We start from the raw sequence: 57671 nt of genomic DNA, 5'->3' as shown, positions 1-57671 counted from the left end.
GATCTGCATCCGGGCGATTACGTGCACGTGCATAATCTGGAAAGCACCCGCGGCCGCGGCGACAGAAACGCCGAAGGGAGGAATGAACGATGAAGCTGATGGGATATAGGCGCGCACAGGGACCACACGGTATTCGCAACTATCTGCTGGTGCTGCCGACCTCGGTCTGCGCGGCGGATACGGCGGAGAAGATCGCCTGCCAAGTTCCCGGCGCCGTCAGCGTCCCTACCCAACATGGCTGCTGTCAGATCGGCAGCGATCTGGCCCTGACCGAGCGCACTCTGGCAGGCTTTGGCATGAACGCCAACGTCGGGGCGGTCCTTGTGGTGGGGCTGGGCTGCGATGGCATTCAGGCGCGCCATCTGGCCGGCATGATCGAGCCAATGGGCAAACCCGTACAGTCCATCGTCATTCAGGAAGAAGGCGGTACGCTGAAGACCATCGCCGAAGGCGGACGCATCGCGGCCGATATGGCGCGGGCCATTTCCGCAGATGTTCGCGAGGAGTTCGACATCGGCGAGATTATCTTGGGCATGGAGTGCGGAGGCAGCGATCCCACAAGCGGGCTCGCCTCCAACCCCGCTATCGGCTATGTCTCCGACAAGCTGGTGGACATGGGCGGTAGCTCGATCCTCAGCGAAACTACCGAGGTTATCGGGGCTGAGCATCTGCTGGCAGCGCGTTTCGCTGACGAGGAAGAGCGGCGCAAGTTCCTGCGTATGGTCAGGGATGTGGAAGACCGCGCCATCATGTTGGGGCAAGATCTTCGCAGCGGCCAGCCTACCCCGGGAAACAAGGAAGGCGGGCTCTCCACCATTGAGGAGAAGTCTTTGGGATGTATGTACAAGGCCGGTACCCGTCCTTTTACCGGCGCTCTGGAATATGCCGAGCGAATTCCGGAAGGAAAGAGGGGCCTGTATTTCATGGATACGCCGGGGCAGGATATCGACTCCATCACCGGCATGGTTGCCGGCGGTGCGCAGGTCATCGTTTTCTCCACAGGACGCGGTACGCCCACGGGGAGCCCGATCGCTCCGGTCGTCAAAATCACCGGCAACTCCGAGACGTTCCGCAGCATGCGTGACAACATGGACATCAACGCCGGCCGCATCATCACCGAGGGGGCCTCGCTGTCGCAGATCGGCGAGGAGCTGTTCGAGATGATGGTGAAGGTCTGCAACGGCAGGCAAACCAAAGCGGAAGCGCTGGGACACCGGGAGTTCGGCATCTATAAGCTGGCGGGCACGTTCTGACGTCGATTTTCAATGGTGAAGTGTCAAGCTGACCGAGATGCAGCGCTCCGAAATGCGGCAAAAAGGCGCCTGGCGCGCCGGTCATGAAGATGGGAGGCTGGAAGATGAAAGTCGGCGTGTTCGGCATCGGCGGTATCGGCGGTTTTGTGGGCGGCGCGCTGGCGCGCGTCCACGGGGAAACGTATTTCTGCGCCCGTGGCGAAAATCTCAAAGCGATCCGCCGCGGCGGATTGAGAGTCGAGTCCGTCCAACTGGGAAATTTCACGGCGGTTCCGGCGGGGATTTCGGAGCGCGCGGCTGATCTCGGCGTCATGGACGTATTGATCGTCGCCTGCAAGGGCTACGACCTGGAAGCTTCCTGCGCGGCCATGCGTCCGATGATCGGGGCGCGGACGCTGGTGATCCCTCTGCTCAACGGTGTCGTTGTTTCCGAGCAGATGGAGCCGTTTCTGCCGCCGTGCCTGCTGGCCGACGGCACGATCCGCGTGTTCAGCCATCTGGAAGCCCCCGGCGTGGTGGTTCAGACGGCGGGGCAGTGCAGCGTCGTTCTGGGTATGAAAGACGGCTCGCGTCCGGCCGCGCTCGACGCGGCGGCGGAGCTGCTGAACCGCTCGGGCATCGAGACGAAAGTGACCGATCACATCGTGCGCGCCAGCTGGAACAAGTACGTGACCATGGGCAGCAACAGCTGTGTGTTCTGCTGGTACGACGGCCCAGCCGGCAAGGTCCTGGCCGACCCCGATCATGAAAAGGTGATCCGCGCCGTCATCGGCGAGATGACGGCGGTCGCGGCCGCCAACGGCGTGGATTTGCCGGCGTCGCTGCCCGACAAGCTGCTCGACGCCTTCGAAAGAATGCCGGCCGACACGGTTACGTCGCTGTACCGCGACCTGAGCGCCGGCAAATATCCCGCCCGCACCGAACTGGATCACATCATCGGCCGTATGGTGCGGCTGGGTCGCGAAACGGGCGTGCCCGTGCCCTACCACGAAGCGGCGTACGAAAAATGGCGCAAGTAAAACAAAAGAGACCGGTTCGCGCCGGTCTCTTTTGTTTTATGGACGCCGGTGGCCATCGCCGAAGAATCCGGCGGCGGACGGGGGAATCGCTCGGTAGCGCTTGCCTTTTTGGAGCTTTTTGTTTATAAGAAGAGAGAAAGTTTTTCATCTCATTGACGAACGAGGAGAGAGCCATGGACGAACAAACGGCGGCAATCACACTGGACGTGCAGCTGACGCCCGTCGCCAACTACGCGCAGCAGCAGAACGGCCTGCCTCTTGTGCGCCGCGTCGCCGTGAGCAATGACGGCGACGCGGATTTGGAAGATCTGGAAGTGCGCCTTTTCGCGGCGGAGGATTTTGTCGAGCCGGCGAGATTCGGCGTCGCGCAGCTTCCGGCCGGCGAGACCGCGGAGATCGGTAACCTCAAACTCACGCTCAGGGCCGAGCGTCTCGCACAGCTGACGGAGCGCGTCGTCACGACGCTGACGGCTGAAGTCTGGCAGGGAGAGCGCCGTCTGGCTTCCGTCGTGAAAGAAGCGACTTTCCTGGCCTTCGACGAGTGGCAGGGAAGTGGCTACTATCCCGAGCTGCTGGTGGCCTTCGTCACGCCCAACCATCCCGAGATCGCCAAGTTGATGAGACGCGCTTCGGAACTGCTGAATGAGTGGACGGGCAGCCCCTCGTTCGACGCCTATCAGACGCAGAATCCCAATCGCGCGCTTCAGCAGGCGGCCGCCCTGTACGGCGCGATTCAGGAGCTGAACGTCGTCTACGCCGTACCGCCGTCGAGTTTCGAAGCGACGGGACAGCGCGTGTGCCTCTGCGACGCGGTGACAGGAACGCGGATGGGCACCTGCCTCGACCTGACGCTGCTCTACGCGGCCTGCCTCGAGGCGGCGGGACTGTATCCGCTGCTTCTGCTCAAGAACGATCATATTTTCGCCGGCGTCTGGCTGGAAGAAATGACTTTTCAGGACGCGGTCAAGGACGATCCGGCTCTGGTGAGCAAACGCATGGCCGACGGCATCGGCGAGATCGCCGTGGTGGAGTGCACCGGCGCCGCCGCCGGAAAAGGAATGACCTTCGACGAAGCCCGCGCCGCCGCCGCGGCGGAGATGGGCGACGACAATCCAGTGCGTTATGTCGTCGACGTGCACCGAGCCCGCCTGGCGGGAATCCGGCCGCTGCCGCTGCGCGTGCGGACCGATCAGGGCTGGCGCGTGGAGGCCGAGTCGCGTTCCGCCGCGGAGCTGACCGCCGCGCCGGAAGAAATGGCGGCGCGCGTCCCCGAAAGCGCCGGACAATCGGCGGCGCAGAAACCGCTGGACGCGCGCGGAAAGAAAATCCTGCAGTGGGAACGCAAGCTGCTCGATCTGGGGCTGCGCAACACGCTGCTCAACCTGCGCGCCTCCAAGAATTTGATCCCCGTGCTGGCCGCGTCGCTGCCGCAGCTCGAAGACGCGCTTTCCGACGGACGGCAGTTCACCGTCTCGCCGCGCCCGCAGGAGTGGCGTCTGCCCGAGGGGGCGGCACGCAGCCTGGAACCGCCGGCCGAGCTGCCGCTTTCCCGCGAACTGCTGCAATCGGAGTACCAGAACGGGCGGCTGCGCTCGCTGATGGGCGAGGCTGAGCTGCAGCGAGCCGTCAAAGAACTGTACCGCGCCGCCAAAGTGTCGATCGAAGAAAACGGCGCCAACAGCCTGTATCTGTCGATGGGACTGCTGCGCTGGTACGAAACCGAGCGCAGCGAACGCCCGCGCTACGCGCCGCTGGTCCTGCTGCCGGCGGAGCTGGTGCGCAAGGCCGCCAACAAAGGCTACGGTCTGCGCCTGCGCGACGAGGAGCCGGTCATGAACGTGACGCTGCTGGAGATGCTCAAGCAGAACTTCGGCATCGTCGTCGACGGACTCGACCCGCTGCCGTCCGACGAACACGGCGCCGACGTCGTGCGCGTCTTCACCGCCGTGCGCCGCGCCGTGATGCAGCAGAAACGCTGGGACGTGATCGAGTCGGCCTTCGTGGGCATCTTCTCGTTCTCGCGCTTCGTGATGTGGAACGATATCCGCAACCGCATGGACGATCTCGAAAAGAACAAAGTCGTGCGAAGCCTGATGGACGGCAAACTGAGCTGGGAAGCCGCGCCCATGGAGCCGCCGCGGGAACTCGACGAGGCCGGACTGCTGCTGCCGCTGCCGGTGGACTCGTCGCAGCTCTACGCCGTCAAGGCGGCCGTGGCGGGCGAAACGTTCGTGCTGCACGGGCCGCCCGGCACCGGCAAGTCGCAGACCATCACGGGACTGATCGTCAACGCGCTGGCGCGGGGCAAGACCGTGCTTTTCGTCGCCGAGAAGATGGCGGCGCTGTCGGTCGTGCAGAAACGCCTGCGCAAGCTGGGGCTCGATCCGTTCTGCCTCGAACTCCATTCCAACAAAGCCCGCAAAAAAGACGTGCTCGAGCAGCTGCGCGCCGCCGCCGAAGCCGGACGCGCGCAGAAAACCCCGATCTACGCGCAGAAGGCCGAGCAGGCCGCCCGGCTGCGCGCCGAGCTGGCGGAATATCCGCGCCGTCTGCACGAAAAGCGCGTTTCGGGACTTTCCGTTTACGAGATGGTCAACGCCTACGAGCCGCTGGCCGACGCCGACGACGCCGGCATCCGCCTCGAATATTCGCGCACCGCCGCCTGGACGGCAGCCGATTTGGAACGCAACGAGTCGCTGCTCGGCCGCCTTGCCGCCGCCGCGCGGGCGGTCGGGCGCCCCTGCGGCCATCCGCTGCGGCTTGTGACGGAAACGGAGTACTCGCAGCGCTTGCGCAGCCAACTGCCGGCGCTGGCCGAAGATTATCGGGCGCGCCTCGACGCTTCGGAACGCGCGGCGCGGGCCTTCGCGGCGCGGCTGGGATTGGGCGCGCCGCGTTTGAAAAAGGAATACGACCAGCTTCGCGACATCGCCGTTGAGCTGGTCCGGTGGCGGGAAACGCCGCGCCGCTGGGCGGCGGAAAACGACGCCGGAACGTATCTGCGCGGCGTGCGGGAAATGGCCCGGCATTACCGTGCCGCCGCGGAGATCGGCGGCGAACTGCTGAAAGAATATCGTCCGGCGTTTTTCGAACAGGACGGCAAGGCCCTGCGCGGCGAGTGGGACGGGATCGAGCGGAAATGGCTGCTGCCGCGTCTGTTGGCCGAGTCGGGGTTCGTGAGAAAACTTTCGTCCTACGCGCTGGCGCCGCGCGGCAAAGAGGACGCGCCCGGCGATCTCGACCGGCTGAACGCCTATCGCGCCGAGCTGGCGCGTGCCCAGCAGCTTTTGCGGGAATACGGCCCCGGTCTCGAGTCGCTCGACCGCGGCGGTGACACGGACTGGCGGCGCGTCGATGAACTGGCGCGGAACGCCGCGCAGAGCGCCGTTCGCCTTGACGATCTGAGCGGCGGAACGGCGCTGCGGCAGCGTCACGCCGCCGATCCCGAATCGCAGCGGGCCGCCGCGGAACTGCTGACGATCTGGCAGGAACTGGAGACGTCGCGCGGCGCGCTCGACGAATTGCTGCGCACGGAAGATCCTCCCGACGGCGACGACTGGCTCGCGGCGCTGAAAGATCTCTGCGCCGCGCTGCTGAACGACGCCGACGTCTTGCGCGACTGGATCCTCTGGAACAGCTTGTGCGAAGAAGCCGTAGCGGCCGGACTGGGGCCCGTCGTCTCGGCCTGCCGGAACGGGCTGGCGCACGACAAAGTGCTGCCGGCGTACCGCAAGGCCTGCCTGCGCAACCTCATCGAGGACGCCGTCGACGGCGATCCCGTGTTGAACCGTTTCTCCGGCGCGGTCTTCGGCGAAAAGGTGTCTCAGATCAAGGAACTGATCGACGAACTGGCGCGGCTGGCCAGCGCCGAGGCCTGCGCCGTTCTGGCCGCCCGGGTGCCCGATTTCACGCGCGAAGCCTCGCAGAACTCCGAACTGGGCATCTTGCAGCGCGCCATCCGTTCCGGCGGGCGCAATCTCAGCATCCGCCGCCTCTTCGGGCAGCTGCCCAATCTGCTGCCGCGCCTGTGTCCCTGCATGCTCATGAGCCCGATCTCGGCCGCCCAGTACCTCGACCCGCGGCGCGAGATGTTCGACCTCGTCGTCTTCGACGAAGCGTCGCAGCTCACCACCAGCAAAGCCGTCGGCGCGCTGGCCCGCGGCCGCGACGCCGTGATCGTCGGCGACCCGAAGCAAATGCCGCCCACGAGCTTTTTCATGACCAACCTCGACGACCGCGAGGAAGACCCCGAAGTGGCCGACCTCACCAGCATCCTCGACGACTGTCTGGCGCTCGGCATGCCGGAGACGCACCTGCTCTGGCACTACCGCAGCCGCCACGAAAGCCTGATCGCCTTCAGCAACAACCGGTTCTACGAGAACAAGCTCTACACGTTCCCGTCGGCGAACGACCGCGTTTCGAAGGTGAGTTTCGTCAAGATCGACGGCACGTTCGACCGCGGCGGTTCCAGAACCAACCGCGCCGAGGCCGAAGCCGTCGTGGCCGAAGTGATCCGCCGCGCCAAAGATCCGGCGCGGCGCCGCGAAAGCGTCGGCGTCGTCACCTTCAACGTCTCCCAGCAGAATCTTGTCGACGATCTCTTCGAAGAGGCCCGCGGCCAGGATCCCGAGCTGGAAAAATGGTACCAGGAATCGGAGGAGCCGTTGTTCATCAAAAACCTCGAGAACGTGCAGGGCGACGAGCGCGACGTGATCCTGTTCTCGATCGGCTTCGGCGCCGACCGCGAAGGGCGCGTGAGCATGAACTTCGGCCCCGTCAACCAGGCCGGCGGCTGGCGGCGGCTCAACGTCGCCGTGTCGCGTTCGCGCGCCGAGATGATGGTGTTCTCGTCGCTGGAACCCGAGCAGATCGACCTGACCCGCACCGCGTCCGAGGGCGTGGCGGCGCTGAAAGCCTTTTTGCAGTACGCGCGCAGCGGCTATCTGCCGCTGAAAGCCTCCGCCGCGGGAACGGGCGCGCCGCGCGAACCCGACGGCGTCGCCGCCGAGATCTGCGCGCGGCTGAACGAACGCGGCTACGAGACGGCGCGGCAGGTCGGACATTCCAAATTCCGCGTCGACATCGGCGTCGTCGATCCCGATCAGCCCGGCGAATACCTGCTGGGCATTCTGCTCGACGGCGGCGCCTACCGCGACGCCCGCATGGTGCGCGAGCGCGAGATCTCCCAGATCGGCGTGCTGAACGGCCTGGGCTGGACGATCGAGCGCCTCTGGACCATGGACTGGTGGGATAACAAGAAACGCGAGCTGGATCGCCTGCTGCGCCGCATCGAAGCGCGCCGCGCCGACCACCGCGAAGAGCGCGAAGCCAAACGCCGCGCCGCGGAGGAAGCCGTGAAAGCCGAAGCCGAAGCGACCGCGCGCCGCGCCGCTGAAAACGAAACGGTGGCCGCCGCGGCCGATGGCGGCGAACCAAAACGCACAGGGGAGGCGGAGCCTGCGCCGCAGGCAGATGTCGCTGCCGAAAAAACGATGACGGCTCCCCGAACGGACGGCCGACTGTACCGCCCCGCGCTGTTGCCCGAGAAGAAACTCACCGCGGCCGAGTTCGTCGACCCACGCAGCAAGAAGACGCTGCGCAGCCGCGTCGAGGCCATCATGTGCACCGAAGCCCCTATTTCCGCAAAACTGCTGACACGACGCCTGCTGCAAAGCCTCGGCATGACCCGCCTCGGGCCGCGCGCGCAGAAGTATCTCGACGAGCAGCTGGCGGCGATGAAACTGCAAACGACCGAGCGCGAGGGCGCCGTCTGGTACTGGCACAGCGGGCAGGACCCCGACGACTACGCGGGATTCCGCGTCAGCGGCGCCGGCGACGCCAAACGCGACGCCGCCGACGTGCCCGCGCAGGAAGCTGCGAACGCCCTTTGCGAAGTGCTGCGCGAACAGGTCGCCCTGCCCGAGGAAGACCTGCTGCGCGAAACGGCGAAAAAACTCGGCTATCCCCGCTCCGGAGCTTCCGCGCGGAACGCCGCGGCCGCCGGGCTGGCTCTTGCATCCGCCCGCGGACTGGCCGCGCCGGACCGCAACGGCTGCTGGACGCTGAAATGAACGCGCCAGAGAGACGGCACGAAGCAGACGAAAAAAGCCGGAAGAACGCGCGGAACTTCAAGCCGAACAACGCGGAAAGCCTGACGGTCGAACGATCGCCAGGCTTTTTTCGTAGGCTATGTTCCACGTGGAACATCGCCGGCCGCTGAGCGTTTTCTTTTTTTCGCCGCGTCTTCGTGGCGGGAGACTTGCTTTTCCTCTGTCAGCGAAATTCGGCCTCGCTCCGTTGGCTTTTGCTCGATAAGGATGGATCGATCGCACTTTTCGTGATAAAAATTATTCGTATCAACGGACACGCGTCATCAAAATTTTTCATATAATTTATGAACGATCAACGATGGAAAGGGAGGCGGCCGCCGTGGAAGACATCGTGCTGCAGGCGACGGGGCTGAAAAAGTCGTTCGGCCACGTGCGGGCGCTGACGGACGGCTCGCTGAAACTGCGCCGCGGCGAGATCATGGCGTTGGTGGGCGACAACGGCGCGGGAAAATCGACGCTGATCAAATGCCTTTCCGGCGTGCTGACGCCCGACGCCGGCGCGATCGAAACCGGCGGCAAACGCTACGGACGCCTGACGGTGCCTCTGGCGCGCGCCCTCGGCGTGGCCGTGGTCTATCAGGATCTAGCGCTGGCCGACCATCTGGACGTAGCCGCCAACATCTGGCTGGGCGCGGAGCCGCTGAAATGGGGATTTTTTCTCGACCGCGCGCGCATGATCGCCGACGCGGAAAAACTGCTGGCGCGGCTGTCCGTCCGCCTCACCGCGCGCGGTGTGCCGGTGGGCGCCCTCTCCGGCGGTCAGCGTCAGGCCGTGGCAGCCGTGCGGGCCATCGCTCAGGGCGGGCGCATCCTGATCATGGACGAACCGACCGCCGCCATGGGGCTGCGCGAAGCGTCCCATCTGCTGGAGGTCATGGCGCAGCTGCGCGACCAGGGGCTGACGCTGCTGTGCATCAGCCACAATCTGCCGCAGATTTTGCAGATCGCCGACCGCGTCACGGTGCTCCGCCGCGGCGTGACGATCCGCGAAGAGCCGGCGTGCGGGCTGGATCCTCTGAAGCTGGCCGGCTGGATGTCGGGGGCGCTGTCATGACCTTCATGAAAAGACATCTGCAGCAGTTCGCGCTGGCCGGCGTGATCCTGCTTTTCGGCGCGCTGTTTTGCGCCACGTCGCCCTATTTCTGGGACGCCGACAATCTGCGCAACATCCTCGACCAGAGCACGGTGAACGTCGTCGCCGGTCTGGGCATGACGCTGGTCCTCACGTCCGGCGTCACCGATCTGTCGGTCGGTTCCGCCGCGGCGCTGACGGGCGTGCTGACGGCGCTGGCGATGAAGGCAGGAGCGCCCGCGTGGGCGGGCTGCGCGCTGGCGCTGCTGTGCGGCCTCGGCGTCGGCCTGTGGAACTCGCTGATCATCGTGCGCGTGGGCGTCAATCCCTTCATGGGCACGCTGACGTCGATGTCGGTCTTTTCCGGACTGGCGCTGGTGATCACGCAGGCGTCGCCGGTGTACGGCCTGCCGCCGGCATTCACGTGGATCGGCCGCGGGCGGATCGGCGGCATGCCGGCGTCGGTGCTGATCGCCGCGGCGCTGTTCGCGCTGATCTTCATCCTCTATTACGGCACGCGGTGCGGCGTGTACGTCAGCACGCTGGGCGTCAACGCCGAGGCGCTGCGTCGCTGCGGCGTGAACGACCGGCGCTGGCGGACCGGGACGTTCTGCGCGTGCAGTCTCTGCGCCGCCGTGGCGTCGATCCTGATCACGGCGCGGCTGAACTGCGCCGAGCCGCTGGCGGGCGCGGCCATGAACCTCGACGCCATCGCCACGTCGGTGCTGGGAGGAACGGCACCGCGGGGCGGACGGGCGGCGCTTTCCGGCACGGCGCTGGCGGGCGTGCTGCTGGCGCTCGTCAAAAACGGGCTGACGATGTGGAGCGTCTCTTCGTATTATCAGGAGCTGGCGGTGGGCGTGATCATCCTCGTCTCGATCGTGCTTTCCGAGACGCGCCGCTCCCTGTGACGGTGTTTTACCGGCGTTTGGCGCCGTGATATTTTTTTCGAAGGATGTGCCGTTATGAAAAAGTTTTTCGTTCTGTTCCTGTGTCTGTGCGCTTTCGCCGCGTCTCTGAACGCGGCGGAGAACCCGATGGTGCTGTCTTCCATCGCCAAACTGGAAGAGCAGCTCGCGCCGCTGCCCGAACTGACGGGCAAGGAGCGCGTCGGCGTGCTGGTGACGTCGCTTTCCAACCCCTACTGGGTGACGATGAAGGAACGCTACGGCGAGTGGGCTGAAAAGATGGGCGTCGTCGTCGAGGTGATGGCGCCCGCGACCGACAAGGATCCGCGCGCGCAGCTCGATCTGTTCGAGGCGATGATCGCCCGCCAGTACGACGCCATTATCGTCACGCCGCTGGACGGCATGAATCTGGTACCGGGTGTGCTCAAGGCCAACGAGAAGAAGGTCCCCGTAGTCTGCTCCGGTCCCGCCGTGAGCGCCGAGGGGCTGGCCCAGGCCGGCGCGAAGATGGACGGCTGGATCTCCGCCGCCTTCCTCGAGCAGGGACGCCTCTGCGCCGAAGACATGGCCAAAAAACTGCCGGCCGGTTCTTCCGTGGCGGTGATCGAGGGCAAACCGGGCGCCATGCAGAGCCGCCTGCGCCGCGAGGGCGCGATCGCGGCTTTCGAAGCCGCGGGCATGAAGGTCGTCGCCGTGCAGGCCGGCAACTGGGACCGCAACGAAGCTTACAACATCGCCACGAATATGGTCAAGGCGCATCCCGAATTGAAGGGGCTGTACTGCGCTAACGACGTGATGGCGCTCGCCGCCGTCGACGCGTTCGAAGTGGCCGGAGTCAAGAACGTGATGGTCTACGGCACCGACTTCATACCGCAGGCGAAAGAGGCGATCGCCGCCGGACGTCTGACGGGCTCGACGACGTTCTCGCAGGCGGCCTGGACGCGCGGCGCGCTGATCTACACGCTGAAGCTGAGCAAGGGGCTGTCCGTGCCGGAGCGCCTCGGCATTCCCATCACGCTGGTCACGTCGGAGAACATCAATAATTTCGAAAGCTGGAAATAGCGTGTCCCGCCGCGTCGGCATCCTCTTCGGCGATCAGGACAATCCCTTCTGGCAGGAACAGATTCGTTGGTATCGGATGTTTCTGCCCGAATTTCCCTTCGAAACGCGGATTTTCTTTCCCGACCCGCCGCGCGACGCGAACGCGCAGGCGCGCCTGTGCGCAACTTTGATGGGACGCGGTTTCGACGCGCTGATCGTCAATCCTCTTGACGGCGCGGCGCTGGCGACCGCGGCGGCGGAAGCCGGCGACACGCCGCTGTTCGACGTCGGGCCGAAGAGCGACCCCGTCCTGGCGTCGCGCGTCGCCTGTTATCGGCCCCTGACCGTCTGCGACTTCGAGGAACAGGGGAGACTCTGCGCGCGCGAACTGACGCGCGCCGCAAAAAAACGGCGGCGCTTTGCCTGCGTGTCCGGTCCCGCCGCGGCGCGACAGAGCGCTGCCCGCGTCGCCGGAGCGCTGGCCGAAGCCCGTTTTCGCGGCGCCGTGCAGACGCGCGTGGAGCGAAGCGATTTTACCCGCGCCGGCGGACGCGCCGCGATGGAGCGCCTGCTGCCGTGGCAGCCGGACGCCGTGTTCTGCGCCAACGATCTGATGGCGCTCGGCGCCTGCGACGTTTTGGCGTCGCGCGGGCTGGAACTTCCCGTCGGCGGCGTCGATCTGATCCCCGAAGCGCTCCGGGCCGTCGCGGACGGGCGCATGACCGCCAGCGTCGGGCCGCTGGGACGCGAGATCGTCCGCGGCGTGCTGGAAGCGGTGCGGTCGTATTTTGAAACTGGATGCATCCCGTCGGGTTTCATTGCCAAAAATCATCTGGTCACGCGGACTTCGTTGTTGCCCGAGCAGCAGACAAGCTGACCGCAAAAGAAAAACGCGGGATACCTCCGTTTCCCGTTGAGAAATTGTGAGGCGGTATGGCCAGCGTGTCCGAAAGCGCTTTTATTCCAAGCGGCAAAAGGAGCGGGCTCCGGCTGATTTTTCAGTCGAAGCCCGCTCCTTTTGTCCATGCGTACTACAGAGTGATTGAAATCCCGTCTGGCCTTTCGATGCGCTTCGTGCGAAGGAGCACATGCGGGAGTCGCTTTACAATGCCGGCGGCTTGCGGAAATGCGAATGCTGCTCGAAGGCATAGGCGATGGAGATGAGCAGAGCTTCGCTCCATGGACGGCCGATGATTTCCATGCCGACGGGAACGCCGACCGGCGCGTTTTCGTCGGGAGCAAATCCTGCCGGCACGCAGACCGAAGGGAACCCCGTGGACGAGCAGAGCACGCCGTTGCGCTGCCGCTGGCTGGCGCCGCATTTGCAGACCAGCTGCTGCTGGTGGGGGTAGATCATCGCGTCGAGCCGCAGATCGGCCATAATCTTCAGCACGCGAGTGCGGAGCCCGATCTTGTTGTACATCTTTTCAAGGTAACGTGGAGTACCGACCTCGAGCTTCATCGCGTCGCGCATGTTGCTTTCCGAGAAAGGGTGGAACAGCCCTTTGTCGAGAATTTCCTTCATGCTGTGGACGGGCCAGTCGGTAGGCAGTTCCCTGAGATAGCTGTCCAGATCGCGGCGAAAATCATCGAGGTGAACGGACGTCTCGCTGGTCAGCCATGACTGGTCAATATCGTCCCTGACGGGAACCAGCGTGGCTCCGTTGGCCTCGAATACCTTCATCGCTTCGCTCATGACGGCGTTGGTGGAGCGGTTCACATCTTCCTTGCCGAAAAGACTTTCCAGCACGCCGATACGTTTGCCCGGCAGCGCGTTTTCGTCGAGATACTTTGCGTAGTCTTCCACGACGTGCCCGACGCCCCATGCCGTTTCCGCGTCGTCGGGATCGTAGCCGGCGATGACGCTGAGGCACCGCGCCGCGTCCTCCACGGTGCGGCAGATCGGTCCGGCCGTGTCTTGCGTCAGCGAGTAAGGCACGATCCCGGCCCGTGAAACCAGGCCGATCGTGGGACGGATGCCTACAAGGCTGTTGGCCGAGGCTGGCGAACGCACCGAGTTGATCGTGTCGGTGCCCAGGCCGACGATGCCGATGTTGGCGGCGATCGTCGCTCCGGTGCCGCCGGAAGAGCCGCCGGGCGTGCGCGTCGGATCGTACGGATTGACCGACTGCCCGAGGATGGAACTGACCGTTTCGCCCCAGATGGCGAACTCGTGCAAGTTGGTCTTGGCAAGGATCAGCGCGCCGCTTTTGCGCAGCCTTTTGGTGACGAAGGCGTCTTTTTGCGGCACCCAGCCCTTCAGCGCGACGCTTCCCGCCGTCGTGGGCATGTCGGTCGTGTTGAAGTTGTCTTTCAGCATCACGGGGATGCCGTGAAGCGCTCCGCAGAGCCGACGTCTTTCCTTTACGTACGTGTCGAAGCGGTCGGCTTCTTCCAGGGCATTAGGATTGACGCAGATGATGGAATTGATCCGCGACTCCAGCTGTTCAATGCGCTTCAGATAATATTCACACAGCGCGCGGCAGGTCAGCGAACCGTTCAAATAGGCGGCGTGGACTTTGGCGACAGTCGCTTCCATGAAGTCGAAACTGGTCACGGGGATGACCTCTCTTTAGAAGGGCAGAACGGCGGCAAGCACGAAGATGAAACCGCTGAGCAGCATGATCGCCATGCTGTAGCCCATGATATGCTTGGCTTCCAGCCCGGTGATGCCCAGCAGGGCGATGGCCCAGAAAGGTTGGGCCATGTTGGTCCATGTGTTGCCGTAGCCGACCATCAGGCTCGTTTTGACCAGATCGGCACCCATCAGCTTGGCCGACTCGATGGCGATAGGTCCCTGAACGGCCCACTGCCCGCCGCCGGAGGGCACGAACATGTTGACCAGCGAGGAAGAAAGAAACGTCCATAAGTAGAAGGTCCCCTTGGTGCTGATAGCGGCGATGCCATTGGCGAGAATCAACACGAGCCCCGAATACTTGACGATGCCCATGATGCCGGCGTAGAGCGGAAACTGGAAGATGATGCCGGCCACGCCGGCGGTCGTGTCCTTGACGGCCTGCACGTAGTTGGCGATGTTGCCGTAGAGCAAAATGCCGACAAACAGGAAGAGCGCGTTGAGCATGTTGAAGTCAAGGGCGCCCAGCCCCTTCCGGCTGAAAGCCCAGAAGATGTAAACGAAGCCCATGGCGCAGAGCGCGAGGGAAATCAGCGGGCTGTAGTTGAGAACGTCGCCGACGGTCGGATTCTCGGGACGGCTTTTGACTTTCAGGTCTTCTTTTTCAATGGCGCGGACGGCGTTTTCGTCAAGAGACATGAACTCGTCGGGATTCTTCGGCTGCAACATGGCGGCGAAAACGGCGGGAAAGATCGCCAGCGCGACGGTGACGGCGATGTTCATCGGGTTGAGCATGAACTGCGACATGGGCACGATGCCCATCGTTTTTTCCAGAACGTGTCCCGGCATGGCGATAAATAGACCGACCGAGGAACTGAGCATCCCCTGCCACGTCATCTGTCCCACGTAAGCCCCGGCGGCCAGAAGCCCGTACTCAAAAGGGATGTGCTTGAGCCGCAGATTGCGGGCCAGCTCCTTGGCAAGAATGGCGCCGACGATCAGGCTCAGCCCCCAGTGAACAAAGGAGACAACGACGCTGACGAACGTGACCAGAAAAGCGGCAGAACGTCCGCTGTTGGGGATTCCCGCCAGTCCGTCGATCCATCTCTTGACGAGAGGGGCGTTGGCGACACAGGAACCGGTGATGACGATGAGCGACATCTGCATGGAGAAGCCGAGCAGTTCCCATAATCCCTTGTACCAGTTTTGGATCATCTGCATCGGTCCCTGATCGGTCAGCGTGATCCCGAGGATAAACGCGATAAAAGTCAGCACAACGGCGAAAATACTGGCGTCCGGCATGTATTTCAGCGACCAGCGCAGCATGACGTTGCCCATACGGGTGACAAAAGTTCCGGATTTGGCGGCAGAGTTCTCGTGTGACATAGCAGTTCCTCCTTTTCGAATTTTGTTCAGAACATGACGATGCAGCGAATCCCTCGGGGCGCGTAAAAAAATAAGAGAGCAAAACATTCTGCTCCGACCGAAACGTCGGAAACAGCGCTTTACTCTCTTACTGAGAAACCGTTTATCGTTGTGCCGTACTGAATACTGTATTTAATTGCCGGTACAAAAATCAATTACCGAGAATCTGGTATCCGACGCCGATGGATTTGTGTCCTGACAACTCATGCATAGCCAGGTTGCCGTAGAAGCACAGCGTGAACTCTTCCCTGCGCCGCACGACGGCTGCCTTGAAACAGAAGTTCTGACCGATGGCGTCGGAAGCGCGGGTACTCTGCGCCGTCTCGAGGACACAGTGGCAGATCGGATGAACATGAGACCTTTTGCGTTCGATCACGTTCGTATTCAGACAGAGATTGACCACGCTTCGCACGATGCTCGTCTGGCTGTCGATGCCGAACCCCGAAATCATCGTCGCGGCGCTGCGCAGGCCAAGCTTTTGATACTGCGCGATGACTTCCTTTTCGACGTCCTGATTCGGCGTCATGGCAAGGAGAATCACCAGACGGCAAAGATCGGCCTCGTTGTCGGGAATCATGAAATTCTCCCACGTTACCATGGCATCACTCTCCTCATCCGATGAAAAAATAAAAGCAAGTGAAAGCAAGCCTTCGCGGCCTGTTTTTACTTGCTTACTCAGATACTTTTGCTGGCGCAAAAAAACTTTGGCTTTTTACTTAGTATGCTATAAATTCATATACTTTTCTTACGTCGAAAGTATATAACAGAATTCTTTCCCTCGTCAAGTGTTTTTTGTTCGATTGGTTTTCATCCGAAGGCGCTGAAGGGGCACGGACATCTCCGCGTCAGCGGCGTGGCATTTTCTCCATCGCCAGAGCGATGAGGGCGAGGAAGGGGTCGTCCACGGAGTTATGCGCGGGGGAGTGGATGAAATAGCGGCCGAAGAGGTCCTGTACCGTTTCGCGCCGTGCGACGATGTCCACGAAGCGTTCGGCGAGGTGGACGGGATTGTCTCCTGCCGAGACGATCTGGAAGCCGAGGATCTGGCCGGGCTTGAAGCCTTCATCTTCGCCCGTGGAAAGAACGACCTTCCAAACGGCATCCTTGCCCGAGGGCATGAAAGGATCTCGGCTGTGCACTGGCAGGGAAAGCGGAACGACTTTGAGTCCGGCGCGCTGGGCCATTTCTTCGCTCCAGCCCACGGCGCCCCAGTGCAGGCCGAAAATTTCGCTCACGCCCCAGAGAGTTGCCGGCGGAAGCTGCGCGGGCAGCCCGGCGATATCCATGACGGCTGTCATGGCCTGGCGCATCGCCAGCGTGCCGATCAGCGGCAGGACGGATTTGCCCGACGCGGCGTCGGCGATCTGCGCGGCGTCTCCCACGGCCCATACCGAGGGCAGCGAGGTTCTCTGCGTGGCGTCGACGACGATGCCGCGCTCGATTTTCAGCCCCATGGCGCGCGCCAGATCGAGGCGCGGGCGTACGCCCGAGGCGAAGACGAGCGCATCGGCGGCGAGCGCGCCGCTGCGCAGCGTCAGCGTGCCGGGCGTCCAGCTCGTGACGGCATCGTTTAGATGGAGCTCGACGCCGCGTTCGCGCAGGCGGCATTCGACCGCCGCGGCCATGTCGGCGTCCAGCGCCGAAACGGCATGCGGTAGCGCTTCCACGGCGACGACGTCGACGCCGCGGTCGGAAAGGGCTTCGATGATCTCCAGGCCGACGGCTCCCGTGCCGACGACGGCCACTTTTTGGGAGCGCGCGGCCAGTTCGTCCAAAGCGCGAGCGTCGGCGGCGCCCCTAAGGACGTAAACGCCGTCGGCGAGGAACGAACGGTCGACGAGCCGGTCGCCGACGGCGACCATCAGGCCGGAAGCGTCGCCCTTTCCTTTTAAAATCCCTTCTGCCGGCGGCAGCCAGGGGACGGCGCCGGGAGCGAGGATCAGGTTTTCATAGGCGATCTGCGTCTCGCCCGCGGGGCCTGTGATCGTCGCGGTCTTTGCCGCCGCGTCGATTGCCGTCACGGAGCCGAAAACGACGTCTTTCATAGCATCGGGCGGCAGGCGTTTCTCGCGCGTCATGTCGACGACCGTCGCTTCGGGGCCGTCGGGGATCAGGCGGCGTCCCACGCCGTAGGGCAGGCTGCAGATGACCGTGGGTTCTTCGTTCATCACCATGACCGCCGGTTCCACGCCGAAACGGCGGGCTGTGATGTACGACACCCGGCCGCCGGGACCGCCCCCGACGATCAAAAGTTTTGCTGTGCGCACGGCTGTTTTCTTCTCGGACATGTTCTCGTTCCTCCTTCGGGAAATGTGCCCACGTCCGCCGCGCCGCTGCCGGCGCGTTTTTCGGATGGGGAGTGTTTTCGCGTGATGGTTTCACTTTAACTGTGCGCCGGATTTCTTTCAGTGATAATGTCACACTTCTCCAAATTGAAATAACGGTGGTTGTTATTCATGTTTATTTTTGTTATACTTTATTCACGTTAAGCTTCGAATAGGCGCGGTTATAAGATTTGGGAAAATATATGACGCTGAGGGGTTGACAACGATGTCCGAGGCCACTATGCTGTCACAGCACAGCACAGCACAGCACAGCATAACTAGAACTGTTTCCTTCGATAGAGTGAAAAAGCCTCCGGAAGGCGGCGGAACGACCATGTTTTGTGGTCGTTCCGCCGCCTTCCGGAGGCTTTTTTTGTAAATGTACGTTTATATGACAAATTGAACGTTCTGCGAGGTAAAAGCTAACGTAAGGATTTCGTCGCGCGCTTTTTCGCTCGCGGGAGCAAACGGTTTTCTGGATTGAGAACTGTTCCGATCCTGGTTTTCAATTAAAAAGCGCGGTTGAAAATCGGGATCAGTTTACGGAAAGGGGCTTCCTCATTTGAGAATCATGGCCAGAGCCAAAGAGATCTACGATTACCGCGAGATGGTCTACAACCTCGTGCGGAGGGATCTGCACGGACGTTACAAGCGCTCTTTTCTGGGTTTCGCCTGGACTTTTTTGAATCCTCTCCTGCAGCTCATCGTCTATACGATCGTCTTTTCGACCATCATGCGCGCGGGGATCGACAAGTTTTATTTGTTCCTTTTCGTCGCCCTGATCCCGTGGACTTTCTTCAGCGCCTCGCTGACCGGCGGCTGCGGTTCTGTCCTGGCCCAGGGCGGCATGGTCAAAAAAATCTATTTTCCGCGCGAAGTCCTGCCCATCGCCTTTGTCACGACAAGCTTCGTCAACATGCTCTACTGTTTCGTCGTCGTGTTTGCCGTCGTCGCCGTATCGGGCGTCGGCTTCAACCTGCGCGCGCTCCTGTGCCTCCCGTTCGTCATGCTCGTCGAATACGTCATCTGCCTGGGAGTCGCCCTGCTGACGTCGGCCGTCACCGTTTACTGCCGCGACATGGAGTACATGCTCGGCATCGTTTCCATGCTGTGGATGTACCTCACTCCGGTCCTCTACCCGATCTCCATGGTGCCGCGGCGGTACCTGCCGCTTTTCATGCTCAACCCGATGACTCCCGTCATCACGGCCTATCGCGACATCCTTTACGCCGCGGAAGCTCCGGAACTTTCCACGCTGCTGCACTCGCTCGCGATGGGCGTCCTCGTTTTAGGCGTCGGCTGGTACGTCTTTGAAAAGCTGCAACGCGGTTTTGCGGAGGAACTGTAACGATGAAAGCCATTCAGGTCCATGACGTCGCCAAACGATTCAAGATCTATTACGACCGAAATCGAACGCTGAAAGAACGCCTGCTCTTTCGCAAAAGGAACCGGTACGACGAACGCTGGGTGCTCAAAGACATCTCCTTCGACATCGAGCAGGGGGAAGCCGTCGGCCTCGTCGGCGAAAACGGCTGCGGCAAAAGCACCACGCTCAAGCTGCTCTCCCGCATCCTCTTTCCCGACCGCGGCACGATCTCCGTCAACGGCCGCGTCTCCTGCCTGATCGAGCTGGGCGCCGGCTTTCATCCCGACATGAACGGCATCGAGAACATCTACCTCAACGCCGCCATGTTCGGCGTCGGCCGCAAGGAAACGAGCAAACGCCTCGACCGGATCATCGCCTTTTCGGAACTGGAACCCTTCATCGAAAACCCCATACGCACCTATTCTTCGGGCATGTACATGCGCCTCGCCTTTTCCGTGGCGATCAACGTCGATGCCGACGTGCTGTTGATCGACGAGATCCTTGCCGTCGGCGACATGAACTTTCAGGAGAAATGTCTCGCCCGCCTGCGCGAGATCAAGGAGCGCGGCGCCACCATCGTCATCGTCTCCCACTCGCTGGGACAGATCGAGGCCTTCTGCGACCGCTCCATCTGGATCGACGGCGGACGCGTCCGGGCCGACGGCGCCCCGGCGGAGACCCACGCCCGGTATGCCGCGTTCATGAACGGCAAGAAATCCCAATAGAATTTTCCATATTAAATGACTCCGAGGGGAATGTCATGGGAAAAGAACACATGCGACAACCGCTCCGCATCCTTCAGGTCGTCGACAAGCTCACGCCCGACAGCGGCGTTGCCGGCGTTGTCATGCGCTATCACGACGCAATAGACAAAAAACAAATCGTCTTCGATTTTCTCGTGCATGAAGAGCCCGACCTCCGCATCAGACGCAGACTCGAAAAAGACGGCTCGAAGATCTTTGTCGCTCCGCCGTTGCGCTTCGCCGCTCTCGCGCTCTATCTTCGCTTCCTGAGACGCTTCTACGGAGAGCATCCCGAGTACGCGATCGTCCACGGTCATCTGCCCAACGCCGCGCCCTTTTATCTGGGCATGGCCCGCGCGATCGGCGTGCCCGTGCGCATCGTTCACTGCCACAACACCCGCAGCGGCGACACCGCCCCGAAGAGGATCAGGAACAGCCTGCTCTTCAAGCTGATCCCCTTGTGCGCCAACGTGCGCTGCGCCTGCTCGGAGGCCGCGGCCAGGTTCCTTTTCGGCGCGCGCAACGGGCGCGTCAAACGTCCTTATCATTTGGTCCGCAACGCTTTGCCGCTGGGACCGTACCGTTTCCGCCCCGAGGTGCGGGAACGGACCCGCGGCGAACTTGGCCTCGGTACGGACTGCCTTGTGGTCGGCCACATCGGCCGCATGTGCCCGCAAAAAAATCAGGCCTTTCTGCTGAAAATCTTTGCCGCGTTTTACGCCAAACACAAGAACGCCGTGCTGATGCTGATCGGCGACGGCGAACTGCATGAAGCCCTTCGCCGCCAGGCCCGCGAACTCGTCCCCGAAGAAGCTGTCCTCTGGCTGGGCGTGCGAACTGACGTTCCCGCGCTCCTTCAGGCGATGGACGTTTTCGTCCTGCCCTCGCTTTACGAAGGTTTGCCCCTTGCCGCGCTCGAGGCTCAGGCGTCGGGCTTGCCCTGTCTTTTGTCGGCGAACATCACGGAAGAAGCCCGCATCGTCCCCGCCCTGGCGCAGTATATCAGCCTGCAAAAAACGCCCGCCGAGTGGGCCGCCCTGATCCAGCCCCGGCGCGAAAGAGCGTCCGACACCGGCCGCCTCTTTGCCGCCGCCGGCTACGACATCTTCACTGAAGCGGCAAAACTAGCAACACTGTACGAAAAACTTCACGAAGAACACTGCCGGCAGCGCCCGGCGGAGGAGCCCTTGCGGTAAATCAATAGCCCTCCTCCGCGACGCGAGAAATGACAACGACACATTCTATACTTCATCACTCAGATTGAATATTATTGTAAATTTAGGAGAGAGCTCCCGTGAGGCAGATTAAAATTTTTGTCACTCATTCCCCTAATCGCAATACAAAAGCTATTTGCCATCCTTTATTTGTAAACGTGATCGCAGGCAGCGACTTCCAAACAGAGCGCGTCCCCGACAATATGTTAAAAGATAACGTCGGAGATAATATTTCCTCGAAGAACAAATCGTACTGCGAACTTACGACGCAGTACTGGGCATGGAAAAACTGCACGGCTGATTACTATGGTTTCTGTCATTACCGGAGGTTTTTTTCGTTCAATGAGAACGAACTGCCTCAGGATGACTGGGGAGTCGCTGTGTATCCTGAAGTGAACGAAACGATGCTGTCCGAGCTCTGCATGGACGAGAAAAGCATGCGCCGCAAGATCGAGCAATATGATTTCTTGATTGCGCGGGGCATCGATACTCAGATTTTACGGGCGAAATCCGTTTACGACCATTATAAAGAAGCCCCGCAGCTCCACATCGAGGACGTTGACCTGCTGATGAAGATCATCCGGGAAAAATACCCCGAGCTTTTCGATACGGCGCGGCATTTTTTTCGCGCGCACACGTTCTATCCGTGCAACATGTTTATTATGAAGACAGAGTTTTTCGACCGATACTCGACGATCCTTTTTGACGTTCTTGCCGAGTTTGAAAAACGCGCTGACATGAGTCACTACTCCCGCGAAGGCTATCGTACCCCGGGGCATCTGGGGGAGCGTTTCGCCGGCATTTTCTACGAATATCTTCAAAAAGAGGGAACGCGGAAACTTGGCGAACTCCAGATCGCTCTGGTCAAAAATCCTCAGACAGAGCAAGAAATCGTAGTAAATGCCAGAGAAAACGATGTTCCCGCCGTCCTTGCGGCCAATGAAAAATATGTCCCCATTCTTGGGACGTGTCTTAAATCCATTGCGGATCACTGTTCCTCTTCCCGAAGCTACAAACTTTACATTTTTCATACCGACATTCAGGAAGAGAGCCAACGCAACCTGAAGACATTTCTTGAAAGCGACAATTTCAGCCTTACGTTTGTCAACGTCAGTCTCCATGTGGGCAAATATCGTCTCAGAGCCAAGGAGCATGTCACGACGGAAACCTTTTACCGCTTTCTGATTCTGGATCTTCTGAAGATGTACGACAAAGTTCTCTATTTGGACTGCGACATGATCATTCAACGGGATATCGCCGATCTTTACGATCTCGACCTGGGGACGAACCTGATCGGAGCGGCTCTTGACCCCGATTTTACGGGGCAGTGCAACGGCGCCAATCCGGCGACGCGGAAATACTGCGACGCCGTCCTGAAGCTCAAAGATTGCTTTACATATTTCCAAGCCGGGGTCCTGTTGATGAACGTGGCGGAACTGAATAAATCCGTCACGGTGCGGCAGCTGCTCGAAATGGCCGAGACGGGCATCTATAAATATTCCGATCAGGATATCCTGAATGTTGTCTGCGAAGGCCGTGCTTTGTATCTCGATATGGCATGGAACCTGCTGAGCGACTGTGACCATTACCGTTGGCATCATGTCGTGAAGTTCGCTCCCCATTACATTCTTGATATGTACGAGAACGCGCGTGAAAAACCGTATATTATCCATTATGCCGGGTTTCTAAAGCCATGGATGAAGCTGGGAGAAGACTTTGGCTATGAGTTCTGGAAAGCGGCGCGAGAGACTCCGTTCTATGAAGAACTTCTCTATGCTGCCTTGGTCCCTCATGGTAACACGACCAGACCGCAGAACTTTTTACATATGTTAATCAACCGTTTGGTTCCCCTTGCCAAAGCTGTTCTGCCCAAGGGAAGCAGGCTCAGATATTTTGCGCGGCACCTGTACTACAGGATCAAAAACAAGAGCTGACACAGCGAAAGGATGTCCTTCAATGTACGATTACCTTATCGTCGGCAGCGGCCTCTTCGGCAGCGTCTTCGCCCACGAGATGGCACAGGCGGGCAGAAAATGCCTTGTCATCGAACGCCGGAACCATACAGGCGGCAACGTTTACTGCGAAGAAAGAGACGGCATCAACATTCACAAATACGGGGCCCATATCTTCCACACCAGCGACAAGGACGTTTGGAACTATGTGAATCAGTTCGCCGAGTTCAATAACTACGTCAATTCCCCCGTAGCCAACTACAAAGGCGAGCTCTTCAATCTTCCCTTCAATATGAATACGTTCTCCAAGCTCTGGGGGCTCGTGACGCCCGCTCAGGCGGCGGCGAAAATTGCCGAACAGCGAGAGGCCGTAAAGGGAGAGCCGAAAAATCTCGAAGAGCAGGCCATATCCCTCGTAGGCAGCGACGTTTATGCCAAACTCATCAAAGGCTACACAGAAAAGCAGTGGGGGCGCAGCTGTACCGATCTGCCCGCGTTCATCATCAGGCGCCTTCCCGTGCGCTACACCTTTGACAACAATTACTTCAACGACCGCTATCAGGGCATCCCCGTCGGCGGGTACAACAAGCTCGTCGATGCGCTGCTGAAAGACATCGAAGTGCGGCTTGGCGTTGATTTCAACGAACAGCGTCACGACTATGAAGGCATCGCCAAGACGATCGTTTACACCGGTCCTATCGACGCCTATTTCGACTATAGACTTGGCAATCTGGAATACCGCGGGCTTCGCTTCGAGACAGAACGCTTGGAAGAAGCCAACCATCAGGGCGTAGCCGTCATGAATTACACCGATCGGGAAACCCCGTACACGCGCATTATCGAACACAAACATTTCGAGTTCGGCACGCAGCCCGTGACCTATATCACAAGAGAATATCCCTGCGATTGGCAGCCGGGACAGGAAGCTTACTATCCCGTCAACAATGCCCGCAATCAGGAACTCTATGCCCAATACGCCAAGCTGGCGCAGAACGAGCGGAACGTAATCTTCGGCGGACGTCTTGCGGAGTACAAATATTACGACATGGACGACGTGATCGCCAGCGCGCTGAAGTGCGTCAAAGAGCAAACCGGAGCCTGATCATCTGTTGGATTCGACATCATGATTCCGAATAAATGTTTTGGCAGGCAGCGAGGGGAAACACCGTATTATGAGGAACTTGTTTGTAACCTTACATTAATAGTAAGCTCTTCACAAATTGGAGAAAATGCAAGGCTCAATACTGTTCCCGGAATGTTTTATGCGGGCAAAAAGGCGATTCGTCGCGTTGCGGATATTGTTTTCCCAAAAGGTACGCTAACGAAGAGAATGGTTCAAGCGCCTTTTAAGACGTTAACTGAATGGCAATATATTATTACATATGAGGTGTAAAGAATGGATGCCTTATTAACAATTATAGTTCCGGCATATAATATGGAAAAAACCATTGCCGATTGCTTAAATAGTCTGATTTTTCAAACAGAAAGAAATCATAAAATTGTGCTAGTTAATGATGGTTCGACAGATTGTACCGAGAAAATCTGTTTGGAATTTCATGAGCATTATAAAGATTTGATCACATATGTTTATCAAGAAAATCAAGGACTAGGAGGAGCTAGAAACACAGGGATGCAATATGTAAGAACTCCCTTTTTTTGTTTTCTTGATAGCGATGATTGGCTCAATACAAGATATGTTGAAAAATTTTCTCAATTAATAGAAAAAATAGATAAAACACCCGACGTGGTCTTTACCCTCCCATGGGTATATGACTCTGTCACAAAAAGGGTATCCCCTTGGATGGATAAGGATTTATATGACAGAATCTTTGAAGTTTGCAATGGAACTTCATGTAAAAAAACGAATGTCATAGAAAAACCTGAATTGTATGCTCTGGAAGTCAGTGCGTGTCGTAAAATTTATCGAACGGAGTTTTTACAGAATATCAAATTTGAGTTTCCTAAAAAGTTAAAATGGGAGGATGTCCCTGGGCATTTTGAATTATTGCACAATGCAAATACCTGCGTAGCTCTTCCCGAAGTAGGTTTTTTCTATAGGACCAATCAGGGTAGGCAAATTACATCGGGTAGTGGTGTTTCCCGACTTGATATGATTCCTATATTTCAAGAACTTTTAGCTGTTCAGGAAAAATATAATTTTACTAAACGAGAACGAGCGTACGTATTAAGACTGATGCTAAATTTCAGCTTATGGAGTGTTGATGCGACGAATCTGCAATATATAAACGAACTTCTTGAAGGGTTTCACCAAGTGTATCAGGATTTTTCTGAGGCGGATATACAGCAATATTTGAACAGTGTTTCTCCTGATAAAAATAGGGATGCCGGCTTTCTGCGTTATGTGATTGGAAAAGATTATCTTGAATTGGCCGATTATAGGACACGAGGGGAAAAAATTTCTGATGGAGCAAAGATTTCTTTAAAACAGGGGAATGTAAAGAAAAAGAAAAATAACCTTATCCAGGGTGGAATTCAATGTATTAGAGATCATGGATGGTCATATACGGCAAAGAGAACAGTTAAAAGATATCTGCTAAGAGAGCAACGCTAGGAAATGTAGAGACAGGAGAAAAATTTTCATGAATGAAATGAATTGTTACTTAAACGCGCACCCTGGTATTCACAATGTAGCGTTATTGCTCAATGATAAATGCGGCTATACTGAAATTAAGGATTTTTTGTGTAACATTACGCCTGCCAAACTTACGGTGGCGACATTTTGGAGTTATGAAAAAGTTGAAAGCATCAAAAACGAACTCGAAAGAGATTCATATTTGAATGTCTTTCATATGCCTGAAGAGATTGAATTTACCGATATTCCAAAATTTTCCGGATTAGATGGCGATTGGGCGCTTTGCACATTGGACATTCAACCCGAAATCCTATTAAAAATGGCTTCTTTGACTCCTCGATATCTGTTAGCAGAAATTCAGGAAAGCTATATTAGTGCATATAAAGTTTGGGAAGTCTACAGAACTACAGCTGATTTCATCCAGATAAAAACATTACGTTGTCATAAGGAACCTCAAATCCTGAATTGGAAAAGACGGAAAGATTCAAGCATTGAACTAAGTGTTGTTTTTCCTATGTATAATGTAGCCAAATATTTGGATCAATGCATTGAAAGTGTTACAAAGTGGAAAGCTCCGTATGTGGAATTTTTGTTTGTTAATGACGGTTCTCCTGATAATTCAAGAGATGTTGTCTTAGAATGGTCAAAACAAGATCTGAGAATAAAACTTCTTGATAAAACAAACGGAGGTTGTGCTTCAGCTAGACAATACGGAATGGAACGTGCCCAAGGAAGATACGTTGGTTTTATTGACCCTGATGATTTTATTGATGAAAGTATGTTCCGTAAGCTGTTACAAAGCGCAATGAACGGGTCGTATGATATCAGTTACTGTGGTTATAACGAGTTTTATGAGAATACTCAAAAATCAAAGCGGGTTGAGGATACATTAGGATGGCCATATTGTGATGGAACATATAATCCCAAGCTGATTTGGGAGCTTGTTGCTCACTGTCGTGTTGCTATCTGGAGATGCATTTATAAAACAGAAATGCTTAGAAAAGCCGGATTACATTTTTATACAGACCTGCGGCGTTTTGATGATCTTCCGTTTAAAATTGAAACATTTGCTGCCGCAAAGTCTGTTATCTCGGTTCCTGAATATTTGTACTATTATCGTTTAGCGAGACCGGGACAAGATGTTTCTGCTGATGATGAGCGTTTATATGTTCACTTTAGCATATTTAAACATCTTAACAATTCTATAGCTTCTCAAAATAATGCGCTTCTGACAGACTTGCTTCAGGTAAGTAAAATTCAAACTCATTTGTGGGCGCTAAGCAAAATAAAACCAGAATTTAAAAAACAATATCTTGTGCGTGCAAGGGAAGACCTTATGACTACAGGAAATCTTGAGAGAACCTATTTACTTGCAAAGGAACGATGTGGAAAAGAAATTGCAGAACGTTATAAGGCTGTAATGAAGGGGGACTATTATGGAACTACTGATTAAATCGCCGTTTGCTCACGTGAGATAGTATAATTAAGCTGTTCTAAAATAAAATAGTATTACCCAATGCAACGTAATTTATCATGAAAGACAAAGGCTGCTTCCTCTTCCAAAATGGGAAGAGGAGGCAGCCTTTGTACTTTTGTGGCAAGAGACCCGTTAGCCCCACTGGATCAGGCCCGTGTCGAACAGGTTGTCAAGGTCGGGGCTGTAGGCGAGGACGCGCAGGCCGTAGAGGTAGCGGCCGTTGTGGGTGGGCGTGTAGGCGCCCCGGTAGACGAGGCGTTCCTGGTCGTCGCCGCCGGTGCAGGTGAGCGCGAGCACGTCGGGTTTTTCGATGAAGTTGCGCTCGTCGCTGCGTCCGGCCACGAACTGGAGCTGCAGTTCTTCGGGTTTCATGGCGCCGGGCACGACATACGCGGTGACGCTGAGCGGATCGGTGCAGGCCACGGCGTTCTGCACGAGCCCCTGAACCTGGATCTGGTCGATGCGCACGCCGGCGAAGCGCGCTCCGACGTCGGCTTTCCATGCCGCGAGCGTGCGGGGCAGCAGGCGGTTTTGGGCGCGCATTTTCACGTGGCGCTGCGCGGCCGGCCGGTAACATTCTTCGAAGTACTGGCGCACCATGCGGGCGCTGCTGTACTGCGGGCTCAGCGTAGCGACGCTGTTTTTCATGCGCGCGATCCAGCCGTGGGGCAGTCCGTCGTCGGAGCGTTCGAAGTAGAGCGGCGTCACTTCGTCTTCCAGCAGCGCGTAGAGGCTTTCGGCGTCGGCGTAGTCGCTCTGCTCGGCGGGCGTGTCGTGGATGGATGTGACGCGCGGCCCGATGGTCCAGCCGTTGAGCCCGTTGTCGCCTTCGCACCACCAGCCGTCGGACACGCTCAGATTGAGCGTGCCGTTGGGGGCCGCTTTCTGGCCGCTGGTGCCGCTGGCTTCGTAGGGGCGGCGCGGCGTGTTCAGCCAGACGTCGCAGCCCTGCACCATGGTTCTGGCGATGTCGAGGTTGTAGTTGGGGATGAAGAAGAGTTTGCCGAAGAGTTCGTTTCGGCTGGCGAGCACGACTTTCTGGATCAGGTCGTTGCCCTGTGTGTCGGCCGGATGGGCCTTGCCGGAAAAGACGAGGATCACGGGACGCCGGGCGTCCGAGAGGATTTTCGTCAACCGCGCCAGATCGGCGAGCGCGAGCGCGGCGCGTTTGTAGGGCGCGAAACGGCGCGCGAAACCGATCACCAGCGGCGTCTGTTCCCATTCGGAGGAGGCTTTGTGGAACGCTTTGGGCGACGTTTTCTTGAGCAGCTCCAACAGGATTTTTTTCTGTTCCTGTTTGGCCTGCCAGAAATCGGCGTCGGCGATCTGTGACACTTTTCGCCATTGCGGCGACTGCGGCGGCAACGAATTCCAGTCCGCCCCCACCGCCGTTGCGAGCAGCGCCGCCGCGGGGCGCCCCGCAAAGCTGTTCAGGTGCACGCCGTTTGTGATGTAGCCGATGGGGATCTCTTCCGCGGGCACGCCTTTCCAGTTGAACTGCCACATGGCGCGCGACACGCTGCCATGGAGGCGGCTGACGCCGTTGCTGCGCACGGCGTGGTTCAGCGCCAGCAGCGTCATCTCGAAATCGCCGGACGTTCCCGGGCGGGTGCCCAGGTTCATCAGCTCGTCGCGGCTGACGCCGATGCGCCGCGCCAGCTCGTCGAAATAGCGGTGCATGAGTTCGGCGGAAAAACGTTCGTTGCCGGCGTCCACGGGCGTGTGCGTGGTGAAGACGCTGTCGCCGCGCACCACTTCGCGGGCGGCGGCGAAGCTGAGGCCGCGGGTCAGGCAGAGATGGCGGATGCGTTCCAGGACCATGAAGGCCGAGTGCCCTTCGTTCATGTGGTAGGCGCGCGGATGATAGCCCAGCGCCGCCAGCGCGCGCGGGCCGCCCATGCCGAGCAGGATCTCCTGGCGGATGCGCGTGTCGCGGTCGGCCACGTAAAGGCGCTCGGTGATGCGGCGGTCTTCTTCGGTGTTCTTGGGCGTGTCGGTGTCGAGCAGATAGAGCGGCACGCGCCCGACCTGAACTTTCCAGACGCGGGCGAAAAGCGTGCGCGCAGGCAAGTCGAGCGACACGTAAAGGTGTTCGCCGGTCTTTTCGTTTTTGACGCGGCTGATGGGCAGCAGCCGGAAATTGTTCTCCGGATAGAGCGCCGTCTGGTGGCCGTCGGCAGCGATTTTCTGCTGGAAGTAACCGCACTTGTAAAGCAACCCCACGGCGACCAGCGGGATGCGCAGGTCGCTGGCCGACTTGAGGTGGTCGCCGGACAGCACGCCGAGACCGCCGGAGTAAATGGGCAGACTTTCGTGGATGCCGTACTCGGTCGAAAAGTAGGCGACGGGCGTTGTGGCCGTCAGTTCGGGAACCGACTCGTCGAAAGGCGCCTTCATGTCGGCGTCGAATCGTTCCAGAGCGCGGCCGTAAAGCTGGGCGTATCCTTCGTCCCGCGCCAGCTCGACAAAGCGGCTGTGATCGGTTTTTCCCAGCAGTTCGACGGCGTTGTGCCCGACTTTGTCCCACAGCGCCGGATCGACGCGGCGGAACAGCGGCTCGTATTCGGGATGCCACGTCCACCAGAGATTGTGCGCCAGTTCGTCGAGGCGGCTCAACTTGTCCGGCAGCTTGACCGAACTGGTGAAACCGTGCAGCAGCGGCGTCACCGACGGTGTGCCGGTGAAGACGCGCGTCAGGATTTCGTCGTCCATGCGCGACGCCGGCCGCGTGGCCACGCGCTGGCGCGCCTGTTCGGCGGCGAGGGCGTAGGCGTCGTCGTAGTGCTGATAAAAGGTGGACCAGTCGGTCTTTTCGGCCAGCGCGCGGGCGGCGGCGCGGCGTTTCGCCAGCGTTTCCTCCGGCAGCGAAGCCAGCTCGCCCATCAACGAGGCCAGTTTTTTGACCGTCGCCTCGTAAGGCGCGTGGCTGCGTTCGAGGACAACGATGCCTTCGTTCTCGCCCTGCTCGCGCGCCCAAAGGCCGAAGCCCGCCAGATCGCTGGTGACGGTCGGCACAGCGTTGGCCGCGGCCTCCTGAGGCGTATAACCCCACGGCTCGTACCACGAGGGGAAGACCCCCGCGTCGCAAGCCGACAGCACCTCGTCGTAGGTCATGCCGAAGAGGCCGTCCTGCCCGTCCAGCAGGGCGGGGTTGAGGACGACCTGCACGGCGTTCTCGGGACGGTTGTCCAGCCCAAGGCGGGCGCAGGAGTTCAGGATCGGGTCGTGGACCTTGTCGAAAACTCGATGAGCCGTGAGCCAGAAGGGCGTGTCGTCGGGTTTCTGGGCGGGATCGCCCGAGAGCGCCCGTTCGTCGGTGCCGTTGTGTCCGTTCATGACGGCGCACAGGGCGACGATGGGCGGTTCGCCCGCGGAACGCGAGCGGTTCAGCGCCGCGGCGGCGTCGAGAAACAGATCGATGCCTTTGTTGCGGAACTCGTAACGCCCGGAGATGAGGAACAGGCGGCTGTTTTCCGGCAGCGTACGGCGCAGCAGACGGCCGACGGCGGCGAGAATTTTTTTCTTGTTGGCGGCGGGCGCGGAACGGTCGCCGCTGTAATCGGGAATGGCGCTCAGGCTCAGACCGTTCGGCGTCACCAGGTCGGGGCGCCGGCCGAGAAACGCCGCCGCCTCGTGAGCCGTGAGGGCGCTGACCGTCGTGAAACAGTCGGCTTCGCGCGCAGCGGCCGTTTCCATGGAACACTTGGCGGTGACGTTGAAGTTGGCGGCTTCGCGCGCCGCGTTGATCTGGTCCATCTCGGCGTAAATGTCGCGTCCCGCCCCCGCCATGGAGCGTCCCAGCACGGTGGCGTGAGTGGTGAATACCGTTGAAATGGAGGGCGCGTGCTTTTTCAGGTAGAGCAGGCCGGCGCCGCACATCCACTCGTGGAAATGGGCGGTGACGGCGCGTTCGCCTTCGTTCTCGTCGGCGATGACCTGCGAGAACGCCGCGATCGCCTCGCCGCAGGCCATGCTGAACATCACCGGCTCCACGTAGTCCCACGCGCCGGTGAGCGAATCGACGCCGAAGTCGCGCCACAGGTCGTAAAGGATCTGATTCTGATTGTAGCGATCTTTCCAATCCACGAGGACCGCTTTGGGCGAGCCGGGGATGTCCCAGCGCCCGAAGCGGCATTTCAGATTGTGAAGCGCCGCGGCGCGTCGGAACGTCTCCCACAGGCGCCCTTCCTCGCCTTCGGCGGAAGCCTCGATGAATCCCGGGTTTTTGTCGCGCGCCGGACCGAGCAGAAAATAGTTCTGTCCGAAGCGCTCCACGGCCTGCCGGGCCTTTGTGGCGACCACGGTGTAAATGCCGCCGACTTTGTTGCACACTTCCCATGAAACTTCGAAGAGCGTGGCGGAAAGCCGAGCTGAATCCTTATGCGTCATGAAATACCCCTTTACTCGGATCTCTCGTGATTTTTAGCCGTCCAGCGTCATTTTGAAGTCGGACAGCACGTTCATGTAATTGATGTAGGCGTCGTAGGGCGTGCCGTAGGGATTGAAGTATTTGTGCACGTCGCCGTCGGAGAACCATTTGGTGCACATGTAGTAGAAATGATCCGACGTCTGCAGCCGCCGCCAGGTGCGCACGATGCCTTCGTCGCCGTCGGCCAGGACTTTTTCCTTGAGCGAGTAAACGGTCTCGATGGCGTCGCATTCCATGTCGTTGCCGATCCAGGCGGTGAGGTCGCGTTCCACGTCGGCCCATGAAATGGCGTTGGGCACGTCGATGCGGGCGATGGGCGAATAACGCTCGGCCGCCTGCGAGGGCGTGACGAAGTCGAAGTTGGGATCGGCGAAAACGGCTGCCGGCAGCGCCTCCATGAAGTCGAAGATGCCCGTTTCGGCCCATTGGTGTTCGCCGAACGTCTCGTAGTCCATGAAGAGGTTGATCAGCTCGCCGGCTCCGTTGACGGCGTGCGCCCAGCCCGCGAACTTCTCGGCGGTGAGCGGCCACTGGTCCCAGCCGCGGTTGGAAAAACGGAACGCGATGTCGTCGGACAGCCGGTAGTTCTTGAGCAGCAGCTTCAGCTTCGTGCAGCTTGACGGCTGGTACATGTAGTTGGGACTGCGCCAGCCGAGGATGTGGTCGGCGCCTTCGGTGAGGATCGCCTCGTAGCCCATGTCCTCGACCATGCGCGCGATGTCGTTGCGGTAGATCAGCTCGGTGTTGCGGAACACGCGCGGCGTCGCGCCGAAGTGTTTTTTGATCAGCTCGTCGTGCAGCGCAACTTGCGCGCGGAACTCGTCGGGATCGTACAGCGCGGCCAGCGAATGGGCGTAGGTCTCCGAGAGCAGTTCGACGCAGCCCGTGTCGACAAGCGTGCGGAAGCTGTCGAGAATTTCCGGCTGGTACTCTTCGAACTGGTCCATGGCTGTGCCCGAGAGCGAAAACGCGACGCGGAAGCGCCCTTCCCAGCGACGGATCATTTTCAGCAACAGTTCGTTCATGGGCAGATAACATTTCTGCGCCACTTTGTCGAGGATGGTGCGGTTGACTTCGGCGTCCTCGTAGAAATGATCCTGCCCGATGTCGAAGAAGCTGTAGTGTCGCAGCCGATACGGCTGATGAACCTGGAAATAGAAACAGATCGATGGCATAGCGCTCAACTCCTCCGGATGCAGTCACGGTAAATTGCGTTCAGGCGATCGGCGGCTTCAGACCAGCGGATGCGGCGCAGATCCTCGCGGCTGTTCTTCACCATCGCTTCGGCCAGTTTCGGGTAGGCGAGCACGGCGCAAATTTTGTTGGCCATCTCCTGAACGTCCCAAAAGTCCACCTTCAGCGCGTTGCGCACCACTTCGGCGACGCCGGACTGCCGCGAAAGGATCACCGGCGTGTCGCAGATCATTGCCTCCAGCGGGGCGATGCCGAAGGGTTCGGAGACGCTGGGCATGACGTAAAGGTCGCAGCTGGCATACATCCGTTCCACGTTCACGCCGGACTGGAAGCCGGGAAAGTGGAACGCGGTCCCCATGCCCAGCTGGGCGATACGGCGCACCATGCGGTAGAACATGTCGCCGCTGCCGGCCATGACGAAGTGCACGTCGGGCATGCGCTCGTGCACGAGCCGAGCGGCTTCGACGAAGTAGTCGGGCCCTTTTTGGTACGTGATGCGGCCCATGAAGAGCACGCGCTTCTCCCGGTGCGGCGGGATGCTTCGCCAGCCCAGCTGCGATTCGTTGCGGTTGACGGCGTTGTGGACGACGTCGATTTTTTCGTCGGGGATCTGGTAAAGGCGCATCACTTTGCTCTTGGTGTAATAGCTTACGGCGACCACGCGGTCGGCGGCGGTCATGCCGGCCCACTCGATGTGGGCGATCTCGGGATTGACGTTTTCGCCGCTGCGGTCGTGTTCCAGCGCGTGGATGTGAGCGATCAGCGGCTTGCCGGTGATCTGCTTGATGAGGATTCCCGCCGGATAGGTCATCCAGTCGTGCACGTGGATCACGTCGAATTCTTCTTCGCGCGCGATCTGCGCGGCCGCGAGGCTGTAGCGGTATACTTCGGACATCAGATCCTGCCCGTAACCGCCGTGGATTTCGACCGGCTTCCAGCGAACGGGCGCGTCTTGCGGCTGCGAGACCGCCGCTGCGGCGTCGGCCGGCCAAACGCTCCCGCTAAGCTGCGGCAGCCCGAGGCGGCGGAAGATCTCATTTTTCCCGCCGGCGGCGCTTGAGGTTCGGCGGCCTTTGCCGTGCCGGGCGAGTCGTTGTTCGTAACTTGCCGCGCTGTCGTAGGGGCGGAGGCTCGACCTGATGCCGCGCACGACCATCCGCGCGGCAAACCGTTGAAGCTCCGCGATGCTGCTGTTTTGCCGTGGCCTCGTACCGTTTTGGGAACGGCTGTCCGGCGCGGCCGTGGGGCCCTCCGCTTCTGGTTCGCTCCGCGAGACGACGGGAATCAGCGTTCCCGAAGCGGAACGCAGCCTGACATGCGACTCGGGGTGCTCGGTCAAGCGAGTCTGCGGCATGACGAAAAGCACGTCGGTGCCTTTTCGCAGCAGCGCCTGCGTGATGCCGTAACAGGCGGTGCCAAGGCCTCCGCTCTTGTCGGGCGGAAACTCCCAGCCAAGCATGAGCACGCGCATTTACATCGTCTCCTCTCGCAGGTGCGCCTCCCAGCGTCGATACACGCCCGGAGCGGCGCGCTGCATTTTTTTCAGGACGCGCAGCAGTTCCGCCACGCTCCAGGCCTGGGCGACGGCGCCGTTGGGACGATAAGGCGGCGCGGCGTCGAAGATCTCGGCCACTGAACCGATGCCGTACTCGCGCAGATGGGCGGTGCACAGCGGCGTGATCGTCCCCAGCAGATGCCGGGCGGCCGCCGGCCGATCCCACAAAGCGAAGAGCAGGGTATCGCCGTAGGCTCCCAACAGCCACGGCCAGACGGTGCCCTGGTGATAGGCGGAATCCCGTTCTTCCGGCGAACCTTCGTAAAGCGATCGGTAGTTGGCGTCGGCGGGCGACAGCGTGCGCAATCCATACGGCGTGAGCAGCAGCGTGCGCACCCGGGCCAGCATCTCCGCCGCCAGCGGCCGGTCGAGCACCGGTTCGGGCAGCGAGGCGGCGAAAAGCTGGTTGGGGCGGAAGCTCCAGTCGGCGCCGTTTTCGCGCCATACGTCGGCCAAGTAACCGCGCTCCTCGCTCCAGAAGCGGCGCTGGAATTCCTTTTTCAGCGCCGCAAGACGCTTTTTATCCCACGGCGGCGTTTCGCCCAGCGCAGCGGCGGTCTTGCCGGCAAAAACGAGGGCGTTGTACCACAGCGCGTTGATCTCCACCGGGCAGCCCCAGCGCGGCGTTACCGGCCGTCCGCCGACCGACGCGTCCATCCACGTGAGCTGGGTGTCGGGGGCGCCGACGTGGAGCAATCCCGCTTCATCCATGCGCGTGTGGGGCGCGCGTCCGTCCGCGTACGCGGCGATGATCTCCTTGACAGGCTGCCAGCACAGATTTTTGACGAGCTGCAGCCCATTGGCGGCCTGTTCGGTCATCTGCTGGACGGCCCAGACGTACCAGAGCGAGGCGTCGGCGGAATTGTAACTGTGATGGACGCCGTCGGCTCCGTAACAGTTGGGGATCAGGCCGTTCTTCATGGCTCGTCCCGCGCCCGCGAGGATGTCCACGCCCTCCTGGCTGCGTCCGGCGCAGAACGTCAGCCCCGGCAGGGCGATGAAAGTGTCGCGCCCCCAGGCGTCGAACCACGGATAGCCGGCGATCACGATTTTTCCGTTGCGCGGGCTGTCGATGAGGAATTTTTCGCCCTCCCGCTCGAGATGGGCGGTCAGACTTCCGTCCTCGCCGCGGCTGAGACGGCGCCGCGTTTCGTCGTTCCAGAGCCGCGCCAGCCGTGCGGCTTTGCCGGTCGGCTGCAGGGCGGCGCTGAGGATCACGGGACGCTGCGGCGCGAGCTCGATTTCGAACAGGCCGGGCTGGAACAGGTCTTCCGCGTAAGGAAAGCCGCGCTCACGCTCGATCAGGTATTCGGCGTTGTAGTACCAATCGGGCGACGGCAAAAACGTGAAGCGGCCGTCGGTCTGCATGAACAACGGCGGCATCCCGTCGTAAGGTTCAACCTTGAAGCCGGCGGTCTCCGGCCAGGTGCGCACGTGCAGATTCATGTTGGCGTGCGTGAGCGCGTGAAAATTCCGGTAGGCGAGCAGCGGCTTGATTCTCAGCTTGGCCTGCGCGGCGCCGCCTTCCAACGAATAGCGGATCAGCACGCGGTGTTCGCCGTGCGGCATGACGATCTCGCGCGTCAGCACGGCATCGCCGATGCGGTAGCGAAACAGCGGCCAAGCGCCGATCTCGGCCTCGCGCAGATATTCGTGCCCCTTGGGGAAGAAGTTGTCGGGATGCTGGCGGCAGGAGAAGAAAAACTCGTGCCCGCCAAGCAGCAGCGATTCTTCCAGCGCCGACAGCAGCACGTGACGCCCCGCCGGACGGTCGAGGTTGGCGACGAAAAGTCCGTGATAGCGGCGCGTGTTGCACGAAACGATAGAGCTGGAGGCGTAATCTCCCAGACCGTTGGTTTCCAGCCACTCCAGGCGCAGCGATTCACGCAGGTTCTGGCATATCGCCTTGTTGTATTTGAAGTTCATGTCTGTTCCCTCCTCCGAGCCCTGAGGTGCGGCGTTGATATTATCTTCTATCTGTATTATAAACACTTGCGCGAGTGATTGTAAATCAAATCTGTGTTAAAATCTCAGCGATTTCTCGAACGGGACGAAAAGGGCGCGGGCGTATTCCCGCGTCGGCCCTGGAAAACACGGAACGGGAAGGACGGGAGGACCGATCATGCCTGAACTGCCGGAGGTCGAAATGGTAAAGAACGTGACGGCGCCGCAAATCCGCGGACGCCGCATCGAAAAAGTGGCGCTGGAACGTCGCGACGTGATCGCCCACCCGGCGCCGGACGATTTCGTCGAACTCGTGACGGGGCGCGCGGTGACGGGAATGGGACGGCGCGGCAAATTCCTGCGCTTCTTCCTCGACGACGGCGCCGAGATGGTGTTGCACCTGCGCATGACAGGGCGGCTGCTGGTCGTGCCGCCGGAATTTCCCGCGGAGAAGCACACGCGCGCCGTTTTTTCGCTGAGCGGGCGTCTGCAACTGCGCTTTGCCGACCTGCGCCGCTTCGGCCGCTTCTGGCTGCTGCAAAAGGGCGAGAAAGACTGCACCGGCATGGACAAACTCGGTCCGGAGCCCTTCGACGCCGGGCTGACCTCCGTCTGGCTGAAAGAGCGGCTGGGCGCTTCCCGACGTGCCGTCAAGACCTGCCTGCTCGACCAGCGCGTCGTCGCCGGCATCGGCAACATTTACGGCGACGAAATCCTTTTCGCCGCGCGGATCCGGCCGACGCGCGCCGCGTCCTCGCTGAGCCGCCCCGAATGGGAGCGCCTGACGCGGGCGATCCGCGAGGTGATGCGTTTTCACGTGGAGCAGATCGACGTTTCGGCGGAAGAATTTCTGCGCGGACGCGGCACGGAATACCGCAACACGCCGTTGCTGAAAGTTTACGGGCGCGACGGCGATCCCTGCCCCGTCTGCGGCGCGACGTTGCAGCGCGCCGTCGTCGGCGGCCGTTCCAGCGTGTTTTGTCCGCGCTGCCAGAAGCGGAGGGAAACAAAAGTGCCTTCGCTGCGGCAAGGAGCGGCGGAAAAAATGAAGGACGTTCGATGAACGACACTGTTCCACGTGGAACAATGTCCCACGAAAAACGCCGGCGGTCGTTTGACCGCCGGCGTTTGCGTACGGAGCGCCCAGGAGCCGTTTCCGGCCGATGCCGATTTTCCCCGTTCACCGCCGAAGAAGAAATCGCTCCGGTTTCAGCCCCATGGATGCACAGAGCCGTTCGCACTCGTCGAACCTGTAGCACAGCGTGGCGGCGCGGTGACTGTCGCTGGACAGAACGACGCGGCCGCCTTTGGCGGCGATGCGTTTCAGCAGCGGCGGCGACGGATAAGGCGTCGTACGCCAGCCGCGGGAGATGGCGCCGCTGTTGACCTCGAAAGGCCGTCCCGTTTCCAGCAGGGCGTCAAGGGCTTCGGTGGCGGCGCGGACGTAGCGCGGATGACTTTCGTCGAAAAACCGTCCGCCCTCGTTGAATTTCGCGATCAGGTCGAAATGGCCGATCAGATCGGCGCGAGTGCGGCCGACCACGTCGGCTTCCTGCCGGTAGTACAGTTCGGCCATCGCGTAAAAGTCGCCGCCGAAATATTCTTGGGCGGCCTTCTGGAAAATTTCGGGATCCCCGTCGACCGGCACATAATCGCCGCCGATCTTCAGATAATGCACCGAGCCGATGACATAGTCGTAGTCGCCGGCGGGCAGATCGGCGAAATAATCCTGCTCGATGCCGCAACAGATGGCCAGCCGCTGCCGGTACTTTTCGCGCAGCGCCGCGATCTCGCTCCTGTAGGCGGCGGTCCCCGCCGCGGACATGCAGTACGATTCGTCGCAGGGCGTGTGGCTGTGGCCGGAGAAGCCCAGCCGCGTCATGCCCATGGCGACGGCGGCCTGAACGACGGTCTCGGCGCGGTCTTCGCCGTCGCAGAACGTCGTATGGACGTGAAAGTCCTCGCGGATCATGAGGTCATTTTCTCCTGCTTCACCTTGCGATCGATGACATGCCGCGAAGCAAGCTCATGCATGACGTCGTCGAGCGAGATCCCCGCCTGGATCATCAGCACCAGCACGTGGTAGGCGAGGTCGGCGATCTCGTAGACGGTCTCTTTCGTGTCCTCCGCTTTGGCGGCGATGATCACCTCGGTGGATTCCTCGCCGACTTTCTTGAGAATCTTGTCGAGCCCCTTCTCGAACAGATACGCAGTGTAGGAATTTTCCTTCTTCTCGGTTTTGCGGGAGGCAATGAGCCGCATCAGATCTTCCAGCGAGAATTCGCCGCGGCTCTCGCTCCGCCAGAGAGGGTTTGCGAAACACGAATCCGTGCCGAGATGACAGGCCGGCCCGTCGGGATCGACCATGACGAGCAGCGCGTCTTTGTCGCAGTCGGCCGTGATGGAGACGATGTGCTGGCAGTTGCCGCTGCTTTCGCCCTTGAGCCACAGACGCCGGCGCGAACGGCTCCAGAAACAGGTCAGCCCTTTGGCCATGCTGATCGCCAGGCTCTCGCGGTTCATGTAGGCCAGCGTGAGCACGCGCTTTGTGGCCGCGTCGACCACGATCGCGGGGATCAGTCCCTTTTCGTCGAATTTCAGTTCGTCGATGGAAATCATGCAATCGTCCTTTTCTCAGTCAAAGCCTGACGGGGATGTGGTTTCGGGCCATTTCCGCCTTGAGGTCGGCGATCTTCACCTCGCCGAAATGAAAGATGGACGCCGCCAGCCCGGCGTCGACCTTGGGCAGCGTTTTGAACAGCGTGATGAAGTCGCCGACGCTGCCGGCCCCGCCGGAAGCGATCACGGGGACCGATACGGCTTCGCAGACGGCGGCGAGCATTTCCAGATCGAATCCCTTTTTCGCGCCGTCGGTGTCGATGGAGTTGACCACCACTTCGCCGGCGCCGTCGCCGACGCAGCGCGTGATCCATGCGACGGCGTCCATGCCGGTATCGTCGCGCCCGCCGCGGGCGAACACGTGAAAAGCGCCGTCCACGCGTTTGACGTCGACGGAGAGCACGACGCACTGGTTGCCGTACAGTGCCGCCGCTTCGCGGATCAGTTGCGGGCGCGCGATGGCGCCGCTGTTGACGCTGACTTTGTCGGCGCCGCAGCAGAGCGCGCGTTCGAAGTCGGCCACGGCGCTGATGCCGCCGCCGACGGTGAGCGGGATGAAAACGCGGCGCGCCGTCTCGCGCAGGATTTCCGTGAAAAGCTTGCGTCCGTCCGGCGACGCGGTAATGTCGTAAAACACCAGCTCGTCGGCGCCGCAGGAACTGTAGAATTGTGCCAGATCGGGCGGCGACGACACGTCGTGAAGCCCCGCAAAGTTGACGCCCTTGACGACGCGTCCGTCCTTGACGTCGAGACAGGGGATGATTCGTTTGGCAATCATTGGGTCACCTCGATCGCTGCCGCGATGGAAATCGCTTTCGTGTAACAGGCCTTGCCGATGATCGCGCCGTACAGTCCCAGCGCGGCCAGCCGCCTGACGTCGTCCAGCGACGAGACGCCGCCGGAGGCGATGATCCGCATTTTCAGTTCGGTCGAAAGAGTCTTGTACAGCGCCACGTTCGTCCCCTGCATCATGCCGTCACGTGAGATGTCGGTGCAGATCAGCGTGGAAACGCCGTCGGACTGCATGCGCCGACAGAACTCGAAAGCTTTCAGCGGCGATTTTTCCGTCCAGCCTTTGACGGCTGCAAAGCCGTCTTTGATGTCCACGCCCACGGCGATGCGCGCGCCGTATCGTGCGACGGCCCGGGCCGCGAAATGCGCCTGGGTCGCCGCGGCCGTGCCGAGGATGACGCGATCGACGCCGGCGTCCAGATACGCGACGATCGCGTCCATGCTGCGGATGCCGCCGCCCACCTGACAGAACAGGCCGGAACTTTTTTTGACGGCGACGATCGTCTCGAGGTTGGGAGTGCCGCCGTTTTTGGCGCCTTCGAGGTCGATCAGATGAAGCTGTCTCGCCCCCTGGGCGGCGAAATCGGCGGCGACGGTTTCGGGGCGGTCGCTGTAAACGGTCATCCGCGCGTAATCGCCGCGCTGCAGCCGGACCGCTTGGCCGGCGTAAAGGTCGATGGCCGGATAGATCAGCATGAGGAACCTTCCAGCTCGCAGAAAGCGCGCAGAATGTCGAGGCCGACGGAGCCGCTCTTTTCGGGATGGAACTGGCAGCCGAACACGTTGTCCCGTGCGACCGCCGCCGTCAGCCAGGCGCCGTATTCGGTCTCGGCCGTGACGTAGTCGTCGCAGCCCCGCGCGGCGAACGAGTGCACGAAGTAGACGCAGTCGCCCTCTTTGACGTACTTGAACAGCGGCGTCGGTTTTCTGAATTTCAGAGCGTTCCAGCCGATGTGGGGGATCTTCAGTCCCGGCGGGACCGCTTCGGCGATGGCGCGGACTTCGCCGGGAATCAGACCGAGCCCGGCGTGTTCGCCGTACTCGAAACCTGCGTCGAACAACAGCTGCATGCCGAGGCAGATGCCCAGAAGCGGCTTGCCGGAGGCGGCCTCGTCCAGCAGAGGACGGTCGAGCCCCGAGGCGCGCAATTTGTCGGCGGCGTCGCCGAAGGCGCCGACGCCGGGCAGGATGATCTTTTCCGCACGGCGTAGTTCAGACGCGTCGGCCGTGACGGTCGCTTCCGCGCCGAGGGCCGCGAACGAGCTGCGCAGCGAAAAGAGGTTGCCCACGCCGTAATCGACGATGGCGATCACTTCAGAGCACCCCCTTGGTGGACGGGATCTCGTCGGCGCAATCGGCCTCGATGGCCACGGCCTGACGCAGACTGCGGGCCGCCGCCTTGAACGCGCCCTCGATGATGTGATGCGAGTTGCCGCCGGCCAGCCGGCGCAGATGCAGGGAGCAGCCGGCGCAGCGCGCGAAAGCCTGCCAGAATTCCTGCACCAGCTCGGTGTCGAACGTGCCCACCTTTTGCGCACGGACCGGCAGGTCGTAACCGAGGCACGCGCGTCCGGAGAAATCCACGGCGGCGAGGATCAGAGCTTCGTCCATGGGCAGGGCGCAGAACCCGTAGCGCGAGATGCCGCGCTTTTCGCCAAGCGCCTGCGCAAAGGCCCGGCCGAGACAGATGCCGATGTCTTCGACGCTGTGATGGTCGTCCACGCTCGTGTCGCCGCGGCAGGTCAGCTTCAGATCGAAACGGCCGTGCCGCGCCAGCAGCGTCAGCATGTGGTCCAGAAAGCCCACGCCGCTGTCGATCTCGCTTTGTCCCGTGCCGTCAAGTTCCAGCCTCAGGGCGATGTCGGTCTCGGCGGTCTGGCGGATGATTTCGGCATGACGCATTCAGCATTCCTCCAAAATAGTTCCAAGCGTGTCCAGCAGGCGGTTCATCTGCTCGCGGCTGCCGATGGTGATGCGGTTGTGCCGGGCCAGCAGCGGCGTGTCGAAATGGCGCACGAGGATGCCGCGGGCGCGCAGTTCCTCGTAGAGCTTGTGACCGTCGATTTTGGGATGGCGGGGAAACACGAAATTGGCCTTCGAGTCGCCAAGTTCAAAGCCCATTTCGCGTAGCGCGGCGGTGACGTCCTCGCGCGTCTCCATGACGGCGCGGCAGTTGGCGCGCGTGTATTCCTCGTCTTCCAGCGCGCCGATGCCGGCGGCCATGGTCATGCCGTTGACGTTGTAGGGATTGGTGGCGTATTTGATCGCGTTCAGGTCGGCGATCAGCTCCTTGCACGCGGCACCGAAGCCGAGGCGGGCTCCGGCCATGGAGCGCGACTTGGAAAACGTCATGGTCACGAGCAGATTGTCGTACTTGTGGATCAGCGGCAGCGCGCTTTCGCCGCCGAAGTCGACGTAGGCCTCGTCGACGACGACGACGCTGCCGGGATTGCCCCTGACGAGGCGTTCGACGTCGGCGAGCGGCAGGGCCAGCCCCGTGGGAGCGTTGGGATTGGCGATGAAGATGGTTTTGTTCAGGCCGACGTAGTCGCTCACGTTCACAGAAAAGTCTTCGCGCAGCGGAATCTCTTCGCACGGCACGCCGTTCAGCGCCGCGAGGACCTTGTAAAAACCGTAGGTGACGTTGGGGAAGGCGGCGGGGTGCCCGGCGTCGCAGAAGGCCATGAAGGCGAAGTTGAGGATCTCGTCGGAACCGTTGGTGCACAGGACCTCTTCGGGCGCGAGATGGTAGACTTCGGCCAGTTTCGCGTTCAAGGCGCGGCACTCGGGGTCGGAGTAGAGGTTCAACCGGCGCGCGGCCTCCGCGGCGGCGCGGAGGGCTCGCGAGGAAGGCGGAAAAGGCGATTCGTTCGTATTCAGCTTGATGAACTCCTGGCTGCGCGGCTGTTCGCCCGGCACGTAGGGGATCAGCCCGGCGTATTTGCTGCTGAAAAAGCGGCTCATTGTTTTTCCTCCATTCGACTCAGAACGCTGCGGGCATGCCCCGTCAGCCCTTCCCGGCGCGCGAAGCCGGCAACGTCCGGCGCCGCTTTGCGCAAAGCGGCGCGCGTGTAATAGATGTACTGCGATTTCTTCACGAAGTCGTCCACCGACAGCGGGCTTGAAAAACGCGCCGTGCCGCCGGTGGGCAGGGTGTGGTTGGGGCCGGCGAAATAATCGCCCAGCGCCTCGGGGCAGTGGCGCCCGAGAAACACCGAACCGGCGTGACGGATGCCGTCAAGATAGTCGAACGGAGCGTCGACGCACAGCTCCAGGTGTTCCGGCGCGATCGCGTTGGCGATCTCGACGGCTTTCGCCAGCGTGTCGGCGACGATGATTTTGCCGTTGTTCTCGATGGCGGCGCGGGCGATCTCGCTCCGTTCCAGTTCGGGGAGCTGGCGCTCGATCTCGGCCTGGACGGCCCGGGCCAGCGCCATGGAATCCGTGATCAGCACGGCGCTGGCTATTCTGTCGTGCTCGGCCTGCGCGAGCAGATCGGCGGCGCACCAGCGCGGATTGGTCCGGCCGTCGGCGATGACGAGGATCTCGCTGGGGCCGGCGATCATGTCGATGGAGACGGCGCCGAAGACCTGTTTCTTCGCCTCGGCGACGAACGCGTTGCCGGGGCCGACGATCTTGTCCACGCGCGGCACGCTTTCCGTACCGTAGGCCAAAGCGGCGATGGCCTGAGCGCCGCCGCTCTTGAAAATTCGGTCGGCTCCGGCGACGCGGGCGGCGGCGAGGATAGCGGGATCGACCGAACCGTCCCGGCGCGGCGGCGTCGTCATGATGATCTCGCGCACGCCGGCGATCTTGGCGGGAATGAGATCCATCAGCACCGTCGAAGGGTAGGCGGCCGTGCCGCCGGGCACGTAAACGCCGGCGCGGTCCATGGGAATAACCTTCTGGCCGACGACGACGCCTGGCTCGTCGTTGATGATAAAGCCGTTCCTGAGCTGGCGCGAATGAAAGGCGCGGATGTTGCCTGCCGCCTTCTCGAGGATGCCGATAAACTCCGGCGCGACCTGCGCCACGGCGGCCTCGATCTCCGCCGGCGTCACCGCCAACGCCTCGAGTCTGGCGCCGTCGAATTTCTCGGCGTATTTCTTCAGCGCCGCGTCGCCGTTTTCCCGCACGTCGGCGATGATCTCGGCCACGACGTCCCCGACGTCCGCGGCGGGGATGGCGCGCGCGAGGATATCCCCGTCGGCGACCTCGCCGCATTTCAATATTCTGATCATTGTTCTGCCTCCGTCATGGCGGTCATGGCCCGCATGATCTCCAAGATCTGTCCGTTTTTGAATTTGAAGCTCGCCTTGTTGGCGATAAGCCGCGCGCTGATGGAGACGACCGTGTCGAGCACGCGCAGATGGTTTTCCTTCAGCGTCGTGCCCGTTTCGACGATGTCGACGATCACGTCGGAAAGACCGAGGATCGGCGCCAGCTCCACCGAGCCGTTGATGCGGATGATGTCGATGTCGCGCCCTTTGGCGGCGTAATAGTTCTGGGCGATGTGCACGAACTTGCTGGCGACGCGCAGCGTGCGGTCGGGGTTGTCGCGGAAGTCCACCCGCGCGGCGACGGCCATGCGGCAGACGCCGGTATGGAGGTCGAGCAGCTCGTAAACGTCGGGCTCGTTTTCGAGCAGGATGTCTTTGCCTGCCGCGCCGAGGTCGGCTGCTCCCCGCTCCACGTAAATGGCGACATCGGAGGGCTTGACCCAGAAATAGCGCACGCCCTTGTGCGGGTTTTCGAAAATCAGACGGCGCCCCGGCTCGAGCACGCCGCCGCATTCCAGCCCGGCCCGCGCGAACATGGCGTAGACCCGCTCGCCCAGGCGTCCCTTGGGCAGTGCCACGTTAAGCATGTTCAAGGAGCTTCGCCTCGTTCCCTTCAAGTCTCATCAGCTGCCTGAACTTGATGCCCTCGGGCAGTTCCTTTTGGGCCATGACGCTGTGTCCGCCGGACGTCAGCTTGGCCGCGGCGGCGCGCAGCGCGCGGGGATCGTCGCGGCGGTCGTAGAGAAGGAGCGTGTCCACGTCGTAGGCGCGTTCGGCGTGGTCGAGCCGTTCGAGCAGGTCCAGATAAATGGCGAAACCGATAGCGCCCGACTGGTGCTTCATCTTGCGCATGAGTCGATCGTACTGGCCGCCGGAAAGGACGCCCGTCGGCACGCCTTCGACGAAGCCGCGGAAGACGATGCCGTTGTAGTAATTGAGGTCGTTGGCGACGGAGAAGTCCACGCGCAGCATGTCCTCGAGGTCAGTCCCTTTGAACTGTACGACGATGCGTTCCAGCTCGTCCAGCTGTTCGGCAAGCCGCGCGCTGCCGGAACGGCTCAGCAGGGCGCGCAGCTTCGGCATGGCCGCGGCCGGACGGTCGCAGAGCGACACCAGCCGGCGGAGGGCGGCGGCCTTGTTCTCCTCGACGCCGGACTGAGCGCAGATCAGGCTCAGCTCATGCACGTTTTTTTCGTTGATGCACTTGAGGACGGCGCGGCGGACGCTTTCGGAAAAGGAGAAGTCGTCGATGATGGCGGCGATGATGCCAAGATGAGCGACATCGAGCACGCAGCGCGGCGAAATGCAGCGCAGACTTTCGGCGGCGAGCATCAGCACTTCGCCGATACAGTACGCGTCGATGGCGCCCACGCACTCCAGACCGACCTGCATGATCTCTTTGAACGTGCGGGTCTTCTGCGAGACGCGGTAGACGTTCTCGTTGTAGAAGAGTTTCTGGACGACGCCGGGCTCGTCTTTGATGTGGCGGATGATGGAGAGCGTCACGTCGGGTTTGAGAGCCATCAGGCGCCCGTTCGTGTCCGTAAAGGTGATGACGCTGTCGCTGACGAGGAAATCCTTGTTGCGCACGTACAGATCGTACTCCTCGAACTTGCTCATTTTGTAATAGGAGTAGCCGTATTTCGAGTAAAGCGAACGCAGCGCGAAGATGGCGCGCTCGTCGTACTTGAGGGAATTCGAGTCGATGTTCATTCTTTCACCGCTTTTCCCGCCCGAGCCGCGCCAGCGCGAGTCGATAACCCCCGCTGCCGTAGCGGAGACAGCGGTTGACGCGGCTGATCGTGGCGGCGCTGACGCCGGCGCCGTTCGTGATTTCCTGATAATTGCGGCCGTCGGCGGGCAATTGCGCCACTTCGGGACGCTGCGCCATGTTCTGAATTTCCGTGACCGTGCGGAGGCCCTCGAAAAACACGGCGCATTCCTCGGGCGTCTTCAGGGCGAGAATCGCCAGATAGAATCGGTCGATGAGTTCCGAATTGAGGTGAGTCATGGGGAAACGTTCCGTCCTTCCGGGAAAATTTACGAATGGCATATTATCACTTTATCATGGTAAAGTCAAGAAGCCGCGGCGGGTTTTTGACGATGAAACTGCCGTCGGGCGCCTCGCCGGAAAAATTTTTGCAGCCCCCGGCTGGAGCGGTTACCTGCCGGTAACCAGGCCACTTTATTGTGCCTTCTTGCGGGAAAACAACGGGGGTTTTTATAATCGAACCGTCAGCAATCGATCACGAAAATCCATTGGAGGCATGAAAAATGAAAAAGTCCGTTCGTTCCGCTCTTTCCGCTCTCGTCCTGTCCGCTTCCGCAGCGTCCGCCGCTTCGGCCGCCGTCACGGCGCCGAAGGTAAGGGAAGTGCCGCTTGCCGCCGGCGTAATGGCTGTGTTCGATTACGGCGACGTCAAGCTGCACGCCTATGCCACGGGCGACGCTCTGGCCGACGAGGCGTATATCGTCGAAGGAGCGGACGCGCTCGTGGGCATCGAACTGCCGTCGTTCACCGCGAACCTCGAGGCGTGGAAGAGTTACATCGGCGGTCTGAACAAACCGATGAAAGATCTGTTCGTCAGCGCCCATCCGGCCGGCGCCAGCTACGCCGAAGGCATGACGATCTACGGCACCGAGGCGGCGAAAAAAGCCATCGCCGGCGGTTCGACGGCGGCCGTCGCCGAGGGGCTGCACAAGGCGTTCGGCGATGAGTTTCACGGCGGCGGCGACACCGCTTCGATCGCGAAAGTCCTTGCCGCCGGACCGGTGACGCTGGGCGGCATCGAGTTCATTCTCGTCGAGCAGGGCGATACCTACGACATCGTCATTCCGGCCATCAACGCCGTTTCCACGCACATGCTGGGCAAACACACGCACTCCATCATCGGCGGCGCGGGCCACATGGACGCCATGCTGAAGACGCTGCGCGGCTACCGCGAGGCGCAGTACGCCATGATCCTGCCCGCCCACAGCGCGCCCGAAGGGCAGGACGCCGTCAGCGAGAAGATCCGCTACGTGGAAAAGCTCAAAGAGCTGGCCGCGTCGAGCGCCAGCGGCGAAGAATTCAAAAAGGGCGCGATCGCGGCCTTCCCGCAGTACGACGGCCTCAACTACCTCGACATGACCGCCGCGGCGCTGTTCCCCGCCAAATAATATCATTTCTTGATTGAAAGGCCTGCCCTTGGGACGCTCCGGGGGCGTCCAGTCGCTCAGGACTACCTCGACCGCTGCGCGCTCTGCGCGACTCGCCTGGCGAATCTTCCTCGGGCGCCCAGCGAGCTATGTTAATGTTTTTTTATCGAGAAATAGTACAAGCTGTTTCGCGACCTCGATCCGGAGCCGGAAATCGGCCCCGGATCTTTTTTGCAAAAAAAACGCAGCCTGCCCGAAGGCAGACTGCGGAAGAATTACCGCGAGCGATACAGTTCCGACTCGACCGGTTCGAGCCATTCGTTGGCTGTCTCTTCGCCGGGGACTTCCACGGAAACGTGCGAGAACCAGCTGTCCCGTGCCGCGCCGTGCCAGTGCTTGACGTTTGGGGGGATGACGACGACCTGGCCGGGCGTCAGTTCGGCGGGGTCTTTGCCTTCCTCCTGGTACCAGCCGCGCCCGGCGACGCAGAGCAGGATCTGGCCGCCGCCCCTGGCGGCGCGGTGCACGTGCCAGTTGTTGCGGCACCCCGGTTCGAAGGTGACGTTTGCCATGAACGGCACGGTCCCTCTGGGCGTGAGCGGATTGAGCCACGAGGCGCCGACGAAGTACCGCGCGTAAGCTGTGTTCTCCTGCCCCCGGCCGAAGATGTTGGCGCGGTCGAACGCCGCCTTGCCGCTTTCGTCGCCCGATTCGCCGCCGGCGTAAACTTCCTTCATCTGAGCGAAAGCGCCCCAGGCGTTGGGCCAGCCGGCGTAAAAGGCCAGGTGCGTGATCAGTTCGGCCATTTCGACGGCGGTGACGCCGTTGTTGCGGGCGTTGGCGAGGTGGTACTTGAGCGAGTTGTCGAAAATCCCCTTCGCGATCAGAGCCGTGACCGTGACGATGGAGCGGTCGCGCAGCGAGAGCCGGTCGCTCCGCGACCACACTTCTCCGAAGAGCACGTCGTCGTTGAGCGCGGCGAATTTGGGCGCGATCGCGCCGAGGGCGTCGCGTCCGGCGGTTTGTTTTTTCATTGGTGCCTCCTGTGCTGACTGAATTCGAGCTTTACCGACCCGTGAGTTGATCATACGCTTCAACTCGAAGAAGTCGAATGCTTTTATTCAATAGGTCGCGATGCCCGCGGCACATGACGACGAAAATTTTTCCGGCGTCGGTCCGCGTTTCCTCCGGATCCCGCCTCGCGCCCGGCAGCGGCGGTCCCGGAACGCTTACAGACGGCCCTGCTCGCGCAGCGCCTGCACTTTCACGGGCAGTCCCCAGAGGTTGATGAAGCCGGCCGCCTGCGCCTGATCGTAATCGCTTTCGCCGAAGGTGACCAGTTTTTCGGAATACAGAGAATACGGCGAGGTCGTTCCGGCGGGGATGATGTTGCCCTTGTACAACTTGAGTTTGACCGTGCCGGTCACGTATTTGTCCGCTTCGTCGGCGAACGCCGTCAGCGCTTCCTGCAGCGGCGTGTACCACTTGCCGTTGTAAATGAGGTCGGCGAAATCGACGGCCAGTTTCTGCTTGACGTGCAGCGTGTCCTTGTCCACCGTGATCATTTCCAGCTGCTCGTGCGCGAAGTAAAGAATGCTCCCGCCCGGCGTCTCGTAAATGCCGCGGTCCTTCATGCCGACCAGACGGTTCTCGACGATGTCGGTAATGCCGATGCCGTTTTTGCCTCCGGCCTCGTTCAGCTTGCGGATGATGTCCGACGCCTTCATCTTCTCGCCGTTGAATGCCGTCGGCGCGCCGGCCTCGAAGTCGACGCTGACGTACTCCGGCGCGTCCGGGGCCTGCATCGGCGAAACGCTCATCTCGAGGAACCCCGGCTTGTCGTATTGCGGCTCGTTGGCGGGATCTTCGAGATCGAGGCCCTCGTGGCTCAGGTGCCACAGGTTCTTGTCCTTGGAGTAATTCGTCTCGCGCGAGATCCGCAGCGGCACGCGGTGCGCCTCGGCGTAGTCGATCTCCTCGTCGCGGGATTTGATGTCCCATTCGCGCCAGGGCGCGATGATCGGCATGTCCGGCGCGAAGCGTTTGATGGCGAGCTCGAAGCGGACCTGGTCGTTGCCTTTGCCCGTCGCGCCGTGACAGATTGCGTCGGCGCCCTCCGCCAGCGCGATCTCGGCGAGTTTCTTGCCGATCACGGGACGCGCGAAGGCGGTGCCGAGCAGGTACTTTTCGTATTTCGCCCCCATTTTCAGCGCCGGGATGATGATCCCGTCCACCATTTCGTCGACGAGGTCGGCCACGATCAACTTGGCGGCGCCGGTTTTGAGAGCTTTTTCCTCCAACCCTTCCAGTTCGTCGCCCTGTCCGACGTCGCCCGAAACGGCGATGATCTCGGGATTGTCGTAGTTCTCCTTCAACCAGGGAATGATGATCGAAGTGTCAAGGCCGCCCGAGTACGCCAATACGATTTTTCCGACGTTTCCCTTCTTCATGCGTTCTTCCTCCGTGTCTGTGTGTTTTTTCGGTACGGCGCGCAAACGTGCCGTCCTGAGCGGAAAACAGCCGCCCGGCTCCCTTCGTTCGTTCGGTTCGCCGTCGGTACGGCGACGCCCCGCGTCGCGGCAGACGCGTCATTCCGCTCCGCCTCCTTTCTTTGCCGAACGTGGGCCGCTGTGTGCGGCCCGCAGGTATTTGAGCGTAAGTTGAGATTGTTGTGTGTTACTATACCATAATTTATTCTCTGGTCAATATAAAATTTTAATTGGCGTTAAATAAATGAACTTACATTTATTATCATTCAGCGTTTCATGCACAATGGCCGCGGGATGTCGAAGGCATATCGTTTTTTCAACGAGCGGCTACGCCTTTCATGCCGTAATTTTCAAGGTTTCACTCTGCAACTGTCGAGATTTGAGACGGAAGTAAATAATTATTTATTATCTATTGACAAATAAACTTTAGTGAACTATGATCCGCTTCAAGGTTAGTTTATAGCCTGCGACATAATAAACCGATTTTTAGGAGGGAACAGCATGTGGAAACGTATTTCCGTAGTGGCCGCTTTTTCCGTTTGGATCGCCGCGGCGGCTTTCGCCGCTTCGGCAATGGATAAGGAAACGCTGATCGTCGGCACGTCAGGCGCCTATCCGCCGTATGAGTTCCACGGGCAGTCCGGCGACTTGGTCGGCTTTGATGTCGACATGACCGAAGCCATCGCCAGAAAGCTGGGCAAAAAATTGCAGTGGCTCGATATGCCCTTCGATTCGCTGCTGCCGTCGCTGATGGCCGACAAGATCGATCTGGTCTCGGCCGGCCTTTCGGCGACGCCGGAGCGCGCCAAACGCGTCAGCTTTTCGTCGCCTTACGAGATTTCCTACAGCGCTTTCGTCACTCGCGTCGACTATCAGCCCAAAAGCGCCGACGATCTGGCCGGCAAAACCGTCGCCGTACAGATTGGCACCGTGCAGGAGACCTTTGCGCGCGCCCTCGGCAACGTCGAAGTCAAGACCTACCAGAAGTTCGACGAGTGCGTGCGCGAAGTGGCGCTCGGGCGCGTCGACGCAACCCTCATGGGCATTCCCGCCGCCAAGGCCTACGTCAAGGCCAAGGATTTCGACGGCAAGATCGCCATCGCCTTCAACAGGCAGATCACCGGCGCCGACAAGGCGATCGCCATCTCCAAGAAAAACGTGGAACTGACGGCCGCCGTGAGCCGGATCATCGAGGAGATGGACAAAAACGGCGAGCTTCAGGCCCTGCGCGACAAGTGGTTCAAAAAGTGAACGAACGGAATGTTCCACGTGGAACATTCCGCGGGCAAAAAAACATCGGGGTGTTCGCACGGTCATTGTGCGAACACCCCGATGTCTTTTGGAACGTCGGATCACGTGGCGGAATACCGCAGCGGCAGTTCGAGGCCGTTGCGTTCCAGCAGCTCTTTGTCGCGGAACAGATCGGGCAGAGGTCCTTCCGCGGCGACAGCCCCGTCGTAGAGCAGCGCGGCGCGGCTGCACACGTCGAGCGCCATGTCAAGGTCGTGCGTGGTGAGGATCAGCGGCTGGGACAACGCGCGCAGGGTTTCGATGACGCGCCGCCGCGCGCGCGGATCGAGCGCCGACGTCGGTTCGTCGAGAACGATCACCTGCGGCTCCATGACCAGGATCCCGGCCAAAGCGGCCAGACGCTTTTCGCCGCCGGAAAGGCGGTGCGGCGGACGCTCGGCCAGGTGCGCCGCGCCCAGACGGTCGAGCATTTCCATCGCCTTTCGCCGCGCCTCGGCGGCGGGCACGCCGCGGGCGACGAGGCCGAAGGCCACGTCGTCGGCGACCTGCGGCATGAAGAGCTGGTCGTCCGGCTCCTGAAAGATCAGGCCGACGGCGCGGCGCAGCTCTTCCGCGCCGGCGGGGCGCCCCCACAGCCGGATCTCGTCCCGGGCGGCGATGCCCCCGGCCAGATGGAGCAGCAGCGTCGACTTGCCGGAACCGTTCGGTCCGACGAGCGCGAGTTTCTCGTTTTCGCGCAGGCGGAACGACACGCCGTTCAGCGCCTTGTGCCCGTCGGGGTAGCTGTAGTGGAGCGCTCGCACTTCCAGCGGGCAGGTGGATTTTTCCGATTGGGGCGGATTCATTGGACGCCTCCCGAAAAATCGAGCGCCAGCGCCGCTGCCAGCAAGATCGCGCAGAAAACGGCCAGCGCTGTGTCTCGGATTCGCCAGTGCAGCGGCTGCGCCGCGGCGAAGCCCGCCAGACCGCCGCGGCAGTTCAGCGCCAGCATCATGCGTTCCGAGCGGTCGGAGCTTTGCAGCAGCGCGCTCGCCGCCATGAAAGCGAACACGCGCCAGCGCAGCGTCCCCTTCAAGTCCGGCGAGCGTCCCGAAGGGCGCGAACCGCTGCGCAGGTTGACGGCCTGCAGGGCCGTGGCCATGCGTTCGGCCAGCAGATAAATGCCGCGCAGCGTGAGCAGCAGCAGAACGCGCAGCTTTTCCGGGCAGCCCAGGCGGGCCAGCGCCGTTTCGCTGCGCGCCGGTCCCATGGCCGCGATCAGCCGCAGCAGCGCGACCGAGATCAGATTCAGCCTCACGGTGATCAGAAGCCCCTGGCGGATTCCTTCGCGCGTGAACGGCCCCCACAGCGTTTTTCCCGGCCAGGTCAGCGCCAGCAGGAACGTCATCGCCAAGCTGACCAGATTGAGTTGGCGCAGCGAGCGCAACAAGGGGCGAAGCGGCCCGCAGAAAAACAGCGCGCCCGGCAGCAGCGCCGCGAAGGCCAGCGCGGCCGGCCGATTCATCGCCGACAGCGTCGCAGCGTAGACAGCGGCGCAGAGCATCCGCGCGCGCGGATCGAAGGCGTCGAGCAGGACGCGCGCGTTTTCAGCGAACAAGTCGCCCGTATCGAGATGCATGGCCGCCGTCCTTTCGTCAGCGGTCGACGCCTGCCAGGAACTCCGGCGAAACTTTTTTCAGCCACGTCACCATGAACGCCGTGATCGCGCCTTCGATAAACGCGACCGGCACGTGGGCGAGAAAAACCACCTTCGCCACGCCGAGAAAGTTTTCGTCCGTTGCGCCGAGGAACAGCCCCACGCCGACGGCGCACAGCAACACGGCCAGCGTGCCGGCGGCGAACGCCCAGACCGCGGCGGCCGCGCCGCTTTGACGGCGGATCGGCCGTGCGAAAATCAGATAGACCAGCAGCGCCGGCAGCGCCACGTCCACCGTGTTGGGGCCGAGCACCGCCAGCCCGCCGAAGTGGAACAGCAGCGCCTGCAGCAGCAGCGCCACCAGCACCGCGGGAAAGGCCGACCAGCCGAGCACGAGCCCCATCGGCGCGATGAGCGAAAGATGCGTCGAGCTGGGGCCGATCTTGACGTTGACCAGCGACGCGAGAAAAAACGCCGACGACAGCAGCGCCACGCGCACGATGCGCTCTGGCTTGAGCTTTTTCAACCCCACGGCCGTTCCCGCCGCGGTGATGGCCCAGCCGGCCGCCAGCGCGCCCGTGGAGAGCACGCCTTCGCTGATATGCATGGTTCAGGCCGCCTTTCCGCGGCGCGCCAGCAGGACGAACGCGGCGACGTTGAAGAGCAGGCTGACGCCGAGGACGCAGCGGATCGCCAGATCCATGCCCTGAGGCACCGCGCTCTGTTCTTTGACGGCGAGGGCGGAGGACTTTTCGGAACCGCCGTCGAGGAATTCCTGCGTCACGCCGATGTCCGCCGTGCATTGATGTCCTTCGTCGTCCTTGACGATCACGCGCCATGTGCCGGGCACGTCGGGAACGAACGCGAAGCGTCCGGCGGCGTCGGTGCGTCCCGACTGGTTGGCGAACTTTTCGTCGGCGGGCGAGAAGACTTTGGTATCAAGATAACTCATCGTTTCGCCGGTGGAGTAGAAGAATTCCAGCGGCACCGAAGGCAGATCTGACTGGCGGTATCCCACGCCATGGGCGGAAGCGCGCAAACAACCAATGGGACCCGTCAGCACGAGTCCCATCAGCAGTGTCGCGACCGCTCTTTTAAACATTGAAAGCGCCGTCATGATCGTTATTTGACTTCGAAGAGCAGGAAGGAACGCACCGTGCGGCTGTCGTAGGTCCCTTCGACGCCGGGCAGGCCATCCTGACGGGCGCGGACGCCCCAGAGGCCGGGCGCGGTGATCTTGATGAACGCCGTGCCGCTCTCCGCTTCGGTGTAGTAGGCATAGGTGTTCTCATACTCGGTGACGAAGCCGTCGTAAGTCGCCCAGACGGGGCCCGTATAAGGCTGACCTTCGAGCACGACCTTCACCTCGAAGAACTCGCCCACCTTGGCGTCGGCCGGATTGGTCACGGGAATGACTTCCAGCGGATGGCCGACGGCCGTGGCGAAGTTCTTGTCGTCCTTGGAGGCGTTGAGGATCAGCTTGGCGTATTTGTCGTGTTTGACCGCCGATTTGACCTTCAGCCCCTGAGCCTCGAGATCCTTGCGCGCCCCCGATTTGCCGCCCTCGTTGGTGACGCTCCAGACGCCGCCGTCCTTTTCGGCGACCACGATCAAAGACTCGCCGGCCTTGACTTCCGGCACCGTGAAGTCGATGCACAGTCCTTTCTCGTTGCCGGTCAGGGGCTGGGGCATCAGCTTGCCGTCCACGAAGGGACCGGCCTTGACGCGTTCGAGACTTTCCACTTCTTCGGGGACGATGAACTTGTGTCCCGAATGCACCGACACCGCCAGAGGCGCGCCTTCCTTGACCTCGCCGTTGGCGCGCAGCGTCAGTTCGTGGGCCATGGCCGCGCCGGAAAGGGCCGAGACGAGAAGCGCCGCCGAGAACAGGGAGAACGTTTTGCGCTGAGACATGAAATACTTCCTCCTTACTTAAATTAAGAATTAAGAAAAAGATTGTGTTGGGCCGCGGCGATTCTGCGACTCGAAAGCGGAAAATCGCCGCTTGAAAAATGACGGTTCCATTATCGTGCCACGACGTAATAATATCATAACGCAAATTTGTGTCAAGGCGCGTAAATAGCGTGTCACGCGTTGCCCGTCGCTCGCGGATTTTTGAGCGCGCTTCTAGAAGATTTCCCCGAAGCGGCGTCAGCGCGCGAGCTCCGCGTCGAAAATCCGCCATGAAAAAAGCGCCCGACAGCCCAGCGGCTGTCAGGCGCTTCGCGCCGTCCGACCGTTTTCGCTTCCGCGCTTCAGGGCGCGGGGCGAAATGTCGAGAACGCGGCAGTCTTTTTCTAAAAAGAATTTTGTCTTCCGCTTTTCTCCGCGTTTTGGTGCCTCCGCCGAGAAGCAAGCCTTTTAAGGCGCGGTTTTCCTGTTTCGCTCTCACAGGTTTTTGACGAACAGCGCGCGGATGGCGTTGAGCACGGCCAGCACCATGACGCCGACGTCGGCGAAGACGGCCAGCCACATGTTGGCGAGCCCCAGAGCGCCGAGCGCCAGGCAGGCGAGCTTGACGCCGAGGGCGAAGCAGATGTTCTGGCGCACGATGCCCAGGCATTTGCGCGCGATCCCGATGGCCTTGACGATCTTGAGGGGATCGTCGTCCATCAGCACGACGTCGGCGGCCTCGATGGCGGCGTCGCTGCCCATGGCGCCCATGGCGATGCCGACGTCGGCGCGCGAAAGCACGGGCGCGTCATTGAGGCCGTCGCCGACGAAAGCCAGCTTTTCGCCGATGGGCTGGCGTGCCAGCAGTTCCTCCACCGTGGCGACTTTATCGGCGGGCAGCAGTTCGGCGTGGAATTCGTCGACGCCGAGCTCCCGCGCGGTCTGCTCGGCGGCGGGGCGGCGGTCCCCCGTGAGCATGACGGTCTTTTTCACGCCGGCAGCCTTGAGCCGCGCCACGGCCTCCTTGGCGTTGGGCTTGATCACGTCGGAGATGACGATGTGTCCCGCGTACTCGCCGCTGACGGCCATGTGCACGATCGAGCCGGCGCTGCGGCAGCGGATGCAGGGGATGCCGAGGCGCTCCATGAGTTTGACGTTGCCGGCGGCGACGGGCAGTCCGTCCACGACGGCGGTGACGCCCTCGCCGCTGATCTCGCGGACGTCGGAAACGCGGGCGCGGTCGATCGGTTTGCCGTAGGCGAGGCGCAGCGACTTGCTGATCGGGTGCGGCGAAGCGCTTTCGGCCAGCGCGGCGAACTCGAGCAGGCGCTTGCGCTCGATGGGGCAGTGGTGCACGTCGCTGACTTCGAAGACGCCTTGCGTGAGCGTGCCGGTCTTGTCGAAGACGACGCATTTCGTGTTCGCCAGCGTTTCGAGATAGTTGGAGCCTTTGACGAGCACGCCTTCGCGGCTGGCGCCGCCCAGCCCGGCGAAGAACGTGAGCGGAATGCTGACGACCAGCGCGCAGGGGCAGCTGATGACGAGGAAGGTGAGGGCGCGGTAGAGCCAGTCGCCCCAGTTTGGGGAAAGTCCCATCGCGAAAAATCGCGCCAGCGGCGGCAGCACGGCCAGCGCCAGCGCGCCGCTGCACACGGCGGGCGTGTAGACGCGCGCGAACTTGCCGATGAACTCTTCCGACTTGGATTTGCGCGAACTGGCGTTCTCGACCAGGTCGAGAATCTTCGAGGCGGTGGACTCGCCGAACTCGCGCGTGGTTTTCACTTGGAGCACGCCGCTCATGTTGATGCAGCCGGAAAGGATCTCGTCGCCGGGTTCGATTTCGCGCGGCGCGCTCTCGCCGGTGAGGGCGGCGGTATCGAGCGTCGAGCGTCCGCCGGCGACGACGCCGTCGATGGGCACTTTCTCGCCGGGCTGGACGACGATGACCGTGCCGGGGGCGACCTCGTCGGGATCGACGCGCTCGAGGCGGCCGTTTCGTTCGACGTTGGCGTAATCGGGGCGGATATCCATGAGGGCGCCGATGCTGCGGCGGCTTTTGCCGACGGCGTAGCTCTGGAACAGTTCGCCGGTCTGGTAGAAGAGCATGACGGCGATGGCCTCGGTGTAGTCGCCGTCCTCGTAAACGGCCAGCGCCATGGCGCCGATCGTGGCCACGGCCATGAGGAAATTCTCGTCGAAGATCTGGCGGTTTTTGACGCCCTTGAGCGATTTGCCGAGAATGTCGTAGCCGACGGTCAGATACGGCACGAGATAAAGCAGGAAGCGCGCCGCGCCGGCAGCGCGCGCGAAGTGCAGGGCGGTCGTCATCGCCGCCGCGGCGACGATGCGCAGCAGCGTGTGAATCTGTTTCCGGTTCATGGCATATCCCTCCGCGAGGCTTTCCGCCGCGAGACGGCGCGGGAAAGCCGATTCGATTTGGATACAAACGCGCGTTGACGCGCGGCGCGGTCCCCAAACGCCCGTCGCGAAAAACGGCTTTCCGGCGTGAAGGGCGCAACGGACGGCTAGAAGAAGATCTCGCAGTCGTCTTCGACTTTTTTGCAGTTTTTCAGCACCTCGGGCATGACGCTCCGGGGATCCTGATCGTCCTCGAACTCCACGTTCATTTTCAGCAGCATGAAGTTGACGCTGGCGTCTTTGACGCCGGGCGTGTTCCTGGCGGCCTGTTCCATCTTGTTGGCGCAGTTGGCGCAGTCCACTTCGATTTTGTAGCTCTTTTTCATGGTCGGCGACTCCTTTTTGGAAATGATGGGCGGCAAACGATTAAACAAATGCTTATTCGTTGATGAGATTGTATCGCCGCGGCGCGATCCTGTCAATCTTCTGTTCGCGAGGGCGCGAGAAACGGCCGGAAAATTTCGCGGCACGCTTTTCAGCGGCGGATTTTTATGGTAAATAGTTAAAGAAGAAAGGGAGGCGATTCCATGCCGCCAGTCCGTCTGCCGCACCGGCACGGCCAACCGGTCGAGGAATTCTGTGCCGCCGCGCCGTCGGTGCGCGATTTTCAGACTGTCGCCGACGTGTTCAGACAGCTCGGCGACGCCACGCGCATGCGCGTGTTTTGGCTGCTGTGCCACGGCGAAGAGTGCGTGATCAACATTTCCGCGCTGATGGAGATGTCCAGTCCGGCAGTGTCGCACCACCTGCGCTCGCTCAAGAGCGCAGGGCTGATCGTCAGCCGCCGCGAGGGCAAGGAGGTCTATTACAAAGCCGCCGCATCCGAGACGGCGGCCCTGCTGCACCGCGCCATCGAAGAGCTGATGTCCATGGTCTGCCCCTGCGCGCAGCCGCGGCGTCGCGACGGGAACGGGTAAAAAAACGGGAGCGCGCGCGTCGTCGTCGTCGTCGTCGTCCGTTC

48 protein-coding genes (1 of these 48 running past the window's edge) are annotated in these 57671 nt (G+C 61.0%); 20 read left to right on the top strand and 28 right to left on the bottom strand.

Annotation, left to right across the window (positions count from 1 at the left end; genetic code table 11):
* The 8 genes from HMPREF7215_RS10865 to HMPREF7215_RS10830 form a co-directional block, all read left to right on the top strand.
* A protein-coding gene (locus HMPREF7215_RS10865) for a UxaA family hydrolase (protein WP_009165940.1) crosses the window boundary here: on the top strand, positions 1-93 show its 3' portion. 204 nt of this gene lie to the left of the window's left edge; only the last 93 of its 297 coding nucleotides appear in the window; its start codon lies off the left edge, out of view; its stop codon occupies positions 91-93.
* Entirely contained in the window at positions 90-1253 is a 1164-nt protein-coding gene (locus tag HMPREF7215_RS10860) for a UxaA family hydrolase (RefSeq protein ID WP_009165939.1), read from the top strand. Before HMPREF7215_RS10865 ends, HMPREF7215_RS10860 begins: the two co-directional genes overlap by 4 nt.
* Positions 1254-1357: 104 nt before the next feature.
* Positions 1358-2272, top strand: coding sequence for a ketopantoate reductase family protein (locus HMPREF7215_RS10855; RefSeq protein WP_009165938.1), 915 nt, complete (start codon positions 1358-1360; stop codon positions 2270-2272).
* Positions 2273-2445: 173 nt separating this feature from the next.
* Positions 2446-8343, top strand: coding sequence for a DUF3320 domain-containing protein (locus tag HMPREF7215_RS10850; RefSeq protein WP_009165937.1), 5898 nt, complete (start codon positions 2446-2448; stop codon positions 8341-8343).
* A 358-nt stretch (positions 8344-8701) separates the two neighbouring features.
* A complete protein-coding gene (locus HMPREF7215_RS10845; RefSeq protein ID WP_009165935.1) occupies positions 8702-9436 on the top strand; it encodes an ATP-binding cassette domain-containing protein in 735 nt (244 codons plus the stop codon).
* Complete coding sequence (locus HMPREF7215_RS10840; protein ID WP_009165934.1) at positions 9433-10365, top strand: ABC transporter permease; 933 nt, start codon at positions 9433-9435, stop codon at positions 10363-10365. Before HMPREF7215_RS10845 ends, HMPREF7215_RS10840 begins: the two co-directional genes overlap by 4 nt.
* Before the next feature lie 54 nt (positions 10366-10419).
* A complete protein-coding gene (locus tag HMPREF7215_RS10835) occupies positions 10420-11424 on the top strand; it encodes a substrate-binding domain-containing protein (protein ID WP_009165933.1) in 1005 nt (334 codons plus the stop codon).
* A gap of 1 nt (position 11425) precedes the next feature.
* Positions 11426-12280 carry a sugar ABC transporter substrate-binding protein gene (locus HMPREF7215_RS10830; RefSeq protein WP_009165932.1) on the top strand — a complete coding sequence of 285 codons (855 nt, stop codon included), beginning with the start codon at positions 11426-11428 and terminating at the stop codon, positions 12278-12280.
* 225 nt (positions 12281-12505) lie between these two features.
* Here the strand turns inward: HMPREF7215_RS10830 and HMPREF7215_RS10825 are convergent, their stop codons facing one another.
* The 4 genes from HMPREF7215_RS10825 to HMPREF7215_RS10810 all read right to left on the bottom strand — a co-directional run bounded on the left by HMPREF7215_RS10825 (position 12506) and on the right by HMPREF7215_RS10810 (position 17691).
* On the bottom strand, positions 12506-13960 hold the full coding sequence (locus HMPREF7215_RS10825) for an amidase family protein (RefSeq protein WP_009165930.1): 1455 nt from the start codon (positions 13958-13960) through the stop codon (positions 12506-12508).
* A 15-nt stretch (positions 13961-13975) separates the two neighbouring features.
* Positions 13976-15364, bottom strand: coding sequence for a short-chain fatty acid transporter (locus tag HMPREF7215_RS10820; RefSeq protein ID WP_156797535.1), 1389 nt, complete (start codon positions 15362-15364; stop codon positions 13976-13978).
* A gap of 190 nt (positions 15365-15554) precedes the next feature.
* Entirely contained in the window at positions 15555-16001 is a 447-nt protein-coding gene (locus tag HMPREF7215_RS10815) for a HutP family protein (protein WP_009165928.1), read from the bottom strand.
* Positions 16002-16248: 247 nt separating this feature from the next.
* Complete coding sequence (locus HMPREF7215_RS10810; RefSeq protein ID WP_009165927.1) at positions 16249-17691, bottom strand: NAD(P)/FAD-dependent oxidoreductase; 1443 nt, start codon at positions 17689-17691, stop codon at positions 16249-16251.
* 607 nt (positions 17692-18298) lie between these two features.
* Between HMPREF7215_RS10810 and HMPREF7215_RS10805 the strand changes: the two genes are divergently transcribed.
* The 8 genes from HMPREF7215_RS10805 to HMPREF7215_RS12925 all read left to right on the top strand — a co-directional run bounded on the left by HMPREF7215_RS10805 (position 18299) and on the right by HMPREF7215_RS12925 (position 27048).
* The gene (locus tag HMPREF7215_RS10805) at positions 18299-19075 is read left to right on the top strand and encodes an ABC transporter permease (RefSeq protein WP_009165926.1); all 777 of its coding nucleotides are present in this window, start codon (positions 18299-18301) and stop codon (positions 19073-19075) included.
* 2 nt (positions 19076-19077) lie between these two features.
* On the top strand, positions 19078-19818 hold the full coding sequence (locus HMPREF7215_RS10800) for an ABC transporter ATP-binding protein (protein WP_009165925.1): 741 nt from the start codon (positions 19078-19080) through the stop codon (positions 19816-19818).
* Positions 19819-19868: 50 nt separating this feature from the next.
* The gene (locus HMPREF7215_RS10795; protein ID WP_198004607.1) at positions 19869-21032 is read left to right on the top strand and encodes a glycosyltransferase; all 1164 of its coding nucleotides are present in this window, start codon (positions 19869-19871) and stop codon (positions 21030-21032) included.
* Positions 21033-21130: 98 nt separating this feature from the next.
* Positions 21131-22984, top strand: coding sequence for a DUF4422 domain-containing protein (locus HMPREF7215_RS10790; protein WP_009165923.1), 1854 nt, complete (start codon positions 21131-21133; stop codon positions 22982-22984).
* A 22-nt stretch (positions 22985-23006) separates the two neighbouring features.
* Positions 23007-24104 carry a UDP-galactopyranose mutase gene (gene glf, locus HMPREF7215_RS10785; RefSeq protein WP_009165922.1) on the top strand — a complete coding sequence of 366 codons (1098 nt, stop codon included), beginning with the start codon at positions 23007-23009 and terminating at the stop codon, positions 24102-24104.
* Between the two features lie 21 nt (positions 24105-24125).
* Positions 24126-24395 (top strand): hypothetical protein, encoded by a 270-nt coding sequence (locus HMPREF7215_RS13375; RefSeq protein WP_156797534.1) that lies wholly within the window; start codon positions 24126-24128, stop codon positions 24393-24395.
* Between the two features lie 3 nt (positions 24396-24398).
* On the top strand, positions 24399-25574 hold the full coding sequence (locus tag HMPREF7215_RS12930; RefSeq protein ID WP_009165921.1) for a glycosyltransferase family 2 protein: 1176 nt from the start codon (positions 24399-24401) through the stop codon (positions 25572-25574).
* 28 nt (positions 25575-25602) lie between these two features.
* A complete protein-coding gene (locus HMPREF7215_RS12925; RefSeq protein ID WP_009165920.1) occupies positions 25603-27048 on the top strand; it encodes a glycosyltransferase in 1446 nt (481 codons plus the stop codon).
* Positions 27049-27204: 156 nt separating this feature from the next.
* On the opposite strand, the gene glgP is transcribed toward HMPREF7215_RS12925, so the two are convergent.
* Genes glgP through HMPREF7215_RS10765 form a run of 4 tightly spaced genes read right to left on the bottom strand, consistent with a single transcriptional unit; the run spans position 27205 to position 36176 of the window.
* Positions 27205-31461, bottom strand: a complete 4257-nt coding sequence (gene glgP, locus HMPREF7215_RS10780) for an alpha-glucan family phosphorylase (RefSeq protein ID WP_009165919.1) — start codon at positions 31459-31461, stop codon at positions 27205-27207.
* A gap of 33 nt (positions 31462-31494) precedes the next feature.
* Positions 31495-32676, bottom strand: a complete 1182-nt coding sequence (locus tag HMPREF7215_RS10775) for a glycoside hydrolase family 57 protein (RefSeq protein WP_009165918.1) — start codon at positions 32674-32676, stop codon at positions 31495-31497.
* Positions 32677-32681: 5 nt separating this feature from the next.
* Positions 32682-34166 (bottom strand): glycosyltransferase, encoded by a 1485-nt coding sequence (locus HMPREF7215_RS10770; RefSeq protein WP_009165917.1) that lies wholly within the window; start codon positions 34164-34166, stop codon positions 32682-32684.
* Positions 34167-36176, bottom strand: a complete 2010-nt coding sequence (locus HMPREF7215_RS10765) for an amylo-alpha-1,6-glucosidase (RefSeq protein WP_009165916.1) — start codon at positions 36174-36176, stop codon at positions 34167-34169.
* A 196-nt stretch (positions 36177-36372) separates the two neighbouring features.
* Between HMPREF7215_RS10765 and mutM the strand changes: the two genes are divergently transcribed.
* Complete coding sequence (gene mutM / locus HMPREF7215_RS10760; RefSeq protein ID WP_009165915.1) at positions 36373-37257, top strand: bifunctional DNA-formamidopyrimidine glycosylase/DNA-(apurinic or apyrimidinic site) lyase; 885 nt, start codon at positions 36373-36375, stop codon at positions 37255-37257.
* A 117-nt stretch (positions 37258-37374) separates the two neighbouring features.
* On the opposite strand, the gene HMPREF7215_RS10755 is transcribed toward mutM, so the two are convergent.
* From HMPREF7215_RS10755 to HMPREF7215_RS10705, 11 genes are read right to left on the bottom strand one after another with little or no spacing between them, the layout of a single operon-like run.
* Positions 37375-38166 carry a histidinol-phosphatase gene (locus tag HMPREF7215_RS10755; RefSeq protein ID WP_009165914.1) on the bottom strand — a complete coding sequence of 264 codons (792 nt, stop codon included), beginning with the start codon at positions 38164-38166 and terminating at the stop codon, positions 37375-37377.
* Positions 38163-38813: a bifunctional phosphoribosyl-AMP cyclohydrolase/phosphoribosyl-ATP diphosphatase HisIE gene (gene hisIE, locus HMPREF7215_RS10750; protein ID WP_009165913.1), complete on the bottom strand. Its 651-nt coding sequence runs from the start codon at positions 38811-38813 to the stop codon at positions 38163-38165. The genes HMPREF7215_RS10755 and hisIE overlap by 4 nt, the downstream gene beginning before the upstream one ends.
* A gap of 19 nt (positions 38814-38832) precedes the next feature.
* Positions 38833-39591 (bottom strand): imidazole glycerol phosphate synthase subunit HisF, encoded by a 759-nt coding sequence (hisF, locus tag HMPREF7215_RS10745; RefSeq protein ID WP_009165912.1) that lies wholly within the window; start codon positions 39589-39591, stop codon positions 38833-38835.
* Complete coding sequence (hisA, locus tag HMPREF7215_RS10740) at positions 39588-40301, bottom strand: 1-(5-phosphoribosyl)-5-[(5-phosphoribosylamino)methylideneamino]imidazole-4-carboxamide isomerase (RefSeq protein WP_009165911.1); 714 nt, start codon at positions 40299-40301, stop codon at positions 39588-39590. Before hisA ends, hisF begins: the two co-directional genes overlap by 4 nt.
* Positions 40295-40918 carry an imidazole glycerol phosphate synthase subunit HisH gene (gene hisH / locus HMPREF7215_RS10735; protein WP_009165910.1) on the bottom strand — a complete coding sequence of 208 codons (624 nt, stop codon included), beginning with the start codon at positions 40916-40918 and terminating at the stop codon, positions 40295-40297. Before hisH ends, hisA begins: the two co-directional genes overlap by 7 nt.
* A gap of 1 nt (position 40919) precedes the next feature.
* A complete protein-coding gene (hisB, locus tag HMPREF7215_RS10730) occupies positions 40920-41507 on the bottom strand; it encodes an imidazoleglycerol-phosphate dehydratase HisB (RefSeq protein ID WP_009165909.1) in 588 nt (195 codons plus the stop codon).
* The gene (hisC, locus tag HMPREF7215_RS10725; protein ID WP_009165908.1) at positions 41508-42569 is read right to left on the bottom strand and encodes a histidinol-phosphate transaminase; all 1062 of its coding nucleotides are present in this window, start codon (positions 42567-42569) and stop codon (positions 41508-41510) included.
* On the bottom strand, positions 42566-43846 hold the full coding sequence (gene hisD / locus HMPREF7215_RS10720; RefSeq protein ID WP_009165907.1) for a histidinol dehydrogenase: 1281 nt from the start codon (positions 43844-43846) through the stop codon (positions 42566-42568). The genes hisC and hisD overlap by 4 nt, the downstream gene beginning before the upstream one ends.
* Positions 43843-44472 (bottom strand): ATP phosphoribosyltransferase, encoded by a 630-nt coding sequence (gene hisG, locus HMPREF7215_RS10715; RefSeq protein WP_009165906.1) that lies wholly within the window; start codon positions 44470-44472, stop codon positions 43843-43845. Before hisG ends, hisD begins: the two co-directional genes overlap by 4 nt.
* On the bottom strand, positions 44465-45598 hold the full coding sequence (locus HMPREF7215_RS10710; RefSeq protein ID WP_009165905.1) for an ATP phosphoribosyltransferase regulatory subunit: 1134 nt from the start codon (positions 45596-45598) through the stop codon (positions 44465-44467). The genes hisG and HMPREF7215_RS10710 overlap by 8 nt, the downstream gene beginning before the upstream one ends.
* A 4-nt stretch (positions 45599-45602) precedes the next feature.
* Positions 45603-45896 carry a YerC/YecD family TrpR-related protein gene (locus HMPREF7215_RS10705; protein WP_009165904.1) on the bottom strand — a complete coding sequence of 98 codons (294 nt, stop codon included), beginning with the start codon at positions 45894-45896 and terminating at the stop codon, positions 45603-45605.
* Positions 45897-46159: 263 nt separating this feature from the next.
* On the opposite strand from HMPREF7215_RS10705, the gene HMPREF7215_RS10700 reads away from it, so the two are divergent.
* Positions 46160-47044 (top strand): hypothetical protein, encoded by an 885-nt coding sequence (locus tag HMPREF7215_RS10700; RefSeq protein ID WP_009165903.1) that lies wholly within the window; start codon positions 46160-46162, stop codon positions 47042-47044.
* 254 nt (positions 47045-47298) lie between these two features.
* On the opposite strand, the gene HMPREF7215_RS10695 is transcribed toward HMPREF7215_RS10700, so the two are convergent.
* The gene (locus HMPREF7215_RS10695; RefSeq protein ID WP_009165902.1) at positions 47299-48057 is read right to left on the bottom strand and encodes a carboxymuconolactone decarboxylase family protein; all 759 of its coding nucleotides are present in this window, start codon (positions 48055-48057) and stop codon (positions 47299-47301) included.
* 195 nt (positions 48058-48252) lie between these two features.
* Positions 48253-49473: an argininosuccinate synthase gene (locus HMPREF7215_RS10690; RefSeq protein WP_009165901.1), complete on the bottom strand. Its 1221-nt coding sequence runs from the start codon at positions 49471-49473 to the stop codon at positions 48253-48255.
* A 540-nt stretch (positions 49474-50013) separates the two neighbouring features.
* On the opposite strand from HMPREF7215_RS10690, the gene HMPREF7215_RS10685 reads away from it, so the two are divergent.
* A complete protein-coding gene (locus tag HMPREF7215_RS10685; protein WP_009165899.1) occupies positions 50014-50763 on the top strand; it encodes a transporter substrate-binding domain-containing protein in 750 nt (249 codons plus the stop codon).
* A 101-nt stretch (positions 50764-50864) separates the two neighbouring features.
* On the opposite strand, the gene HMPREF7215_RS10680 is transcribed toward HMPREF7215_RS10685, so the two are convergent.
* The 7 genes from HMPREF7215_RS10680 to HMPREF7215_RS10650 form a co-directional block, all read right to left on the bottom strand.
* Positions 50865-51608 (bottom strand): energy-coupling factor ABC transporter ATP-binding protein, encoded by a 744-nt coding sequence (locus HMPREF7215_RS10680; RefSeq protein ID WP_009165898.1) that lies wholly within the window; start codon positions 51606-51608, stop codon positions 50865-50867.
* Positions 51605-52381 carry an energy-coupling factor transporter transmembrane component T family protein gene (locus tag HMPREF7215_RS10675; protein ID WP_009165897.1) on the bottom strand — a complete coding sequence of 259 codons (777 nt, stop codon included), beginning with the start codon at positions 52379-52381 and terminating at the stop codon, positions 51605-51607. The genes HMPREF7215_RS10680 and HMPREF7215_RS10675 overlap by 4 nt, the downstream gene beginning before the upstream one ends.
* 16 nt (positions 52382-52397) lie before the next feature.
* Positions 52398-53006 carry a cobalt transporter CbiM gene (gene cbiM, locus HMPREF7215_RS10670; protein ID WP_009165896.1) on the bottom strand — a complete coding sequence of 203 codons (609 nt, stop codon included), beginning with the start codon at positions 53004-53006 and terminating at the stop codon, positions 52398-52400.
* A 3-nt stretch (positions 53007-53009) separates the two neighbouring features.
* Positions 53010-53501 carry a hypothetical protein gene (locus tag HMPREF7215_RS10665; RefSeq protein ID WP_040551154.1) on the bottom strand — a complete coding sequence of 164 codons (492 nt, stop codon included), beginning with the start codon at positions 53499-53501 and terminating at the stop codon, positions 53010-53012.
* A 20-nt stretch (positions 53502-53521) separates the two neighbouring features.
* Positions 53522-54313, bottom strand: coding sequence for a DUF4198 domain-containing protein (locus HMPREF7215_RS10660; protein WP_009165894.1), 792 nt, complete (start codon positions 54311-54313; stop codon positions 53522-53524).
* Positions 54314-54787: 474 nt separating this feature from the next.
* A complete protein-coding gene (locus HMPREF7215_RS10655) occupies positions 54788-56671 on the bottom strand; it encodes a heavy metal translocating P-type ATPase (RefSeq protein WP_009165893.1) in 1884 nt (627 codons plus the stop codon).
* Between the two features lie 146 nt (positions 56672-56817).
* Positions 56818-57036, bottom strand: coding sequence for a cation transporter (locus tag HMPREF7215_RS10650; protein ID WP_009165892.1), 219 nt, complete (start codon positions 57034-57036; stop codon positions 56818-56820).
* Positions 57037-57237: 201 nt separating this feature from the next.
* Between HMPREF7215_RS10650 and HMPREF7215_RS10645 the strand changes: the two genes are divergently transcribed.
* A complete protein-coding gene (locus HMPREF7215_RS10645) occupies positions 57238-57627 on the top strand; it encodes an ArsR/SmtB family transcription factor (protein WP_009165890.1) in 390 nt (129 codons plus the stop codon).
* The last annotated feature ends 44 nt before the right edge of the window (positions 57628-57671 follow it).

Source organism: Pyramidobacter piscolens W5455, assembly GCF_000177335.1.
Taxonomy (GTDB): domain Bacteria; phylum Synergistota; class Synergistia; order Synergistales; family Dethiosulfovibrionaceae; genus Pyramidobacter; species Pyramidobacter piscolens.
This window is presented reverse-complemented; position numbering and strand designations above follow the sequence as displayed.

Coding starts and splice junctions, on each gene's coding strand:
- HMPREF7215_RS10680 (WP_009165898.1), bottom strand. CDS start 51,608: ATGAATCCGCCCCAATCGGAAAAATCCACCTGCCCGCTGGAAGTGCGA.
- hisA (WP_009165911.1), bottom strand. CDS start 40,301: ATGCTGATCTATCCGGCCATCGACCTTTACGCCGGCCAAGCGGTCCGG.
- HMPREF7215_RS10705 (WP_009165904.1), bottom strand. CDS start 45,896: ATGACTCACCTCAATTCGGAACTCATCGACCGATTCTATCTGGCGATT.
- HMPREF7215_RS10810 (WP_009165927.1), bottom strand. CDS start 17,691: ATGTCCGAGAAGAAAACAGCCGTGCGCACAGCAAAACTTTTGATCGTC.
- hisG (WP_009165906.1), bottom strand. CDS start 44,472: ATGCTTAACGTGGCACTGCCCAAGGGACGCCTGGGCGAGCGGGTCTAC.
- HMPREF7215_RS10855 (WP_009165938.1), top strand. CDS start 1,358: ATGAAAGTCGGCGTGTTCGGCATCGGCGGTATCGGCGGTTTTGTGGGC.
- HMPREF7215_RS10815 (WP_009165928.1), bottom strand. CDS start 16,001: ATGGTAACGTGGGAGAATTTCATGATTCCCGACAACGAGGCCGATCTT.
- HMPREF7215_RS10805 (WP_009165926.1), top strand. CDS start 18,299: ATGGCCAGAGCCAAAGAGATCTACGATTACCGCGAGATGGTCTACAAC.
- HMPREF7215_RS10775 (WP_009165918.1), bottom strand. CDS start 32,676: ATGCCATCGATCTGTTTCTATTTCCAGGTTCATCAGCCGTATCGGCTG.
- HMPREF7215_RS10840 (WP_009165934.1), top strand. CDS start 9,433: ATGACCTTCATGAAAAGACATCTGCAGCAGTTCGCGCTGGCCGGCGTG.
- HMPREF7215_RS10700 (WP_009165903.1), top strand. CDS start 46,160: ATGAAAAAGTCCGTTCGTTCCGCTCTTTCCGCTCTCGTCCTGTCCGCT.
- HMPREF7215_RS10770 (WP_009165917.1), bottom strand. CDS start 34,166: ATGCGCGTGCTCATGCTTGGCTGGGAGTTTCCGCCCGACAAGAGCGGA.
- HMPREF7215_RS10655 (WP_009165893.1), bottom strand. CDS start 56,671: ATGAACCGGAAACAGATTCACACGCTGCTGCGCATCGTCGCCGCGGCG.
- HMPREF7215_RS12925 (WP_009165920.1), top strand. CDS start 25,603: ATGAATGAAATGAATTGTTACTTAAACGCGCACCCTGGTATTCACAAT.
- hisF (WP_009165912.1), bottom strand. CDS start 39,591: ATGATTGCCAAACGAATCATCCCCTGTCTCGACGTCAAGGACGGACGC.
- HMPREF7215_RS10820 (WP_156797535.1), bottom strand. CDS start 15,364: ATGTCACACGAGAACTCTGCCGCCAAATCCGGAACTTTTGTCACCCGT.
- HMPREF7215_RS10645 (WP_009165890.1), top strand. CDS start 57,238: ATGCCGCCAGTCCGTCTGCCGCACCGGCACGGCCAACCGGTCGAGGAA.
- hisC (WP_009165908.1), bottom strand. CDS start 42,569: ATGAGCCGCTTTTTCAGCAGCAAATACGCCGGGCTGATCCCCTACGTG.
- HMPREF7215_RS10765 (WP_009165916.1), bottom strand. CDS start 36,176: ATGAACTTCAAATACAACAAGGCGATATGCCAGAACCTGCGTGAATCG.
- HMPREF7215_RS10690 (WP_009165901.1), bottom strand. CDS start 49,473: ATGAAGAAGGGAAACGTCGGAAAAATCGTATTGGCGTACTCGGGCGGC.
- HMPREF7215_RS10860 (WP_009165939.1), top strand. CDS start 90: ATGAAGCTGATGGGATATAGGCGCGCACAGGGACCACACGGTATTCGC.
- HMPREF7215_RS10835 (WP_009165933.1), top strand. CDS start 10,420: ATGAAAAAGTTTTTCGTTCTGTTCCTGTGTCTGTGCGCTTTCGCCGCG.
- glgP (WP_009165919.1), bottom strand. CDS start 31,461: ATGACGCATAAGGATTCAGCTCGGCTTTCCGCCACGCTCTTCGAAGTT.
- HMPREF7215_RS10650 (WP_009165892.1), bottom strand. CDS start 57,036: ATGAAAAAGAGCTACAAAATCGAAGTGGACTGCGCCAACTGCGCCAAC.
- HMPREF7215_RS10660 (WP_009165894.1), bottom strand. CDS start 54,313: ATGTCTCAGCGCAAAACGTTCTCCCTGTTCTCGGCGGCGCTTCTCGTC.
- HMPREF7215_RS12930 (WP_009165921.1), top strand. CDS start 24,399: ATGGATGCCTTATTAACAATTATAGTTCCGGCATATAATATGGAAAAA.
- HMPREF7215_RS10850 (WP_009165937.1), top strand. CDS start 2,446: ATGGACGAACAAACGGCGGCAATCACACTGGACGTGCAGCTGACGCCC.
- hisIE (WP_009165913.1), bottom strand. CDS start 38,813: ATGATTTCCATCGACGAACTGAAATTCGACGAAAAGGGACTGATCCCC.
- mutM (WP_009165915.1), top strand. CDS start 36,373: ATGCCTGAACTGCCGGAGGTCGAAATGGTAAAGAACGTGACGGCGCCG.
- HMPREF7215_RS10710 (WP_009165905.1), bottom strand. CDS start 45,598: ATGAACATCGACTCGAATTCCCTCAAGTACGACGAGCGCGCCATCTTC.
- HMPREF7215_RS10695 (WP_009165902.1), bottom strand. CDS start 48,057: ATGAAAAAACAAACCGCCGGACGCGACGCCCTCGGCGCGATCGCGCCC.
- HMPREF7215_RS10795 (WP_198004607.1), top strand. CDS start 19,869: ATGCGACAACCGCTCCGCATCCTTCAGGTCGTCGACAAGCTCACGCCC.
- HMPREF7215_RS10800 (WP_009165925.1), top strand. CDS start 19,078: ATGAAAGCCATTCAGGTCCATGACGTCGCCAAACGATTCAAGATCTAT.
- hisB (WP_009165909.1), bottom strand. CDS start 41,507: ATGCGTCATGCCGAAATCATCCGCCAGACCGCCGAGACCGACATCGCC.
- glf (WP_009165922.1), top strand. CDS start 23,007: ATGTACGATTACCTTATCGTCGGCAGCGGCCTCTTCGGCAGCGTCTTC.
- HMPREF7215_RS13375 (WP_156797534.1), top strand. CDS start 24,126: ATGATTCCGAATAAATGTTTTGGCAGGCAGCGAGGGGAAACACCGTAT.
- HMPREF7215_RS10665 (WP_040551154.1), bottom strand. CDS start 53,501: ATGTTTAAAAGAGCGGTCGCGACACTGCTGATGGGACTCGTGCTGACG.
- HMPREF7215_RS10685 (WP_009165899.1), top strand. CDS start 50,014: ATGTGGAAACGTATTTCCGTAGTGGCCGCTTTTTCCGTTTGGATCGCC.
- hisD (WP_009165907.1), bottom strand. CDS start 43,846: ATGATCAGAATATTGAAATGCGGCGAGGTCGCCGACGGGGATATCCTC.
- HMPREF7215_RS10755 (WP_009165914.1), bottom strand. CDS start 38,166: ATGATCCGCGAGGACTTTCACGTCCATACGACGTTCTGCGACGGCGAA.
- cbiM (WP_009165896.1), bottom strand. CDS start 53,006: ATGCATATCAGCGAAGGCGTGCTCTCCACGGGCGCGCTGGCGGCCGGC.
- HMPREF7215_RS10675 (WP_009165897.1), bottom strand. CDS start 52,381: ATGCATCTCGATACGGGCGACTTGTTCGCTGAAAACGCGCGCGTCCTG.